The 57,671-nt window shown below is 63.0% G+C and carries 49 protein-coding genes and 1 riboswitch (2 of these 50 running past the window's edge); of the genes, 19 read left to right on the plus strand and 30 right to left on the minus strand.

Features of this window, described 5'->3' with window-relative positions:
- The 4 genes from chvE to araD1 all read left to right on the plus strand — a co-directional run.
- Positions 1–118: the end of a multiple monosaccharide ABC transporter substrate-binding protein gene (gene chvE, locus EB235_RS34255; RefSeq protein ID WP_027033064.1), read on the plus strand. 953 nt of this gene lie to the left of the window's left edge; the window shows 118 of its 1,071 coding nt (coding positions 954–1,071); the start codon falls outside the window, past its left edge; it ends in the stop codon at positions 116–118.
- Between the two features lie 202 nt (positions 119–320).
- On the plus strand, positions 321–1,853 hold the full coding sequence (gene mmsA / locus EB235_RS34260) for a multiple monosaccharide ABC transporter ATP-binding protein (RefSeq protein ID WP_027033063.1): 1,533 nt from the start codon (positions 321–323) through the stop codon (positions 1,851–1,853).
- Entirely contained in the window at positions 1,850–3,136 is a 1,287-nt protein-coding gene (gene mmsB, locus EB235_RS34265) for a multiple monosaccharide ABC transporter permease (protein WP_027033062.1), read from the plus strand. The genes mmsA and mmsB overlap by 4 nt, the downstream gene beginning before the upstream one ends.
- A gap of 201 nt (positions 3,137–3,337) precedes the next feature.
- Entirely contained in the window at positions 3,338–4,330 is a 993-nt protein-coding gene (gene araD1, locus EB235_RS34270; protein WP_027033061.1) for an AraD1 family protein, read from the plus strand.
- Between the two features lie 43 nt (positions 4,331–4,373).
- Here the strand turns inward: araD1 and EB235_RS34275 are convergent, their stop codons facing one another.
- Complete coding sequence (locus EB235_RS34275) at positions 4,374–5,468, minus strand: 2'-deoxycytidine 5'-triphosphate deaminase (protein WP_027033060.1); 1,095 nt, start codon at positions 5,466–5,468, stop codon at positions 4,374–4,376.
- Positions 5,469–5,607: 139 nt separating this feature from the next.
- A riboswitch (SAM riboswitch) is annotated at positions 5,608–5,685 on the plus strand.
- Positions 5,686–5,741: 56 nt separating this feature from the next.
- On the opposite strand from EB235_RS34275, the gene EB235_RS34280 reads away from it, so the two are divergent.
- Positions 5,742–6,932, plus strand: a complete 1,191-nt coding sequence (locus EB235_RS34280; protein ID WP_027033059.1) for an O-succinylhomoserine sulfhydrylase — start codon at positions 5,742–5,744, stop codon at positions 6,930–6,932.
- 16 nt (positions 6,933–6,948) lie between these two features.
- Here EB235_RS34280 and EB235_RS34285 read toward each other — a convergent pair whose 3' ends face one another.
- Positions 6,949–8,100 (minus strand): ceramide glucosyltransferase, encoded by a 1,152-nt coding sequence (locus EB235_RS34285; protein WP_027033058.1) that lies wholly within the window; start codon positions 8,098–8,100, stop codon positions 6,949–6,951.
- Between the two features lie 277 nt (positions 8,101–8,377).
- Here EB235_RS34285 and apaG point away from each other — a divergent pair, with 277 nt between their 5' ends.
- Positions 8,378–8,770, plus strand: a complete 393-nt coding sequence (gene apaG, locus EB235_RS34290; RefSeq protein WP_027033057.1) for a Co2+/Mg2+ efflux protein ApaG — start codon at positions 8,378–8,380, stop codon at positions 8,768–8,770.
- 182 nt (positions 8,771–8,952) lie between these two features.
- Here the strand turns inward: apaG and EB235_RS34295 are convergent, their stop codons facing one another.
- From EB235_RS34295 to EB235_RS34305, 3 genes are all read right to left on the minus strand, one after another.
- A complete protein-coding gene (locus tag EB235_RS34295) occupies positions 8,953–9,984 on the minus strand; it encodes an Hsp33 family molecular chaperone (RefSeq protein WP_027033056.1) in 1,032 nt (343 codons plus the stop codon).
- Between the two features lie 144 nt (positions 9,985–10,128).
- Positions 10,129–11,040, minus strand: a complete 912-nt coding sequence (argF, locus tag EB235_RS34300) for an ornithine carbamoyltransferase (RefSeq protein ID WP_027033055.1) — start codon at positions 11,038–11,040, stop codon at positions 10,129–10,131.
- 16 nt (positions 11,041–11,056) lie between these two features.
- On the minus strand, positions 11,057–12,256 hold the full coding sequence (locus tag EB235_RS34305; RefSeq protein WP_027033054.1) for an aspartate aminotransferase family protein: 1,200 nt from the start codon (positions 12,254–12,256) through the stop codon (positions 11,057–11,059).
- A 357-nt stretch (positions 12,257–12,613) separates the two neighbouring features.
- On the opposite strand from EB235_RS34305, the gene EB235_RS34310 reads away from it, so the two are divergent.
- Positions 12,614–13,135, plus strand: coding sequence for a GcrA family cell cycle regulator (locus tag EB235_RS34310; RefSeq protein WP_027033053.1), 522 nt, complete (start codon positions 12,614–12,616; stop codon positions 13,133–13,135).
- Between the two features lie 204 nt (positions 13,136–13,339).
- On the opposite strand, the gene EB235_RS34315 is transcribed toward EB235_RS34310, so the two are convergent.
- From EB235_RS34315 to EB235_RS34325, 3 genes are all read right to left on the minus strand, one after another.
- Complete coding sequence (locus tag EB235_RS34315) at positions 13,340–14,347, minus strand: magnesium and cobalt transport protein CorA (RefSeq protein WP_027033052.1); 1,008 nt, start codon at positions 14,345–14,347, stop codon at positions 13,340–13,342.
- A 96-nt stretch (positions 14,348–14,443) separates the two neighbouring features.
- Entirely contained in the window at positions 14,444–15,169 is a 726-nt protein-coding gene (phoU, locus tag EB235_RS34320) for a phosphate signaling complex protein PhoU (protein ID WP_027033051.1), read from the minus strand.
- A 113-nt stretch (positions 15,170–15,282) separates the two neighbouring features.
- Positions 15,283–16,548: an ATP-binding protein gene (locus EB235_RS34325; RefSeq protein WP_027033050.1), complete on the minus strand. Its 1,266-nt coding sequence runs from the start codon at positions 16,546–16,548 to the stop codon at positions 15,283–15,285.
- Between the two features lie 113 nt (positions 16,549–16,661).
- Between EB235_RS34325 and ppk2 the strand changes: the two genes are divergently transcribed.
- Entirely contained in the window at positions 16,662–17,570 is a 909-nt protein-coding gene (ppk2, locus tag EB235_RS34330) for a polyphosphate kinase 2 (RefSeq protein ID WP_027033049.1), read from the plus strand.
- Positions 17,571–17,717: 147 nt separating this feature from the next.
- Here ppk2 and EB235_RS34335 read toward each other — a convergent pair whose 3' ends face one another.
- The 3 genes from EB235_RS34335 to EB235_RS34345 form a co-directional block, all read right to left on the minus strand.
- On the minus strand, positions 17,718–18,479 hold the full coding sequence (locus EB235_RS34335) for an enoyl-CoA hydratase-related protein (RefSeq protein WP_027033048.1): 762 nt from the start codon (positions 18,477–18,479) through the stop codon (positions 17,718–17,720).
- On the minus strand, positions 18,476–19,114 hold the full coding sequence (locus tag EB235_RS34340) for an acyl-homoserine-lactone synthase (RefSeq protein WP_027033047.1): 639 nt from the start codon (positions 19,112–19,114) through the stop codon (positions 18,476–18,478). Before EB235_RS34340 ends, EB235_RS34335 begins: the two co-directional genes overlap by 4 nt.
- 98 nt (positions 19,115–19,212) lie before the next feature.
- Positions 19,213–19,944, minus strand: coding sequence for a helix-turn-helix transcriptional regulator (locus EB235_RS34345; RefSeq protein ID WP_027033046.1), 732 nt, complete (start codon positions 19,942–19,944; stop codon positions 19,213–19,215).
- 271 nt (positions 19,945–20,215) lie between these two features.
- Between EB235_RS34345 and EB235_RS34350 the strand changes: the two genes are divergently transcribed.
- On the plus strand, positions 20,216–21,055 hold the full coding sequence (locus EB235_RS34350; protein ID WP_027033045.1) for a transporter substrate-binding domain-containing protein: 840 nt from the start codon (positions 20,216–20,218) through the stop codon (positions 21,053–21,055).
- A gap of 63 nt (positions 21,056–21,118) precedes the next feature.
- On the opposite strand, the gene EB235_RS34355 is transcribed toward EB235_RS34350, so the two are convergent.
- On the minus strand, positions 21,119–21,532 hold the full coding sequence (locus tag EB235_RS34355) for a tellurite resistance TerB family protein (protein WP_027033044.1): 414 nt from the start codon (positions 21,530–21,532) through the stop codon (positions 21,119–21,121).
- 174 nt (positions 21,533–21,706) lie between these two features.
- On the opposite strand from EB235_RS34355, the gene EB235_RS34360 reads away from it, so the two are divergent.
- Entirely contained in the window at positions 21,707–23,353 is a 1,647-nt protein-coding gene (locus EB235_RS34360; RefSeq protein WP_027033043.1) for a lysine--tRNA ligase, read from the plus strand.
- Here the strand turns inward: EB235_RS34360 and EB235_RS34365 are convergent.
- The 8 genes from EB235_RS34365 to EB235_RS34400 all read right to left on the minus strand — a co-directional run bounded on the left by EB235_RS34365 (position 23,319) and on the right by EB235_RS34400 (position 32,826).
- The gene (locus tag EB235_RS34365; RefSeq protein WP_027033042.1) at positions 23,319–24,197 is read right to left on the minus strand and encodes a hypothetical protein; all 879 of its coding nucleotides are present in this window, start codon (positions 24,195–24,197) and stop codon (positions 23,319–23,321) included. The two genes, EB235_RS34360 and EB235_RS34365, sit on opposite strands and share 35 nt — an antisense overlap.
- Before the next feature lie 9 nt (positions 24,198–24,206).
- Positions 24,207–24,845: a S24 family peptidase gene (locus EB235_RS34370; protein ID WP_027033041.1), complete on the minus strand. Its 639-nt coding sequence runs from the start codon at positions 24,843–24,845 to the stop codon at positions 24,207–24,209.
- A 125-nt stretch (positions 24,846–24,970) separates the two neighbouring features.
- A complete protein-coding gene (locus EB235_RS34375) occupies positions 24,971–25,489 on the minus strand; it encodes a thioesterase family protein (RefSeq protein ID WP_027033040.1) in 519 nt (172 codons plus the stop codon).
- Positions 25,490–25,624: 135 nt separating this feature from the next.
- Positions 25,625–27,844, minus strand: a complete 2,220-nt coding sequence (locus tag EB235_RS34380) for a 3-hydroxyacyl-CoA dehydrogenase NAD-binding domain-containing protein (protein ID WP_027033039.1) — start codon at positions 27,842–27,844, stop codon at positions 25,625–25,627.
- Between the two features lie 14 nt (positions 27,845–27,858).
- A complete protein-coding gene (locus EB235_RS34385; protein ID WP_027033038.1) occupies positions 27,859–29,067 on the minus strand; it encodes an acetyl-CoA C-acetyltransferase in 1,209 nt (402 codons plus the stop codon).
- A 32-nt stretch (positions 29,068–29,099) separates the two neighbouring features.
- Positions 29,100–30,272 carry an acyl-CoA dehydrogenase family protein gene (locus tag EB235_RS34390; RefSeq protein WP_027033037.1) on the minus strand — a complete coding sequence of 391 codons (1,173 nt, stop codon included), beginning with the start codon at positions 30,270–30,272 and terminating at the stop codon, positions 29,100–29,102.
- Between the two features lie 51 nt (positions 30,273–30,323).
- Entirely contained in the window at positions 30,324–32,114 is a 1,791-nt protein-coding gene (locus EB235_RS34395; protein ID WP_027033036.1) for an acyl-CoA dehydrogenase, read from the minus strand.
- A 250-nt stretch (positions 32,115–32,364) separates the two neighbouring features.
- Complete coding sequence (locus EB235_RS34400) at positions 32,365–32,826, minus strand: MerR family transcriptional regulator (RefSeq protein WP_080680924.1); 462 nt, start codon at positions 32,824–32,826, stop codon at positions 32,365–32,367.
- A 457-nt stretch (positions 32,827–33,283) separates the two neighbouring features.
- Between EB235_RS34400 and EB235_RS34405 the strand changes: the two genes are divergently transcribed.
- The 4 genes from EB235_RS34405 to EB235_RS34420 all read left to right on the plus strand — a co-directional run bounded on the left by EB235_RS34405 (position 33,284) and on the right by EB235_RS34420 (position 40,789).
- Positions 33,284–37,450 (plus strand): peptidoglycan-binding protein, encoded by a 4,167-nt coding sequence (locus EB235_RS34405; protein ID WP_027033034.1) that lies wholly within the window; start codon positions 33,284–33,286, stop codon positions 37,448–37,450.
- A gap of 192 nt (positions 37,451–37,642) precedes the next feature.
- On the plus strand, positions 37,643–38,566 hold the full coding sequence (locus tag EB235_RS34410; RefSeq protein WP_027033033.1) for a sulfite exporter TauE/SafE family protein: 924 nt from the start codon (positions 37,643–37,645) through the stop codon (positions 38,564–38,566).
- Positions 38,566–39,357, plus strand: coding sequence for a TIGR02186 family protein (locus EB235_RS34415; protein WP_027033032.1), 792 nt, complete (start codon positions 38,566–38,568; stop codon positions 39,355–39,357). The genes EB235_RS34410 and EB235_RS34415 overlap by 1 nt, the downstream gene beginning before the upstream one ends.
- 175 nt (positions 39,358–39,532) lie before the next feature.
- Positions 39,533–40,789: an Hsp70 family protein gene (locus EB235_RS34420; protein WP_027033031.1), complete on the plus strand. Its 1,257-nt coding sequence runs from the start codon at positions 39,533–39,535 to the stop codon at positions 40,787–40,789.
- Here the strand turns inward: EB235_RS34420 and EB235_RS34425 are convergent, their stop codons facing one another.
- Positions 40,790–41,692: a LysR family transcriptional regulator gene (locus tag EB235_RS34425; RefSeq protein WP_027033030.1), complete on the minus strand. Its 903-nt coding sequence runs from the start codon at positions 41,690–41,692 to the stop codon at positions 40,790–40,792. It lies immediately after the preceding gene.
- Here EB235_RS34425 and EB235_RS34430 point away from each other — a divergent pair.
- The 4 genes from EB235_RS34430 to EB235_RS34445 are packed head-to-tail and all read left to right on the plus strand — an operon-like array spanning position 41,642 to position 46,571.
- Positions 41,642–41,974 (plus strand): hypothetical protein, encoded by a 333-nt coding sequence (locus EB235_RS34430; RefSeq protein ID WP_155256461.1) that lies wholly within the window; start codon positions 41,642–41,644, stop codon positions 41,972–41,974. The genes EB235_RS34425 and EB235_RS34430 overlap by 51 nt on opposite strands.
- Positions 41,971–44,901: a molybdopterin oxidoreductase family protein gene (locus EB235_RS34435; RefSeq protein ID WP_027033029.1), complete on the plus strand. Its 2,931-nt coding sequence runs from the start codon at positions 41,971–41,973 to the stop codon at positions 44,899–44,901. Before EB235_RS34430 ends, EB235_RS34435 begins: the two co-directional genes overlap by 4 nt.
- Positions 44,898–45,632, plus strand: coding sequence for a 4Fe-4S dicluster domain-containing protein (locus tag EB235_RS34440; protein ID WP_027033028.1), 735 nt, complete (start codon positions 44,898–44,900; stop codon positions 45,630–45,632). Before EB235_RS34435 ends, EB235_RS34440 begins: the two co-directional genes overlap by 4 nt.
- A gap of 3 nt (positions 45,633–45,635) precedes the next feature.
- Entirely contained in the window at positions 45,636–46,571 is a 936-nt protein-coding gene (locus EB235_RS34445; RefSeq protein ID WP_027033027.1) for a dimethyl sulfoxide reductase anchor subunit family protein, read from the plus strand.
- A 5-nt stretch (positions 46,572–46,576) separates the two neighbouring features.
- Here EB235_RS34445 and pdeM read toward each other — a convergent pair whose 3' ends face one another.
- The 5 genes from pdeM to EB235_RS34470 form a co-directional block, all read right to left on the minus strand.
- Positions 46,577–47,293: a ligase-associated DNA damage response endonuclease PdeM gene (gene pdeM / locus EB235_RS34450; RefSeq protein WP_027033026.1), complete on the minus strand. Its 717-nt coding sequence runs from the start codon at positions 47,291–47,293 to the stop codon at positions 46,577–46,579.
- Positions 47,290–49,824: a ligase-associated DNA damage response DEXH box helicase gene (locus EB235_RS34455; protein WP_027033025.1), complete on the minus strand. Its 2,535-nt coding sequence runs from the start codon at positions 49,822–49,824 to the stop codon at positions 47,290–47,292. The genes pdeM and EB235_RS34455 overlap by 4 nt, the downstream gene beginning before the upstream one ends.
- A gap of 259 nt (positions 49,825–50,083) precedes the next feature.
- The gene (locus EB235_RS34460; RefSeq protein WP_027033024.1) at positions 50,084–50,944 is read right to left on the minus strand and encodes an NlpC/P60 family protein; all 861 of its coding nucleotides are present in this window, start codon (positions 50,942–50,944) and stop codon (positions 50,084–50,086) included.
- A gap of 27 nt (positions 50,945–50,971) precedes the next feature.
- Positions 50,972–51,322 (minus strand): MarR family winged helix-turn-helix transcriptional regulator, encoded by a 351-nt coding sequence (locus EB235_RS34465; RefSeq protein ID WP_010913361.1) that lies wholly within the window; start codon positions 51,320–51,322, stop codon positions 50,972–50,974.
- A gap of 72 nt (positions 51,323–51,394) precedes the next feature.
- Complete coding sequence (locus EB235_RS34470; RefSeq protein ID WP_027033023.1) at positions 51,395–52,759, minus strand: leucyl aminopeptidase family protein; 1,365 nt, start codon at positions 52,757–52,759, stop codon at positions 51,395–51,397.
- A 128-nt stretch (positions 52,760–52,887) separates the two neighbouring features.
- On the opposite strand from EB235_RS34470, the gene EB235_RS34475 reads away from it, so the two are divergent.
- Positions 52,888–53,709 (plus strand): tetratricopeptide repeat protein, encoded by an 822-nt coding sequence (locus EB235_RS34475; RefSeq protein WP_027033022.1) that lies wholly within the window; start codon positions 52,888–52,890, stop codon positions 53,707–53,709.
- A gap of 82 nt (positions 53,710–53,791) precedes the next feature.
- On the opposite strand, the gene EB235_RS34480 is transcribed toward EB235_RS34475, so the two are convergent.
- The 4 genes in view from EB235_RS34480 to EB235_RS34495 are tightly spaced (at most 29 nt apart) and all read right to left on the minus strand, a layout consistent with a single transcriptional unit that may run on beyond the window.
- Positions 53,792–54,817 (minus strand): type II secretion system F family protein, encoded by a 1,026-nt coding sequence (locus tag EB235_RS34480; protein WP_027033021.1) that lies wholly within the window; start codon positions 54,815–54,817, stop codon positions 53,792–53,794.
- Positions 54,818–54,826: 9 nt separating this feature from the next.
- Positions 54,827–55,840 carry a type II secretion system F family protein gene (locus tag EB235_RS34485; RefSeq protein WP_027033020.1) on the minus strand — a complete coding sequence of 338 codons (1,014 nt, stop codon included), beginning with the start codon at positions 55,838–55,840 and terminating at the stop codon, positions 54,827–54,829.
- Positions 55,841–55,869: 29 nt separating this feature from the next.
- The gene (locus EB235_RS34490) at positions 55,870–57,375 is read right to left on the minus strand and encodes a CpaF family protein (protein WP_027033019.1); all 1,506 of its coding nucleotides are present in this window, start codon (positions 57,373–57,375) and stop codon (positions 55,870–55,872) included.
- A 23-nt stretch (positions 57,376–57,398) separates the two neighbouring features.
- Positions 57,399–57,671: the 3' end of an AAA family ATPase gene (locus EB235_RS34495; protein WP_027033018.1), read on the minus strand. It continues 1,011 nt past the right edge of the window; the window shows 273 of its 1,284 coding nt (coding positions 1,012–1,284); its start codon lies beyond the right edge, outside the window; it ends in the stop codon at positions 57,399–57,401.

Below are 57,671 nucleotides of genomic sequence, written 5' to 3' on the forward strand. Positions count from 1 at the left end.
CAACAACGACGTCAAGGTCGTTCCCTCGATCCTGTTGACGCCGCATGAAGTCGACAAGTCGAACTACCAGAAGCTGGTCGTCGACTCCGGCTACATCAAGGCCGAAGACCTGAAGTAATCCCGGTTACAAAGACAGGGGTCCTGCGCAACGCAGGGCCCCTTTCCGTTCACGAGCGACCCCGGTATTGTTTCTGCCGGAGTTAAAGCGCGCCGCTTCGAACCGGAACCCATATGACGCGCTTTAAGTCTTTGTTTCCGTGCATGTCGTCGTCTCAAAACCGCAGGCACTTTTGAGCGACATGCAACAGGAGGAGCTTGCCCTGATGACGACGATTTTGGAGATGCGCGACATCACCAAGACGTTCCCCGGTGTGAAGGCGCTGTCGAACGTCAACCTCAGCGTCGAGGAAGGCGAGATCCACGCCGTGGTTGGCGAGAACGGCGCCGGCAAGTCGACGCTGATGAAGGTGCTGTCGGGCGTCTATCCCTCCGGGACCTATGACGGCCAGATCATCTTTCAGGGCCAGGAATGCCAGTTCAAGGGCATCCAGGACAGCGAACACAAAGGCATCGTCATCATCCACCAGGAGCTTGCTCTGGTGCCGATGCTGTCGATCGCCGAAAATATCTTCCTCGGCAACGAGCACGCGACATATGGCGTCATCGACTGGAACGCCAACGAGGCGCGCACTGCTGCGCTGTTGAAGAAGGTGGGCCTCAAGGAAGACCCCAAGACGCTGATCACCAATATCGGCGTCGGCAAGCAGCAGCTGGTCGAGATCGCCAAGGCGCTGAGCAAGGAAGTCAAGCTGCTGATCCTCGACGAGCCGACGGCATCGCTCAGCGAGAAAGACAGCCAGGCACTGCTCGACCTGCTGCTGGAATTCAAGCGCCAGGGTATGACCTCGATCCTGATCTCGCACAAGCTGAACGAGATCAACCGGGTCGCCGACAAGGTGACCGTCATCCGTGACGGGCGCACCATCGAGACGCTGGCCAAGAAAGACATTTCGGAAGACCGCATCATCACCTCGATGGTCGGCCGCTCGCTCGACGACCGCTATCCGCCACGCGAACCTCACATCGGCGAGGTCGTGTTCGAAGTGAAGAACTGGTCGGTCTATCACCCGATCCATGCCGAGCGGCAGGTGATCAAAGGTATCAACATCAACGTGCGCAAGGGCGAGGTGGTTGGCATTGCCGGACTGATGGGCGCCGGCCGCACCGAATTCGCCATGAGCCTGTTCGGCCGCTCCTATGGCCGCCGCATCACCGGCGAGGTGCTTCTCAAGGGCAAACCTGTCGATGTCTCGTCGGTGAGCAAGGCGGTCCAACACGGCATCGCCTACGTGACGGAGGACCGCAAGACCTATGGTCTCAACCTCATCGACCATATCAAGCACAACATCACGCTGGCCAATCTCGGCGGCGTGTCTCGCCACAGCGTGATCGACGACATGCGCGAGCTCGCCGTTGCCAACGACTATCGCAAGAAGACCAATATCCGCGCGTCCAGCGTCTATCAGTTGACCGGCAATCTTTCGGGCGGCAACCAGCAGAAGGTGGTGCTGTCGAAATGGCTGTTCGCCGATCCGGAAGTGCTTATCCTCGACGAGCCGACACGCGGCATCGATGTCGGCGCCAAATACGAAATCTATACGATCATCGCGCGCCTCGCCTCGGAGGGTAAAGCGATCGTGGTCATCTCGTCGGAAATGCCGGAACTCCTCGGCATCACCGACCGCATCTACGTCATGAACGAAGGCCGTATCGTCGGCGAAATGCCGGCGGCGGACGCAAGCCAGGAAAAAATAATGCGCGCCATCGTTCGGGGAGAAGGAAAAGCAGCATGAGCACCGAGAGCGCCCCCGCCCCGCAAGGCAACGTCACCGACGAACAGCGTCCACGCATCGCCGTCTCGGCGCTGACGACGAACCTGCGCGAATACGGTCTGATCATTGCACTGATCGTCATCATGCTGTTCTTCCAGTTCACCACGTCGGGAACGCTGTTCAAGCCGGTCAACCTCAGCAACCTGGTGCAGCAGAACTCCTTCATCATCGTGATGGCGCTGGGCATGCTGCTGGTGATCGTCTCCGGCTATATCGACCTCAGCGTCGGATCGGTTGCCGGTTTCATCGGCGCGCTGGCGGCTAACATGATGGTCATCTGGCAGCTCGGACCACTCAGCAATCCGCTGGTCGTTTCCATTGTCTGCCTGGTCGTGGGCGGCCTGATCGGCGCGGCGCAAGGCTACTGGATCGCTTATCACCGGATACCGAGCTTCATCGTGACGCTGGCCGGCATGCTGATCTTCCGCGGCATCTGCCAGGCGTTGCTGGGCGGCGGATCCTCCGTCGGTCCGCTTCCAGACGACTTCAAAATGCTCAGCTCCGGCTTCATCCCGGATGTGATCGGCCCGCTGACGCTGATCCCGCCGACGGTGAATGCCGCCGGCAAGACCATCATGGGCAGCGGCCTGACGCTGCATATGACGACGATCGTGCTGGGTCTGATCGCCGTGGTGGCCTATGCCTATTTCGGGCTGCGCACCCGGCGCAAGCGCGAGCGCCATGGCTATGAGGCCGAGCCCTTCCCGCTGTTCGTCATCAAGACGCTGGTCGCCAGCGCGCTGGCGCTGTTCCTGGTCTATGAGTTCGCCAGCTACCGGGGCCTGCCGGTGGTGCTGCTCGTGATGGGCGTGCTGATCTCGCTGTTCGTCTTCGTCACCAAGCGCATGACCATCGGCCGCCGCATCTACGCGATGGGCGGCAACCCCAAGGCGGCGCAACTGTCGGGCATCAACACCGAACGGCTGACGCTGCTGGTGTTCATCAATATGGGCGTGCTGTCGGCGCTAGGCGGTCTGATCATCGCGGCGCGCCTCGGCCAAGCCGTTCCGGCGGCGGGTTTGGGCTCGGAGCTCGATGTCATCGCCGCTGTCTTCATCGGCGGCGCCTCGGCGATGGGCGGCGTCGGCCAGGTCATCGGCGCGGTGGTCGGCGGCTTCATCATGGGCGTGATGAACAACGGCATGTCGATCATGGGCGTCAATGTCGATTGGCAGCAGGTGGTCAAAGGCCTGGTTCTGCTCGGCGCCGTGATCTTCGACGTCTACAACAAGAACAAGGCCTGACAGGCTTAGGCGAGGCAAGCAGGAGGCATACGATCGCGGCGCTGCCGGCAAGTTGTCGGCATCAAGAGGTCCCCCGGGGGATCAAGCCCGCGAGCGCAATCCGGACGAAGAGTTCAACCCGTGGCGCGGCGAGGTCCGAGCCGCGCAGGTCAGGGTTTGCCAAGAGGCAACCGGGCCAAGACACATGAGAGAGGACTGACCATGCTGATCTCGCAGATTCTCGACGACGCCGACACCATTCGTGTCGTTGCCCGCAGCGGCGGCAAGACCCGCATCATCAACGGCGCCCGCAGCGTCTATTCGCTGGCCATGGAGGCTGCCCGCACCGGCGTCGGCCTTGCCGCGCTGATCGAGCGCAAGGGACTTGGCGAGACGGTCGATCTCGATGCTGCCTACAAGAAGGGGCGGCTGTTGTCGCCGATCAATCATCCCGATCCGGCGCATCTGCATCTCACCGGCACCGGCTTGACGCATCTCGGTTCGGCGGCGACGCGCGATTCCATGCACAAGAAGCTGAGCACCGATGGCGAGGAGCAACTCACCGATTCCATGAAGATGTTCCGCATGGGCCTCGAAGGCGGCAAGCCTGCCAAAGGCCAGGTCGGCGTGCAGCCGGAATGGTTCTACAAGGGCAATGGCACGATGGCCGTGGCGCCGGGTGCTGCACTCCTGTCACCGGCCTTCGCCAAGGACGCCGGCGAGGAGCCAGAGGTGGCCGGCATCTATGTCATCGGCGACGACGGCGCCCCCTTCCGTGTCGGCTTCACGCTGTCGAACGAATTTTCGGACCATGTGACCGAGCGGGTGAACTATCTCTTTCTCGCCCACTCCAAGCTGCGCAATGCCTCGTTCGGGCCAGAGATCCTGATCGGCGACCTGCCTTCCGATATCAGGGGCACGTCGCGCATCCTGCGCGACGGCGAGACACTTTGGGAAAAGCCGTTCCTGTCGGGCGAAGCGAACATGTCGCACACCATCGCCAATCTCGAACATCATCACTTCAAATATTCGGCGTTCCGTCAGCCGGGCGACGTGCATGTGCACATGTTCGGCACAGCGACGCTGTCCTTCGCCGACGGCATCAAGACCGAGGCCGGCGACGTGTTCGAGATCGAGGCCGGGGATTTCGGCCTGCCGCTGCGCAACCCGCTCGAGATCGAAAAGCCGGTGAAGGTGGCCGTGAAGGCGCTTTGAGTCGGTGATCTCCCCCACGAGGGGGAGATCGGCAGTTTCGGCCTCAGCGCGCTGCGCGGAAATGCTTGGAGAGTTTCAGGCCCTGCGCCTGGTAATTGGAGCCGAGATCGGTGCCGTAGAGCGCCTGCGGCCGCTTCAGCATGTGCTCGTAGACCAGCCGGCCAACGATCTGGCCATGATCGAGGATGAACGGCACTTCGTGGCTGCGCACTTCGAGCACCGCCCGGCTGCCGGTACCGCCGGACGCCGAATGGCCGAAGCCCGGATCGAAGAAGCCGGCATAGTGGACGCGGAATTCGCCGACCAGCGGATCGAACGGCGTCATCTCGGCGGCGTAGAGCGGCGGTACATGCACCGCCTCCTGGCTGACGAGGATGTAGAATTCGTCGGGATCGAGCACCAGTTCGCCGGCACCGCTCTTGTGGATCGGCTCCCAGAAATCGACGACGTCCTGCGCCGCGCGTTTGTCGACATCGACAAGGCCGGTGTGATGCTTGCCGCGATAGCCGACCAGCCCGTCACTGTCGCCATTGAGGTCGATCGACAGCGCGATGCCGCCGCCGGAAATGTTCGGTGGCTCGGTGGCAACCAACATTTCGGCGCGGTGCAAGTCGTGCAGTTCAGCTTCCGAGAGCAGCGCGTTGCCGGTGCGAAAGCGGATCTGCGACAGGCGCGACCCGGTGCGAACGACGATCGGGAAGGTACGCGGGCTGACTTCCAGGTAGAGCGGACCGTTGTAGCCGGCGGCTATCTTGTCGAACTCGTGGCCGCGGTCGGTCATGACGCGGGTGAAGATGTCGAGGCGCCCGGTCGAGCTCTTCGGATTGGCCGAGGCCGAAATCTCTGCCGGCAATGCCAAGCTTTCGAGCAGCGGAACGATGTAGACGCAGCCGGTTTCCAGCACCGCGCCGTCGGCAAGATTGATCTCGTGAAGCTTCAGCCGGTCGAGCTTTTCCGAGACCTTGTGGTTGGGGCCGGGCAGAAAGGAAGCCCGCACCCGCCAGGCCTTATCGCCGAGCCTGAGATCAAGGCTGGCCGGCTGGATCTGGTCGGTGTCGAGCGCGCGCGACGACTTCAGCGCGCCGGACTGGAACAGCGCGGAAATGTCCTGATCGGGAAGAATGCCTGTCTGCCGCAAGGCTTCGCTCCTTAGCCCAGACGATTTTCTTGCCGCAGATTCTCGCCGCAAAACCGTGGAAGAGTTTTGCGGAACCTGCTTGGTACAAACCTCTTAATCAAGCCGGCAATTGACGCAAGCGTGGGACGGGTCTAAAGGGTCGTTATCCCGTGGTGATTTGGCCGGTCGGCTTGCAGCCACGTTAAACAAGTCGCTAAAGGACCGTTGGCCGCAAGGCCGTATGGACCGGTTGCGACTTTCGCGGCCGGTTTTTTTGTGTCTGGAACAAAAGCGATGAGCAGCAAGAAGCGTAACTGGAAGCCTCAGACAGCCCTCGTGCATGGCGGAACCCTGCGTTCCCAATTCGGCGAGACGTCGGAAGCGATGTATCTGACGCAGGGCTATGTCTACGAAACGGCGCAGGCCGCCGAAGCTCGTTTCAAGGGCGAGGAGCCTGGCTTCATCTATTCGCGCTATGCCAATCCGACCGTCGACATGTTCGAAAAGCGCATGTGTGCGCTGGAGGGCGCCGAGGATGCGCGCGCCACGGCGTCGGGCATGGCGGCGGTGACCGCTGCGCTCTTGTGCAGCGTCAAGGCCGGCGACCATATCGTGGCAGCACGCGCCCTGTTCGGTTCCTGCCGCTGGGTGGTCGAAACGCTGGCGCCGCGCTACGGCATCGAGGCAACGCTGGTCGACGGCACCGACATCGCCAACTGGGAAAAGGCGGTCAAGCCGAACACAAAACTGTTCTTCCTGGAAAGCCCGACCAACCCGACGCTGGAAGTGGTCGATATATCAGCCGTCGCTTCGCTCGCCAATTCGATCGGCGCGCGGCTTGTGGTCGACAATGTCTTCGCCACGCCTTTGCAGCAGAAGCCCTTGCAGCTCGGCGCGCATATCGTCGTTTACTCCGCCACCAAGCACATCGATGGCCAGGGCCGCTGTCTCGGCGGCGTCATCCTCTCCGACAAGAAGTGGATCGATGAGAATTTGCACGACTATTTTCGCCACACCGGGCCTAGCCTGTCGCCGTTCAATGCCTGGACCCTGCTGAAGGGGCTGGAGACGCTGTCGGTACGCGTGCGCCAGCAGACGGAAAGCGCCGGCAAGATCGCTGACTTCCTGGCCGAACAGCCGCAGATCGCCCGCGTCATCTATCCCGGCCGCGCCGACCATCCGCAGGCCGATATCGTCAAGAAGCAGATGTCGGGCGGCTCGACGCTAATTTGCCTCGACGTCAAGGGCGGCAAGCAGGCGGCGTTCGCCTTGCAGAACGCGCTCGACATCGTGCTGATCTCGAACAACCTCGGCGATGCCAAGAGCCTGATCACCCATCCGGCGACGACGACGCACAAGAATTTGAGCGATGAAGCGCGTGCCGAGCTCGGCATCGGGCCGGGGACGCTCAGGCTGTCGGTCGGTCTGGAGGATACCGATGATTTGCTGGAGGATGTCGCTCAGGCGCTGAAGGCCGCGAAATAGCAGAAGCCTTTGGCTTTCAGGCGCGCGACGGCGTCTCTTCCAACTCGGCTGCCTTGGTGCCGATGGTCATCGCGTTGCCGCGCCAGTCGACAGCACCGCCGAGCCAGCCCCGCGCCCACATTGCCGGCAGGATCAGGTCGCGGGCCATGATCGCCGCGACCATGCGCGGCGACAGGTACCAGCCCTTGGACCAGGCCAGGGCGCATTCCGGAAGATAGAAGGCCGCGAGCACGGCGATGGCCGTCAGCGGCAGGCTGAAGCCGGCGCCAGCCGCTGCCGCCAGCGCAAGCACCAGCGGCACCACTGCGCCAGTCAGGATTTCAGGCGCGAAGAACAGCGGGAAGGTGACGCGGCGCAGCCGTGCCCAACGAGCCTGGCGCGACCAGATTTCACCAAGCCTGCGCCGGCCGAGCGGCTGTTCGAAGGGCGCGGCGACGAGATTGACGCGCAGGCCAAGGCTGTTGACCAGCTTGGTCGCGGCGGCGTCCTCGGCGATTTCGGCGGCCAGCGCACGGATGCCGCCATTGGCATCAAGCATCGGCTTGTTCCACAGCATGCTCTTGCCCTGGGCAAAGCCCAGGCCGAGCGCCTCGCCGGCATACTGCCAGCGCGCCTGCAGCGTGTTGAGGAAGGCGCATTCGACTTCGGCCCAGAAACCATCCGGCCGTGAGCCGATCGGTGTCGAGCAGACAAGGCCGGTATCCGGCCGCCACGCCGCCATCAGATGCTGGACATAGTCTCTTGGCATAAGCACGTTGGAATCGGCAAGAATGACCCAGTTGTGCCGCGCGGCTTCCCAGCCCTTGACGCAATTGTTGAGCTTGGGATTGGCGCTGACGCGGTCGTCACCGATCAACAGCCGGGCCGGGACCTTCGGGAAACGGGCGATGGCTTGTCTGATCAGCCTGACCACCGGATCGTCGGCATGGGCGACGCAGAAGATGAGTTCGTAGCGCGGCCAGTCGAGCGAGAAGGCGCGCTCCAGCGTCTCCTGCGTGAACGGTTCGACGCCGCGCGACGGTACGATGATGGATACCAGTTGCGATTTGCTCGCCGGCGGCGCGATCGTGACGCGCCGTTTCAGCTGTGAAGCCGCGAGCATGATGCTGGCAGCGTTTACGACAATCAGAGCAGTCGAAAGCGAGGCGGCTATGACAGTGAGTTCCATCGAGATCTGGTCACTCCAGAAAAGACGGCCCGCATGACAGGCGTTTTCAACAGTCGAAAGAGCGCCGAGTCGCCCGGTTCGTGCACACCACCATTATCGTGTGTCACTTAAATGACATTCTTTGCCGGCACCTGCCCTTCGAGGACAGCCGCGACAAGACGCGCACGTTGACCTGCTTGCCGGGAGCGCCGAAGGTTCTGTTTGTTTGATCATGATCTTTTCCGAAAACCGGTTCCCACTTTTCGGGATCATGTTCGGGAATGTTTTGGAGCCGCTTATGTATCGCGCCGTCACGCGCAAGATCGAAGTTCAGGTCAGGCCGTTCTATCTTGAGGATCGCTCGGACCCTTCCGAGAACCGCTATGTCTGGGGCTATCAGATAACGATCGACAATCAGTCGGACGAATTCGTGCAGCTTCTGTCGCGCTATTGGCACATCACCGATGGCACCGGCCGGGTCGAGGAAGTGCGCGGGCCGGGCGTCGTCGGCGACCAGCCCGAACTCAATCCCGGCGACAGCTATCAGTATACATCGGGCTGCCCACTCTCGACGCCGTCAGGGATCATGGTCGGGCGCTATACGATGCGCAACAAGCGCGGCGAGACATTCGACATTGCCATCCCGGCGTTTTCGCTGGACCTGCCGGGGACAAGGCGGACGGTGAATTAGCCCCTTTCTCCCCGTCACTATACGGGGAGAAATGCCCGGCAGGGCAATGAGGGGCGGCGTCAACCTTCCGGAGATATGTCCATGACGAGGTCTGCGCGCGGCTACCTGCCAAAGTTCGCGCTGCCCCTCATCCGCCTGCCGGCACCTTCTCCCCGTATAGTGACGGGGAGAAGGAAGCTCCTTTACTGCGCTGCAAACTCCGCTGGGTCGAAGTCGTATTGCGTCGAGCAGAATTCGCAGGCGACATGGATGCCGCCATCCTCGGTCGAGTCCTTGATCTCCTGTGCGGAGAACCCCTCGAGGATACCGCGGATCTTAGCCCTGGAGCATGAGCACTGATCGGCAACGGGCACGCCGCCGAAGACGCGCACGCCATGCTCGTGGAACAGGCGATAGAGCAGCCGTTCGGCGCCGATCGTTGGATCGATCAGCTCGGTCGGCTCGATGGTGCCGAGCAGCGCCAGCAGCTCCTGCCAGGAATTGTCGGCCGGGTCATGGATCTCCTCGCGCGGATCGCCATCGCCACCCGGCAGGTCCGGCACGCGCATGCGCTCGGGCGACTGCGGCAGGAACTGCGCCAGGATGCCACCGGCACGCCACTGTTCACGCGCGCCGCCAGGGCCGGGCGTCAAAAGCTTGGCGACCGAAAGCCTGATATCCGTCGGGATCTGTTCCGACTGGCGGAAATAGGTGCGTGCAGCGTCCTCCAGCGTTTCACCGTCGAGCTGGACGATACCCTGATAGCGCTGCGTGTGGGCGCCCTGGTCGATGGTCAGCGCCAGCACGCCGCTGCCGAGCAATGTCTGCTGGGACGTCTCGCCTGCCGCGACCAACGCCTCAAGCCGATCCGCATCGAAGCGTGCATAGGCGCGCAATGCCGAGGGCGTGGAGAAATCCGCCACCAGCATGTCGACCGGCCCGTCGGTGCGGGTCTGCAGGATGAACTTGCCCTCGAACTTGAGCGAAGTGCCAAGCAGCACCGTCAGCACACAGGCTTCCGCGAGCAGGCGGGCAACCGGCTCGGGATAATCGTGGCGCGTGAGAATGGCGTCGAGCATCGGTCCGAGCTGGACCGTGCGGCCGCGCACATCGAGCGGACCGACCTCGAAGGGTACGACGTGATCGTCGCCGGCATAGCCGAACTCGCCGAGTTTGGGGTGATGTTCAGTCACTTGATAGGTTTCCAACATGACAAAGCTCCGGGGCGCGGCCATGCGGCCCGGAGGGGCACATGCGTCCAAACGCGCTTGATTTGCGTCATGCGGCGCAGATAGGCATCGCGCCGCCGCAGATCAAGCGCCCAAGGATCAAGCGCCCAGACACGTCAAGCGCCCAAGCACTTCAAACAGCAAGACACTTCAAACACCAAGGCACCAGGCCAGCACCGCCTTCTGCGCGTGGAGCCGGTTCTCGGCCTCGTCGAAGACCACCGAATGCGGGCCGTCGATGACCTCGTCGGTCACTTCCTCGCCGCGATGCGCCGGCAGGCAGTGCATGAACAGCGCGTCCGGCTTGGCATGCGCCATCAGCTTGGCATTGACCTGGTAGGGCGAAAACACATTGTGGCCGCGGGCGCGATGCTCCTGGCCCATCGATACCCAACAATCGGTGACGATGCAGTCGGCCTGATCGACCGCTTCCTCGGGCGAGCGGGTGAAGTGCAGCTTGCCGCCATGCGCCTTGGACCAGTCGATATGCTTCTGCGCCGGCTCGCTGCCTTCGGGCACGGCGACGTTGAGGTTGAAGCGAAACCGCGCCGAGGCCTCGAGCAGCGAATGCAGAACATTGTTGCCGTCGCCGGTCCAGGCAATGGTCTTGCCGGCAACCGGACCGCGATGCTCCTCGAAGGTCATGATGTCGGCCATCAGCTGGCAGGGATGGGTGTCGTCGGTCAGTCCGTTGATCACCGGAACGGTGGCGTTCTCGGTCAGCTCCAGCAACCGCTCATGCGAGGTGGTGCGGATCATGATCGCATCGACGTAGCGCGACAGCACCTTGGCGGTGTCGGCGATGGTTTCGGAGCGGCCGAGCTGCATCTCGGTGCCGGTCAGCATGATGGTCTCGCCGCCAAGCTGGCGCATGCCGACGTCGAAGGAGACGCGCGTGCGCGTCGACGGCTTGTCGAAGATCATCGCGAGCACCTTGCCTTCGAGCGGCTTGGTCCGCTCGCCGGCCTTGAGGCGCGCCTTTCGCACCACCGCATCGTCCAGCATGAAGCGCAGGTCGCCCTCGGAAACCGTGGAGAGGTCGGTGAAATGGCGAACTGACATCGGCAATATTCCGGAATTACTTCGCGGCGGCCACGGCGATGGCATCCGCCAAGCCTTTGGCACCTGCGCGGATGCGATTGAGCGCCTCGTGGATCTCGGCGTCGGTGACGGTGAGCGGCGGCAGCAGGCGGATGACGTTATCGCCGGCCGGAACCGCCAGCAAATGCTGGTCGCGCAGCGCCATGTTCACCTTGGTGTTGGGCATGGCACATTTGAGGCCAAGCATCAGCCCGGTGCCCCTGATGTCTTCGATGACATCGGGGAACTCGTCGGCGACCGCCGCCAGGCCTTGCTTCATCAGCAGCGCCTTGCGCTGAACGTCTTCCAGGAAGCCGTCTTCCAGAACGACGTCGAGCACGGCGTTGCCGACCGCCATGGCCAGCGGGTTGCCGCCGAAGGTGGTGCCATGCACGCCTGCCGTCATGCCGACAGCCGCTTCATCGGTGGCGAGGCAGGCGCCCATCGGGAAGCCGCCGCCAATACCCTTGGCGATCGCCATGATGTCGGGCGTCACGCCCGTCCACTCATGTGCGAACAGCTTGCCGGTGCGACCGATGCCGCACTGGACCTCGTCGAAAATCAAAAGCAGGCCATGCTGGTCGCAGAGCTGGCGCAGCCGCTTCAATGACTGTGTCGGCACCGGGCGGATGCCGCCCTCGCCCTGCACCGGTTCGATGAGGATCGCTGCGGTCTCCGGCGTGATCGCCTTTTCGGCGGCATCGATGTCATCAAAGCCGACCTGGTCGAAGCCTTCGACCTTGGGACCGAAGCCTTCGAGGTATTTGTACTGGCCGCCGGCAGCGATGGTCGCCAGCGTGCGGCCATGGAATGCGCCTTCGAAGGTTATGACGTGGAAGCGCTCGGGATGGCCCTTGACGAATTGATAGCGCCGCGCCGTCTTGATCGCGCATTCCAGCGCCTCGGCGCCGGAATTGGTGAAGAACACCTTGTCGGCGAAGGTGGCATCGGCCAGGCGCTCGCCAAGCCGGCTCTGCCCCGGAATCTCGTAGAGATTGGAGACGTGCCAGAGTTTCGCCGCCTGCTCGGTGAGGGCAGCGACCAGATGCGGATGGCTGTGGCCGAGCGAATTGACCGCGATTCCGCCGGCGAAATCGAGATATCGCTCGCCCTTGTCGGTAACCAGCCAGGTGCCTTCCCCGTGGTCGAAGGCCAGGGGTGCGCGAGCAAAGGTCTCGTAAAGCGCCGAACCGCTCATTATATGCGTCTCCGGTACCGGAAAATCAAAAAAGCCGCCAAAGCGGCGGCCTTTGCGGCTTATCGTGTTTTTCGGCCATGAAGTCAACGAAAACGTCACGTAGTGGCGCGCGGCAAGCCCTCCAACAAGACGCCGGCTCACCAGCGACCGGGCAAGTTGGGGAAAACCGAAAAAACCGATTCGTGTTGCACTTGGGACTCTTGTCACCGAGTCAGCGCATAGAGTAGTTGTAGGCGAGAAATAACTAGATTTCGTGCGGCGGACCTAATCACTAGATATATGTGGTGTCTGCCCCAGCAGTGGTGCTGGGTCGGGAATGGATTCCGATTGCCGCACGCTTAGCAGGAGCGCGGTCTCATGAACTGGACTGACGAGCGGGTCGAACTTCTCAGGAAATTGTGGTCGGAGGGTCTGAGCGCAAGCCAGATTGCTGCCCAGCTTGGAGGGGTCAGCCGCAATGCCGTCATCGGCAAGGTGCACCGCCTGAAGCTGTCGGGCCGTGGTCGCGCAACGGCGACACCGGCACGCCAGAAGAAGACGGCACAGGGATCGACCGTGCAGAAATCGGTGGCGCGCGCCGCAAGTACGGCACGCCATGTCACGACTTCGATCGGCGCGACGGCCTTGCAAACGCAGTTCGATGCCGAACCGGTCACACGCCATCATTATATCCGCCCGGTCGAGAACGTCGTGGTGCCAGTTTCAAGGCATCTGCACCTCGTCGATCTGACGGAGCGCACCTGCAAATGGCCGAACGGCGACCCGCTGTCGGAAGACTTCAACTTCTGCGGCAACGAGGCCGCCGAAACCGGTCCCTACTGCAAGTATCACGCCCGCGTGGCGTTCCAGCCGGCAGCGGAGCGGAGACGCAATCGATAGATAAGGGAATAGGCAGTGGGAATTAGGCACTACGGCAATATGCCCTGAGCAGCGCTTGCGAAGCGCTTCTTCCTACTTCCTACTTCCTACTTCCTACTTCCTACTTCCTACTTCCTACTTCCTACTTCCTACTTCCTACTTCCTACTTCCTACTTCCTACTTCCTACTTCCTACTTCCTACTTCCTACTGCCTACTGCCTACCCTCACAGCCAGCCATTCTTCCTGAACCGCCAGTAGAGAAACGCGCAGATCAGCGCGATGACGGTCAGCACCATGGGGTAGCCATATTCCATCTTCAGTTCCGGCATGTCGCTGAAGTTCATGCCGTAGATGCCGGCGAAGGCTGTCGGCACGGCCAGAATAGCGGCCCACGAGGCGAGTTTCTTCGAGATCGCCGTTTCCTGGCTCTGACCAACCAGCAGGCTCGCCTCGAAGGCGAACGCCAGCACCTCACGCAGGCTGTCGATCTTTTCCTGGACGGTGCGGATGTGGTCGGTCACATCGCGAAACAGCGGGTGCATGGCGGTGTGGATCTGCGGCAGGTCGGCGCTGGTCAGCCGGCGACAGACTTCCACCAGCGGCAACGCCGCATTGCGCAGGCGCAGGAGATCGCGGCGCAGCATGTAGAGCCGTTCGATGTCGGGGCCGGTCATCGGCTTCAAAAGGACCTTGTCCTCGATCGCCTCGACCTCGTCCTCGATCTGCTCGAGCACGGGCATGTAGTTGTCGACGATGAAGTCGAGAATGGCGTAGAGGACGAAATCCTCGCCTTTGGCCAGCGAATGCGGGCAGCTTTCCCAGTGCTGGCGCACGGCGGCGTAGGATGTCGACGGGCCGTGCCTGACGCTGACGATGTAGCCCGAGCCGACGAACAGATGCGTCTCGCCGAAGGTCACCCGTCCTTCGATCAATTGAGCGGTTCGGGCAACGATGAACAGCGCGTCGCCATACTGCTCGATCTTCGGCCGCTGGTGCGGATGCTCGGCATCCTCGATCGCCAGCTCATGCAGGTGGAATTGCGCCTGGACACGCAGCAGGAGTTCGCGGTCAGGTTCAAGCAGCCCGATCCAGACGACGTGTCCCGATTTCTTGGCCCATTCGCCGGCTTCCTCGATTGGAATGTCGGCGATACGCCGCCCAGCCATATAGACGCTGGAGGCGATGATGCCTGAAGCCGATGCGGCTGGCTTGAACTCTCGGACATATTCCATCGCAGCCTCCGGAAACCAGACCCTTCATTGGGCCTGAGAAGCTTAACGCTGGGATAGTTTAGCGCAATATCATCTGGCGTTCGAGAGGACGAACGTTCATTTCGCCGGAAGCGTGGCTGAAACGCTGATCTTGTCGGTCTTGTCGCCCTTAGGCCGGTCGGCCGGCATCTGGTCACCGGTGACGATGTAGTAGATGGTCTCGGCGATGTTGGTGGCGTGATCACCGATGCGCTCAATGTTCTTGGCGCAGAACAGAAGGTGCGTGCAGGGCGTGATGTTGCGCGGATCTTCCATCATGTAGGTCAGCAATTCGCGAAACAGCGACGTGTACATGGCATCGATCTGATCGTCGCGGTCGCGCACGAAGCTGATCTTGTCGACCGAGCGTGACGCATAGACGTCGAGCACTTCCTTGAGTTGGGTGAGCGCCAGATTGGCGAGAGCCTCCAGGCCACGGAACAGGCTGGTCGGCTGGCGTCCATCGATGACGGCGACCACGCGCTTGGCAACATTCTTGCCAAGGTCGCCGACCCGCTCGAGGTCGGCGGAAATGCGGATGGCGCCGACGATTTCGCGCAGGTCCGTCGCCATCGGCTGGCGCTTGGCGATGATGATGATTGCCTTGTCGTCGATTTCGCGCTGCCCTTCGTCGAGCACCGCGTCGTCGCGGATGACCTTCTGCGCCAGTCCCGGATCGGCATTGACGAGAGCGGCGACCGCCTGCTCGACCATGCGCTCGGCATGGCCGCCCATCGCGGCGATGCGCTTCGACAGATACTTCAGCTCCTCGTCATAGGCGCTCATGATGTGCACGGACTGCATGGATGAATGCCTTCCCACGGGTTCTTGATCTTGAGTCGTTTCCTCGAATCCCCGCTGATACGCTAGCCGGATGACAGAAAAAAGAAACGGTCCCGTGGAAAACTAGGGCGATATCAGTGCGTCGGCAAATGAACCGAGAAGGCGGCGCCCTTGCCGACCTCGGACTTGATCGTCAGCCTGGCATTGTGGCGCGTCAGTATATGCTTGACGATCGACAGGCCAAGGCCAGTGCCTTTCTGGGTCCGGCTGGTCTCGACATCGATCCGGTAGAACCGCTCGGTGATGCGCGGAATGTGCTCCTCGGGAATGCCGGGGCCAAAATCCCTGATCGTGACGTCGATGCCGGGTTCGGAATCGGCATCGCTGCGCGCGATCGACACCAGGACGCGGGCGCCCGACTGACCGTATTTGCAGGCGTTTTCCAGGAGGTTTTCGAAAACCTGGAACAGCTCGTCGCGATCGCCCGGTACATCAAGCGGCCCGTCGGCGTAATTCCGCTCGATGGCGACGCTGTTTTCCCTGGCCAGCGGTCCAAGTGAATCGATGACGCTGTCGACCGTCTCGCGCAGGTCGACCTCGGTGCCCGGCTTCAGATAGGGCTTCATCTCGAGCCGCGACAGCGACAGCAAATCGTCGATCAGCCGTGCCATGCGGCCGGTCTGGCTCTGCATGATCTGCAGGAACTGGTCGCGCGCTGCCGGATCGTTGCGGGCCGGCCCGCGCAGGGTTTCGATGAAGCCGGCGATGGATGCGAGCGGCGTGCGCAATTCGTGGCTGGCATTGGCGATGAAGTCGGCGCGCATGCGATCGATGCGCCGCGCCTCGCTCTGGTCCTTGAACACCAGCACATAGAGGTCGGTGGCGTGTCCGACCGACGATGCGCTGACCCGGTAGGCCCGTTCGACTGGCAGCTTCTCGGTATAGTCGACGACATCGGAGGCGGTAGTGCCCGAAAGCACGCTGTCGAGCAGGGCCTGCATCTCCGGCGCCCGGAATTTCAGCGGCAGCGACAGGCCAGGTGCGATCCCGCCAAAGGCGGCAAAGGCGGCGGCATTGGCATGGACGATGGTTGCGGCATGGTCGAAGATGATGAGCGGGTCGGCGACGGCCGCAGCCAGATATTCGCCCGACAGGCGCTGCAGGCCGATCGCTTCGATTGCAGCCGCTCCATCGGCCGATTGGCGGGTGCCGGTCGTCGGCAACAGTGCGGCAGCGAGCAGCAGAAGCAGCGCCGGGACCAGCACATAGGCGGAGATCCCCGCGAAGGCAAAAGCGATCAGGATACCGATAACGCCGGCGACGAGCAGCCAACGACTGTTCCACAGCCGGACGGCCATGGCTTGCGCCACACTTGTCTGCTCTGCGCTTTGCTCAGCCATCCGCGCGTCCTATAGCCCTCTCGGGCGCTGTCCGGCCGTATGGCAAGTTCCTGCTAGACCGGCGTGGAGGCTCCCAATAGCATGAGTCCACAAGCTTAAAAGGGTTCGTCTCGATGAAAAAAGCCAAGGAAACTCCCGCAACGCCGACGTCAGGTCCGCTGAAGATCAAGATCGACGGCAAGGAACGGGAGTTCGACATCGAAAATCCCGAGCTTCCCGACTGGGTCGAGGACAACAAGCTGACCGCCGGCGGCTACCCCTACGACAAGAAGATGAAAAGCGACGAGTATGACGAGACGCTCGAGAAATTGCAGATCGAGCTGGTCAAGTCGCAGGCGTGGCTGCAGGCGACCGGCAAGCGGGTGATGGCGCTGTTCGAAGGTCGCGACGCCGCCGGCAAAGGCGGCACGATCTTCGTGCTGCGCCAGTATCTCAACCCACGCACGGCACGCAACGTGGCGCTGACCAAGCCGACCCCGACCGAAGTGGGACAGTGGTACTACCAGCGCTATGTCGACCAGTTCCCGACGTCGGGAGAATTCGTCACCTTCGACCGCTCCTGGTACAACCGCGCCGGTGTCGAGCCGGTGATGGGTTTCTGCACGCCTGAGCAGCACGAAAAGTTTCTCGATGAGACGCCGCATTTCGAACGGATGATCGTCAACGACGACATCCACTTCTTCAAATTCTGGCTGAACATTGGCCAGGAAACACAGCTCGAGCGCTTTCACGATCGCCGCTACAGCCCGCTGAAGAGCTGGAAGTTCTCGCCGATGGATGTCGCCGGCATCACCAAATGGGACGATTACACCAAGGCACGCGACACCATGTTCGAGCGCACCCACAAGGAGTTCGCGCCGTGGATCATCGTGCGGGCCAACGACAAGCGGCGCTCGCGGCTGGCGGTGATGCGACGCATCCTTCTGTCGCTGCCCTATGACGGCCGCGATCTCGATATCATCGGCAAGGAAGACAAGAAGATCATCGGCGAGGGGCCGTCATTCCTCGGCAAGGAAGGTTGATGATAGAGCGGTTCAGCGTTTCACAGAAACGCTGAACCGCTCTATCTCTTTGTTTTGACGCAATTCCGGACGGAAAACCGTTTCACACTTTTCCTGGAATTGCTCGACTGCGCCGCGCGGCCTGCGCGGCGCAGATTTTTTCCGATCTCAGGCAGCCAGCCTGGCAATGCGCTGAAGGCGCCGCAGCGTGGTGTCGTCCTGCAGCGCCTGCTGGAACAGCGATATCTCCTGGTCGATGCGGTCGCACAGCGCGCCGGTGTTACCCTTGAGCAGGCCGCGCGTCTGCAGCAGGGCAGCTACCGGCTTCTTGGCGAGCTGCCTTGCCCGGCCAAGCGTCGCGTCCTCCACGCCGTCATGCACGATCTCGGCGACGAGGCCGAGCGCCCTGGCGTCCTCGGCGCGAAGCGTGTCGCCGAGGCAGAAGAAGCGGAAGGCGCCGGCATAGCCGAGCTTCTGTGGCGCCAGGATGCTGGTCGCCGCGTCCGGCACAAGGCCGAAATCGACGAACGGCACCCGGAACGTGCTTTCATTGGAAGCGATCACCATGTCGCAGTGGAACAGGATGGTGCAGCCGACGCCGACGGCATCGCCGTCGACACAGGCCAGGATCGGCTTGGGGAACGTCGCCAGCGTGCGGAACATGTCGGTGACGGCGGCAATCAGCTTCTGGTGCTTGCTGGGGTCGAGGAACTCGGAAAAGTCACCGCCAAGACAAAAGCAGCCTGCCAGGCCACGCAACACGACGACACGCACCTCGTCATTGTCGGCGGCTTCATGGAACGTCCTGGCAAGGCTTTCATAGGCCCTTCTGTCGAGCACCGGCCGGCCGTCGGCCGACGATACGGTAACGATCAGCGTGTGGTTGCGCAGCTCAGGTTGCGGGTGATGCATGGTGATCTCCGATCTCATGACGCCCGCCTTTGCCCGAACATGTCGGGGTATCCCCTGGCCAGAACGGAGGCATGATGATTGCGACGCTCACGCACCACGTCCAGCGTGTGCTCGTTGAAGGAGAGCAGCGTCGCCACGACCTGTTGCTTGCCGTAGGTGCGCTGATAGCCCAGCGGCGTCGCCAGGAAATGCAGTTGCAAGGCACGCAACACCCACATCGGCTCGAACTCGATGATCACCTTGTCGACGCCGCGCTTCAGCCCCCACTCGACGAAGCCAGCGATCAATTCGGTGCCGACGGTCGAGACGCCGCGACGGCCATCACGATAACCGGCAGCCACCGCGTAACGGGTCAACTCCCAAATGTTGGGACCGGAAGGCGGCGTTCCTTCGGCCAGTTCGGTCAAGACCTCGGTCAGCAAATGGGGCCGGGTGGTCGGCAGCATCCGTTGATAGCCCGCGACCTCGTTGCCTCTGATGACGATCTGATGCACTGCCTCGTCATGGTCGAACTGATCGACCTCGAAACCGTCCGGGCGCCGCAAGTCCTCCCATCCCATCTCCTCGACAAATATCTGGTAGCGCAGTCGATGGACGGCCTCCCAAAGGTCGGGACGTTCCATCAGTTCTTGGGTTGTAAGACAAAAAAGCATTCCGTCGTCTCCTGGGTTTAAGAGGAAGATACGGCCGTGCTTTGATGAGAAAATTGCGTGATCACGTAGGCGAGAAGTTCTAGGCCGGCACGGCCGACCTAACTAATGTAGCCGCGTCGTATCGCTTCCGCGACGGCCTGGACCCGGTTGACGGCACCGAGTTTGCTTTTGGCGTTAAGAAGATGTTTCTCCGAGGTGTGCTCGGAGATGCCGAGGATTTGCGAAATCTCCCATTCGGACTTGCCGACGGCGGCCCATTTCAGGCATTCGCGTTCGCGCGGCGTCAATTCGATATGGTCGATGGTCTTCGTCGCCATGGTGTGGAGTTGCATGGCGCGGCCAACGGCATAGGTTGAGACCAGCGACACCAGGCCGAACTCGGCCGCCGACAGTTGCACGGCCTCGCCACCGAGCGACACCATGACGATCTGGCCATCGAGCGTGATCAGCGGAAAGGCAAGGCCATCGCGCAGCTTGAAAGCGCCGGCGTCGCCCATCACTTCGCCGCTGCTCTTGTCGATGCGAAACCCTTGAGCGGCCTCGCGCCACTGGAACGGCGCCTGCAGCTGCTTCATGTGGCTGACCACCGGATCGTGATCGACATAGTTGCGCGCCACGTAGCGCTCCAGCCATTCGACCGGCCAGTCGCAAAGCAGCACATGCTGCTTTTGCTGCCCGGCAGGCGTGCCCGGCTGCGGAACGGTTCCGGCCATCAGCGCGGTCAGACCGAAATCCGACGTTATGCCCAACAGCTTTTCGCAGACCACCGCCGCCGTTCCGGCGTGCTGCAGTTGGTCTATGTATTCCAGCGTACGATCGAATTGACCCATCGCAACATCAACCCCATGTTGCCTCATCCATTGAGATCGATGGTCCATGCGTTATCCGCACTTTGCCACCGACCGCCGATTGCAACGCGCTCATTTCCGGTTGTGGTTCTCGGCCCTGGTCCCCCGACCAAGACAGCCACCGCTGTTTGCAAACGCACCAAACCATATCCTGAAATCGGCGCGTTGAAATCAAAAACCATTGTGCCTGTACCATTTTCATACCAAAAACGACGCAAGCACGCGTGCGGCGGAGTTCTATCGTGGTGTTCCAATGAGGTCGCTGGTCCTGGCGTCGCTGCTGATCGCGGCGCTGTCATCGATCTTTGGCGCGCGCGCGGCCGAACCGCAGGTGCCGGTGTTGTGGGACGCCAAGGAACGATTGCCCAAGCCCGACCTTTCGGCACTGCCACGGCTGCGATTCCTGACCACCACGGATTTTCCGCCCTTCAATTTCCTCGATGGCGCGGGAAAGCTCTCCGGTTTCCACATCGACCTGGCGCGCGCCATCTGCGCCGAACTCAGCATCGTCGACAAATGCCAGATCCAGGCGTTGCCCTGGGCCGAGCTCGAAGGGGCGCTCGAGAAAGGCGAAGGCGAAGCGATCATTGCCGGCATCGCGGCGACGCCGCAATCGCGCCAGACATACGCCTTCTCGCGCGCCTATCTGCAGTTTCCGGCACGCTTCATCATGCCGAAGGGCAAGGCACTGACGGAACCGATTTTCGACAAATTGCGCGGCAAGCGCGTCGGCGTGATATCAGGCTCCGCGCATGAGCGCATGCTGCGCGACTATTTCAAGACAGTCCAAATCGTCCCCTTCGACGGGCCGGAAGCTCTCTACAGTGATCTCAAGGCGGGCAAGATCGACGCGGCCTTCGGCGACGGCATGCGCTTCGCCTTCTGGCTGGGCGGCTCCGATGCAGCCGGCTGCTGCCGTTTTGCCGGCGGTCCGTATCTGGCGCCTGAATATCTGGGCACCGGCATGACCATCGCCACACGGGCGGACAATCCGGCGCTGGCTGCAGCACTCGACTACGCGCTGCAGGAGATTTCGATGAAAGGCACCTTCGCTGAATTCTACCTGCGCTATTTCCCGGTTAGTTTCTTCTGATCCGGACTCTGTCAGCTTTTTCTGATCCAGTCCCGGTCGGCTTTTTCTGCGGGCAGCCGATAGTCAGGTCAGCGTGCGCAGGCGTGCCTTGGCCGCACGGCCGATGGCGGCGACGGTCAGCGTGTCGAGATCGAGCTGGCGGCGGATCAGCTGTAGCACCCGCACTTCCTCCATGCGCATTTCGAGATCGACGGCAGCCACTTCGAAGGCGGCGGCATAGGCCGTGTCGCGCAAGCGCTCCGGCAAGGCCTCACCAACGCGTGCGAGAACGCCTTCAAGACCATCCTTTTCATGCAGCATCCGCTGGCAAGCCTGGGCAACCTCGACCAGCCTGTCGTGCTTGAAATCCTCGAACACCGGCCATGAGCGGACGACGTCGCCGATCCGCGCCAGCTCGACATCGGTCATGTCTCGGTCGGAGGCCGAGGTGATGACCATCAGGTAGATCAGGGCTTCATGCGGGGTCGGCGATGGCATTCTTTACTCCTTGAACGGGCTTCGAAGGTAGGAACGGGGCTCAAGGCCCGCAAGGAAAAAGCGCTGCGCTCGTTGACGCTCCCGCGTCGCACGCCTAGAGACCGGTTTGAAAAAACCCTGCTCCGGCCCCGTCCTCGTAGGATCGGGTCGGCGAATAATTTGGAAGATAATGACATGGCGGGATCAAACATCATCGATCTCAACCCCGACCTGCTGGCGGCCGCCGCCGAGAGCAAGGCGTGGCCGTTCGAGGAAGCCAAAAAGATCATCGAGCGCTACAAAGGCACCGACTTTCCCGAAACGATCCTGTTCGAGACCGGCTATGGACCGTCCGGCCTGCCGCATATCGGCACGTTCGGCGAGGTGGCGCGCACATCGATGGTGCGCCATGCATTCCGTGTCCTGACGCAGGACAAGGTCGCGACCAAGCTTCTGTGCTTCTCCGACGACATGGACGGCATGCGCAAGATACCTGACAGCGTGCCGGATCGCGCAGCGCTCGAGCCGTATCTGCATATGCCGCTGTCTTCGGTGCCCAATCCGTTCGGCGGCGACTATGCGAGCTTCGCCGACCACAACAACGCGATGCTCTGCCGCTTCCTGGATACGTTCGGCTTCGACTACGAATTCGCCAGCGCGACGCAATATTACAAGTCGGGGCGCTTCGACGCGATGCTGCTGCGCGCCGCCGAACGCTACGACAAGATCATGGCGGTGATGCTGCCGACGCTTGGGCCTGAGCGGCAGGCGACCTACAGCCCGTTCCTGCCGATCTCGCCAAAGAGCGGCCGCGTGCTCTACGTGCCGATGAAGCATGTCGACGCCAAGGCCGGCACCATCACCTTCGACGATGACGGCACCGAGACCACGCTTTCGGTCACCGGCGGCCGCGTGAAGCTGCAGTGGAAGCCGGATTTCGGCATGCGCTGGGCGGCACTTGGCGTCGATTTCGAAATGTTCGGCAAGGACCACCAGACCAATGCGGTGGTTTATGACCGCATCTGCAACATCCTGGGCGGACGCGCGCCCGAGCACTTCGTCTACGAGCTGTTCCTCGACGAGAACGGCCAGAAGATCTCGAAGTCGAAGGGCAATGGCCTGACCATCGACGATTGGCTGACCTATGCGCCGACCGAAAGCCTCGGGCTCTACATGTACCAGCGGCCGCGGCAGGCCAAGAAGCTCTATTTCGACGTCATCCCGAGGGCCGTGGACGAATATTACACCTTCCTCGCGGCCTACCCCAGGCAGGACTGGAAGGAGCGGCTGGGCAATCCGGTCTGGCATATGCATGACGGCAACCCGCCGCTTGTCGACATGCCGGTGCCGTTCTCGCTGCTGCTCAACCTGGTCAGCGCTTCCAATGCACAGAACAAGGATGTGCTGTGGGGCTTCATCTCGCGCCACGCGGCCAACGTGACGCCGAAGACCCACCCGGAGCTCGACCAGTTGGTCGGCCATGCGATCCGCTATTTCGACGATTTCGTGCGGCCGACGAAAACGTTCCGCCCGGCCGACGAGGTCGAGCGCGAAGCACTGCAATCCCTCGACAAGGCGCTCGCCGCGCTGCCGGCTGACGCCAGCGGCGAGGCGATCCAGAACGCTTCGCTCAACGTGGCGCGCAAGATCGAACGCTATCAGGATCATTCCAAGCAGAGCCCGGAAGGCGGCCCGGGTGTTTCGGGCGCCTTCTTCCAGATGATCTACCAGGTGCTGATCGGCCAGGAGCGCGGCCCGCGCTTCGGCTCGTTCGCAGCCCTCTACGGCGTCGCCGAGACCCGCGCGCTCATTCAGCAGGCGCTGGCGGGTCAGTTGGTTTGAGGGCGCCGCCCTCCTCTTTTAGGATAGAGCCCTCTTCCAGGATCGAGCCCGGCGCCTGGGGCGCCTGGGCAGGCGCGGCGGGCTCCGCCGCCATGCCGGCCAGGTTCGGCGCCGACCCGAAGATGCCCTTCTTCGCTGTCAGAGCCTTTTCGCCGGCCTCGACATAGGGCCCGCCCTTGGTGGCGCGGGCCCAGCCGTTGTCGACCAGCCATTGACCGACATCCTGCTTGCCGATCCGGCATTGCGCCGCGATCCGGTCGCGTCCGCCTTCGGGCGGCACCGTGCAGACCACCGCGCGACCGCGCAGGAAGGCGCGGAACGCCGTTCGCGCACGAATGCCGCATGGCCAGGACTTGCCGCCCGTGCTGCAGGTCTCGTCCTGTGGCACGACGTCTATGCCGGAAACCGCGACCGAATAGCCTTTCGCTTCGATCAGGCCGGCGGCCGTCGCGATCGGCTGGAACAGCTTCGTGCCGTTCCAGTCGTCGGGCATCTTTGGCTTCGGCGGCATGGCCAGCGCCAGCTTGCTCAGCGGTTCGCGCGGCTCGATCCGCTCAAGCTCTCCCGTGGGCAGTTCCGGTGGCGCAATGACGTCTGGGTCGATCGCCCGCGAATGCACCACCGGCTTTGGCGGCTGCGGCGCGGCAGGCGCGGGAATGGCTGACGTGACCGGCTCTTCAGGTCCGGCATCGGCGCTTGCTTGAGGGATCGTGTCACCGCCGGGATCGATCTGATCCACAGCAACAGTGCCTTCGCTTCCCTTCAGCGTGCGGCCACCGGCGACGACCAAAGCCGCCATGGCCAGGACCATCAGAACCGACAGGACAAGATGAAGAACCCGCACCAGCCGGACCTACTGACTTGCCCAGACAATCCGCGCCACCCATTCGACATCACGCATGGGGATGTCGCGGTCTGGATGATCGGGATTGAGCGACACCAGCGCGATCGCCTTGACGGTCTGGCGCTCGAGCACCTTGGCCATCACCTCGCCCGCGGTGGTCTTGACCACGACGCGATCGCCCTTGCGGGTCACCGCGCCCGGCTCGACGATGAGCACGTCGCCATTGCGGTAGAGCGGCAGCATGGAATCGCCTTGCACCTGCAAGGCATAGGAGCTTTCGGTCGATTGCGCGGGCAGTTCGACCAGATCCCAGCCCTGCCCCGCCGGAAAGCCGGCATCGTCGAAAAAACCGCCGGCGCCGGCCTGGGCAAAGCCGAGCAACGGCACGGAACTCCTGCGCGCCGATGCGACGCCGATGCGGCCTTCGATCAGCCCGGTGAATTCGTCGAGCGAAGCGCCCGTTGCCTCGATGATCTTGGCCAGTGATTCGGTTGAAGGCCAGCGCGGCCGGCCGTCCGAGGACAGACGTTTCGACTTGTTGAAGGCGGTTGAATCGAGGCCCGCGCGCCTTGCCAGACCTGACGCCGAAAGCGAATAACGCTCGGCAAGAGCATCGATGGCGGCCCAAACGCGGTCGTGCGAGAGCATGTCGTGCTCTCCTTCGAGACAGGAAAAAATGCCTTTTCCTTCTAGTCCGCGAACACCGGTTTGTCCACCGGCACCGCTCACACGACACACTTTCGTGTCGACCGTGGACATAGAGATTCCAAGGATCAATCGGCCGCCTTGGCGAGAGTGCGCAAACCCTGATGCGACGTCATGAAAATCCGTTCTTCCTGCGTCGGCGGTCGCGGGGCGACCGCGCGGCCAAGTGCGGCGACAACCTCGTCAATATCGACAAAGCGGCGCGCCTTGCGGTCATAGACGCCGGCCGTCGTCAGGATCAACGCAGCCGTCTCGCCATTGTCGAGGACGAAGCGATGCTTGCCGATGACCTGGCTGCCTTCCCAGGTCTCGATCGAGGACACCACTTCGAAGCGGCGCCACAACCTGATTTCGCGCGCATAGACCGCCTGCAGCCCGCCCATCATCGGCGCCCAGCCATTCTTCCGCGCCAGCGTGATAAGGCCGGCACGGACGAAGAGGTCGATGCGGCCGAGGTCGGCCAGCATCATGTAGCGCGCATTGTTGAGATGGACGTTGAAATCGATGTCGGTCGGCAGGCAGCGAAAGGCCAGCCGGCTTTCACCGCCCATCACATAGGGGCCACGGCTGCGCGCCGTGGCCGGCATGCGCGCAGCGCATGACCCCGAAACCGTTCCGGTTTTCGGAAAGGCTCATGCGCCAAATCAAAGTTCTACAGCGTCCTTTGCGCGTCCGAAGGACGCGCGGCGCTGTAGTCGCGCCCATACATACATAATCTGGCGTCAGGCAGCCTGCTTCACGTCGCGCTTGGCGTAGGGGTCGAAGCGTTCGTAGAAGGTCTCGCCCTTCTCGGCCATCTCGAGCAGCAGTTTGGGTGCCTTGAACTCAGCGCCGTACTTCTTCTGCAGGCCCTTGGCGATCTTGACGAAGCGCTTGGCGCCGATGCCGTCGATACAGGACAGCGCACCGCCGGTATAGGGCGCGAAGCCGAAGGCCAGGATCGAGCCGACATCGGCCTCCCGCGGATCGGTGACGATGCCCTCTTCCATCACCCGTGCCGCTTCCAGCGCGATGGTGACGAGCAGCCGCTGCTGCAGTTCCTCGTAATCGACCTTCTCAGCCGCGAGCTGCGGATAGAGCTCCTTCAACCCTGGCCACAGCTTCTTCTTGGCCGGCTTGGCAGGGTAGTCGTAAAAACCCTTGCCGTTCTTGCGGCCGAAGCGGCCATGGTCATCGACCATGGTGTTGATCAGCGCCATCTGCTTGGGGTCGACAGCCTTGTCGCCGAGATCCCTGATGGTCTGCTTCATGATCTTCTGGGCAAGGTCGATCGCCGTCTCGTCGGTCAGCGCCAGGGGACCAACCGGCATGCCGGCGGCCTTGGCCGCATTCTCGATCATCGGCGCGGGCACGCCTTCGATCAGCATCTTGTAGGCTTCCGACATATAGCGCAGCACGCAGCGGTTGACGTAGAAGCCGCGCGTGTCGTTGACGACGATCGGCGTCTTCTTGATGGCGCGGACAAAGTCGATAGCGGTCGCCAGCGCCTTGTCGCCCGTCTTCTTGCCCAGGATGATCTCGACCAGCATCATCTTGTCGACCGGCGAGAAGAAGTGGATGCCGACAAAATTCTTCGGCCGCACCGAATTCCTGGCCAGGCCGGTGATCGGAATGGTCGAGGTGTTCGACGCGAAGATCGCCGACGACTTCAGCACCGCTTCAGCCTGTTCGGTGGCGGCCTTCTTGACGGCCGAATCCTCGAACACGGCCTCGACCACGAGGTCGCAGCCGGCGAGGTCGGCATAGTCCGATGTCGGTGTGATGAGCGACAGCAGTCTGTCCTTCTCCTCGGGCTTGGCGCGGCCCTTCTTGACCTGATCCGAGACCAGGCTGTCGGAATGCGCTTTGCCCTTCTGAGCCGACTCCAGGTCGCGGTCGAGCAAAACCACCGGGATGCCGGCCTTGGCGGTGACATAGGCGATGCCGGCGCCCATGAAGCCGGCGCCGAGAATGCCGATCTTCTTGAATTTGGTTTCCGGCACGCCGGCCGGACGGCGTGCGCCCTTGTTCAGCTCTTGCAGGGAAACGAACAGCGAGCGGATCATCGCCGCCGCCTCCTTGGTCTGCATGATCTCGGTGAAATAGCGCTGCTCGATCCGCAGGCCGGTGTCGAACGGCACCAAAAGGCCTTCATAGACGGATTTCAGGATCGCGGCGGCGGCCGGATAATTGCCATAGGTTTCGCGCCGCAGGATGGCGATGGCCGGCGGCCACAGATTGAAGCCGGCCGGCGAATAGATCTGCCCGCCAGGCAGCTTGAAGCCCTTCTCGTCCCAGGGCTGGATGGCTTTCAGACCATTTTTGATCATCGCCTTGGCGGTCTCGATCAGCTTGGCTGGTTCAGCAATCTCATGGATCAGGCCCATGGCCTTCGCCTTCTGCGGCGACAGGTTCTGGCCCGAGGTCAGCATCTGCAGCGCCTGCTGCTGATCGGTCAGCCGTGGCACCCGCTGAGTGCCGCCTGCGCCGGGGAAGATGCCGACCTTGACTTCCGGCAAGGCCATCTTGACCTTGTCTGAATCAGCGGCGACGCGGCCGTGGCAGGCCAGCGACAATTCGAAGGCGCCGCCCATGCAGGTGCCGTTGATCGCCGACACCCAGGGCTTGCCCGATGTTTCGAGCTTGCGCCACAGGCCGCCCATGCGGCCGGCATTGTCGAACAAGAGCTTCGCCGCCTTCTCCGGATCCTTGGTCTTTTCCGTGGCAAACACCGTCAGCATCTTCTGCAGCATGGTGAGATCGGCGCCACCGGAGAAGCTGTCCTTGCCCGAGGTGATCACCGCGCCCTTGATACCGGCGTCGGCCACCACCTGGTCGATGATCTTGTCGAGCTCGTTCATCACCTCTTCGGTGAACACGTTCATCGAGCGGTCGGGCATGTTCCAGGTGACCAGCGCAATGCCGTCGGCGTCGGTCTCGAGGGTAAAATTGGTGTAGCTCATGATTTTTCTCCCCGTCAGACGCGTTCGATGATCGTTGCGGTGCCCATGCCGGCGCCGATACACAACGTCACCAGCGCGGTGTTGAGATCGCGGCGTTCGAGTTCGTCCAGCACCGTGCCGAAGATCATCGCGCCGGTGGCGCCAAGCGGGTGGCCCATGGCGATGGCACCGCCGTTGACGTTGATCTTGTCGTGATCGATGTCGAAAGCCTGCATGTAGCGCAGCACCACCGAGGCGAAAGCCTCGTTGAGCTCGAACAGGTCGATGTCGGACAGCTTCATCTTGGCGCGCTTCAACAGCTTCTCGGTGACGTCGACCGGCCCGGTCAGCATCAGCACCGGCTCGGAGCCGATATTGGCAAAGGTGCGGATGCGGGCGCGTGGCTTCAGGCCCATCGCCTTGCCGGCCTTCTTGGAGCCGAGCAGAACGGCGGCCGCGCCATCGACGATGCCGGACGAATTGCCGGCGTGGTGGACGTGGTTGACCTCTTCCACCTCGGGGTGCTTCTGCACCGCGACCGCATCGAAGCCGCCCATTTCGCCCGGCATGATGAAGGATGGGTTGAGCGAAGCCAGCGACTGCATGTCGGTCGACGGCCGCATGTGCTCGTCATGGTCGAGGATGGTCAGGCCGTTCTGGTCCTTTATCGGAATGACGGATTTCTTGAAGCGACCATCGGCCCAGGATTTTGCCGCCCGCTTCTGGCTCTCGACGGCATAGGCGTCGACATCGTCACGGCTAAAACCGTATTTGGTGGCGATCAGATCGGCCGAAATGCCTTGCGGCACGAACCAGCCGGGCAGGCCTACCGATGGGTCCATGAACCAGGCGCCACCCGAGGCGCCCATGCCGACGCGCGACATGGATTCGACACCGCCGGCGATGACGATCTCGTCGGCGCCCTGCGCGATCTTGGCGGCACCGAAATTGATGGCATCGAGACCCGAAGCGCAGAAGCGTGAGATCTGCATGCCGGGCGCCTTGTTGTCGTAACCGGCCTCGAAGGCGGCCGCGCGCGGAATGACCGAACCCGCCTCGCCGACCGGGTCGACGCAGCCGAAAATGATGTCGTCGACGGTGCCGGTATCGAGCCCGTTGCGGTCGCGCAGCGCCTCAAGCGTCTTGGCGGCGAGCCGCACCGCCGGCACTTCGTGCAGCGATCCGTCCTTCTTGCCCTTGCCACGCGGCGTGCGCACGGCGTCATAGACATAAGCGTCAGCCATTTTCTTGCTCCTTGGTTCGCCTGATGTCGCTCTTAGAGAGAGCGGCCGATCAGCAATTTCATGATCTCGTTGGTGCCGCCGTAGATGCGCTGGACGCGAGCGTCGCGGAACATGCGGGCGATCGGATATTCATTCATGTAGCCATAGCCACCATGCAATTGAAGGCATTCGTCGACCACTTTTCCCTGCAGGTCGCTGAGCCAGTATTTCGCCATCGACGCCGTCACCGGATCGAGGCCGCCATTGACGTGGCGGGTGACGCAATCATTGTAGAAGACACGGCCGATGGTCGCCTCGGTCTTCAGCTCAGCCAGCTTGAACTGGGTGTTCTGGAACTCGATGATCGCCTTGCCGAACGCCTTGCGCTCCTTGACGTAGTCGATGGTCAGCGCCAGCGCGCGCTCGATCATGGCGATCGCACCGGTGCCGATCTGCAGCCGTTCCTGCGGCAATTGCTGCATCAGTTGGACAAAGCCCTGTCCCTCTTCATGGCCAAGCAGGTTCGAGGTCGGCACGCGCACGTCGTTGAAGAACAGTTCCGACGTGTCGTTGGCCTTCAGGCCGATCTTGTCGAGGTTGCGACCGCGCTGGAAACCGTCGACTTCGTCCGTCTCGACGACAACAAGCGAAGTGCCCTTGGCACCCTTGGCCGGATCGGTCTTGGTGACGACGATAATGAGATTGGCAAGCTGGCCGTTGGTGATGAAGGTCTTGGAGCCGTTGATCTTGTACTGGTTGCCATCCTTCTCAGCCCTCGTCTTCACGCCCTGCAGGTCGGAGCCGGCGCCCGGCTCGGTCATGGCGATGGCGCCGATCAGTTCGCCGGTGGCGAGCCTCGGCAGCCATTTCTTCTTTTGCTCTTCCGAGCCGTAGTGGAGGATGTAGGGCGCAACGATCGCATTGTGCAGGCCGATGCCGAAACCGTCGACGCCGACATGGCCGATGGCCTCGATGATGGCGCTCTCATGCGCGAAGGTGCCGCCGGAACCTCCATATTCCTCCGGCATCGAGGCGCAGAGCAGGCCGGCCGCTCCGGCCTTGCGCCAGCTTTCGCGGTCGACCATTTCGTTCTTCTCGAACTCGTCGTAGCGCGGCGCGATCTCCTCCGACATGAAGCGGGTCGCCATGTCGTAGAGCATGCCGACCTCGTCCCCCGCCCAGGCGGGCTTCGGCAAAGAGAGCACTTCGGCTGGATTTGTCGCCACTATTTCCTCCGCGTTCCGACAGTGTGGGCCGGCGCTGCCGGCCCGCCGAACCTAGAACGCTTCCGCAGGCAGCGCCATGAGCGTGTCCGCGCCACTAGAAATGCGGGCAAGATGCGCCGAAGTCTCCGGCATGATCCGCTCCATGAAGAAGCGCGCCGTCACCACCTTGTTGTCGTAGAAGGACTGGGAGCCGTTGGCGCCGGTCTTGCCCTGCGCCGCCTTGGCCATCTGCGCCCACATGTAGCCCAGCGCCACGAGGCCGAAGAGATGCATGTAGTCGGTCGAGGCGGCACCGGCATTGTCGGGCTTGGCCATGCCGTTCTGCACCAGCCACATCGTCGCCGCCTGCAGATCGTTGAGGCCTTTCTTCAGTCCCTTGGTGAACGGCGCCATCTTCTCGTCGGCGCGGTTTTCCTCACAGAACTCGCCGACTTCCTTGAAGAATGCCTGCACGGCGCGACCGCCATTCAGGCCGAGCTTGCGGCCGACGAGATCGAGCGCCTGGATGCCGTTGGCGCCCTCATAGATCATGGCGATGCGGGCATCGCGCACGAACTGGCTCATGCCGTGTTCTTCGATGTAGCCGTGGCCGCCGAACACCTGCTGCGCCATGACGGCGTGATCAAAACCCTTGTCGGTGAGCACGCCCTTGACCACCGGCGTCATCAGGCCGGTGTAGTCGTCGGCCGCCTGGCGGTCCTTTTCGTCACCGGAACGGTGGGCGATGTCGGACTTGATCGCCGTCCACAATGCCAGCGCGCGACCGGCCTCGTTGAAGGCCCTCATGGTCATCAGCGAGCGGCGGATATCGGGATGGACGATGATCGGGTCGGCCTTCTTGTCGGGCGCCTTCGGGCCTGAGAGCGAGCGGCCCTGCAAGCGGTCCTTGGCATAGGCGACGGCGTTCTGGTAGGCGACCTCCGACAGCGACAGGCCCTGCAGGCCGACACCGAGGCGGGCCTCGTTCATCATCGTGAACATCGCCTTCAGGCCGCCATTGGCCTCGCCGAGCAACGTGCCTTGCGCCTCGTCATAGTTCATGACGCAGGTCGAATTGCCATGGATGCCCATCTTCTCCTCGATCGAACCGCAGGAGAGCGTGTTGCGTTCGCCAGGATTGCCCGACGCGTCGAGCTTGAGCTTCGGCACGATGAACAGCGAGATGCCCTTGACGCCTTCCGGCGCGCCCTCGATGCGGGCCAGCACCAGATGGACGATGTTGTCCGACATGTCGTGCTCGCCGGCCGAGATGAAGATCTTCTGGCCTGATATCTTGTAAGTACCGTCGCCGTTCGGCACCGCCTTGGTGCGCAGCAGGCCGAGATCGGTGCCGCAATGCGGCTCGGTCAGGTTCATGGTGCCGGTCCAGGCGCCATCGATCATCTTTGGCAGCCATGTCGCCTTCTGCTCGTCGGTGCCGTGGGTGATGATTGCCGCGATCGCGCCCTGCGTCAGGCCGGGATACATCATCAGCGACATGTTGGCCGAGACCATGTATTCGGCAACCGCCGTGTGGACGGCATAGGGCAGGCCCTGGCCACCGAACTCGACTGGCGCGGCCAGTCCCATCCAGCCGCCTTCACGATACTGGTCGTAGGCCTCCTTGAAGCCCTTGGGCGTTGTCACCGAGCCATCGTCGTGACGCACGCAGCCTTCCATGTCGCCGACACGGTTGAGCGGATGCATGACATTTTCGGCGAGCTTGGCGCCTTCGGCGAGGATCGCCTCAAGCACATCCGGCGTGGCGTCGGCAAACCCGGGAAGGTTCGAGTAGCGCTGATAGCCCAGCACCTCGTTGAGCACGAACAGCGTGTCCTGGACCGGAGCCCTGTAGATCGGCATGCTTTTCCTCCACCGTGCGGATTAGGCCCCGAAATCAAGCCGTGCGCGGCAAGCGGGCCAATGTCGAAGCCGCAATAGCAAATATTGACGTTTGCGTAAACGTCAATTCCTTGTGTCGCAAAAAATTTTGCCAGGCTTTTGATGCGCGTGGGATTTTGCGAGCACTCGGCTGCTTTCACCTCGATAGACGGAAAAAGCCGCGCGGCGACGGCCACGCGGCTTAATTCGATTGGCAACAGATAGGCTGGTTTCAGCTGGCGACGCTGGCTTGCGTTGCCGAACGTTCGGTCAGCATCTGGCGCACGGCCGACATCGAGCCGCTGAGTTCATTGATGGCGTCGTCGATCAGCGCCCGCTGCTTCTGCAGGCGGGCAAGCTGCTTTTCGGATTTGTCCAACGCCAGCCGCAGCTGCTTGGTGTTGGAACCGGTCGGATCGTAGAGATCCATCATCTGCTTGACGTCGCGCAGCGAGAACCCGACCTTGCGGCCGAGCAGGATCAGCTTCAGCCGGGCCTTGTCGCGGCGCGTGTAGAGGCGGGTCGAACCGTCACGCTGCGGGTTGAGCAGGCCCTTGTCTTCGTAGAAACGCAGCGTGCGCAGCGTCACGCCGTATTTCTTGGCCATTTCGCCGATGCGAGCGAGGTCCTCGCCGGCTTCGACAGGTATATTGTTGGTGTTGGCCGCGGTCTCGCCGGCCGAGATAAGCTTCATGGTCACTGGCTTTCCCCATTGTGGCGTCGCGGTCTTGCACCAGCATCGCCGGACTGAAGGCGGGGGCTTGCCTTCAGTCGTGGTTTCGACAAACAAAATCGCAAAACGGCACGCTTCAAGGCGCCTTTTACGTTTACGTCAATTCTATACCGATAGCCGCCTCATGACGCAAGGGCGTTCTGGGAGGGGTGCTTTATGCCGCACCGAAGGCCGTCCAGCCAACTTCCTTGCAACTTCTTAAGCTTGGTTAACGCGTTGTTTACCACGTTGGGGGAAATGTGGGCGCGTCGGCTACCCGTGTTTATCCTGTATCGAATTTTTCACGGTTTTTCGGAGCGCGGGTGAAACCCCCGGGAAGCTTGTCTTTCACCGTGGCATGGAAGCGCGGTCGCCTTCGTTCCGGCAGGGACTTGGGGAGCTGGTCGCAAGCCGGCCAATCTGAAAGACGGACGCACCAATGAACAACAAGCGGTCCTATCTCGACACACTCAATGCCGGCAGGCAGCGCAGGCCGCAGACCACGCTCGAGCAGTTGAACCGCTCGCTGGAAACGCTGGAGCAGCGACTGGGGCAGACCCGCGAGGAGGTGACGGCACGTCCCGCCCCGCGCCAATACGGCGCCGACCCACGCTATCCCGCAGCTGACCCGCGTTATCCAGCCACCGATCCCCGCTCTCCCGCCATGGACCCGCGCTCTCCCGCCACGCAGCCGACCGGCCAGCAGCGCTGGTACGAGGATCCGCAGCCGGCACCACGCCCGCAGAACCCGACACCTGCTCCTTCATTCGACCAGAATTACCAGGCCATCGCCCGCGACATCGATCGCGTGCGGGGCCAGGAGGACGGCGTCGCCATGGTCGGCAAGATCGCCGGCGAACTGCGCGGCATGCGGGAAGAACTGCGCCACCAGATGACATCAGGGCTGCAGCGCGAATTCGATGCGCTGCGCAAGGATATCGACCGCGCCTTCCAGGCGAACGCCCAGCCCGGCGCATCAGGCAAGGGCAGCGCCGAGCTCGGCGTCGAATTTGAACGGCTTTCCGGCGCCATCAAGTCGCTGTCGGAGAAGAGTGACGACAGAAGCGTCAATCTGCTGCGACTGGAGCTTGAGCAGGTCAAATCAGCGCTCGACACGCTGGCACGTGAGGAAAGCGTGCAGAAGGTCGACCGCCGCTGGGACGATTTCGATCGCCGCTGGTCGGCTTTTGAGGACCGCGTCGACGCCGACCAGCGCAAGCGTTCCGATGATCCCGGCCTTGCGGCGCTGACCGGCCGGCTGGATCAGATTAGCAACGCCGTCAACAATTTGCCGGAATCGCTGTCGCTGCGCTCGCTGGAGGAGAAGGTGCGCACGCTGGCCGGCGCCGTCGAGCACTTCGCCAGCCAGCAGGACAATCGCGGCAGCGATACGCTTGGCATGATCGATGAGCGGCTGGACGAGATTTCCCGTGCCATCGTCGCCTCGACCGTGGCGGCACAGGCCAATTCGGTCGATCATGAAGCCTTTGAGCGCATCGAGAAGCGGATCGATTCGCTCGCCCGGCAGATCGAGGAAGTGGCGCAGGACCACCCCGGCAATGCGGTCATGGATCGCCTGGGCGTGCTGTCGAGCCGGGTCGATGAACTCGCCGGCCGCGCCAATCTGCCTGAACAGGCGATGGAACGGCTGGCCAAGCAGATCACGCTCATCGCCGACAAGATCGACCAGGCGCCGGCCATGCCCGATGCCGATTACATCTTCCAGGGCCTCGAACAGCGCTTCGACGTGCTGTCCGGCATGATGGAACGCCGCCAGGGCGACGCCATCGAGCAGGGCAACATGCTGTTTCGCGATCTTGAGCGCCGGCTGGACGAAGTTGCCGACCGGCTGGACCAGCGGATGCCGCAGGTCGACAGCGCCGGCATCATGGATGCCATCGACGCCCGCTTCACCGCGCTTGCCACGCGCATCGAGACGCGTGCTCCCGATCCCGCCGGCGAAGCGGCGATCCGTGGACTGGAGAGCCGGCTCGAGGAAATTTCCAGCCGGCTTGACGCATCGGCGGCCCAGGTGGCCGGCATCGATCCCGCATTGATCCGCAGCCTGGAGGCGCAGGTCGCCGGCCTGTCCGCCCATCTTTCCAAGCCCAGCACGCCGCTGCCGGAATTCGAGGACATCAGCCCGCGCCTCGACGAAATCGAGAAGGCGCTGGCCGGGACCCGCGATTCCATCCTCGGCGCTGCACGCGAGGCAGCCGAGAGCGCGGTGCGTTCGCTGGCCGGTTCGAACGCCAACGCGACGGCTGTTTCCGGCCTCGCCCAGGACCTGAAGACGCTGGAAACGCTGACGCGGCGCTCCGACGAGCGCAATTCGAGAACGTTCGAAGCCATCCACGACACGCTGCTGAAGATCGTCGACAGGCTGGGTTCGCTGGAGACCAGCGAACCGTCTGAGGCGCTAAGCGAACTCCTAGACACAGCACCGGCGGAGCCGAATGCCTGGCGCGGCGCAAAGCGGTCCAAGATGGCTGTCGAGGCGCCGTCGATGGATATCGACGAACCCATGCCGCTGACCGGAGACATGGCCGATCTCGACGGCCGCGCCGCCGCCATATTGGGCAACGACCCGGGTTCGCGTAGCGACCCGGGCCCGCGTGGCGATTTCGGTACCCGTAGCGACCTGGGCACACGCATCGACCCGCGTGGCGAGTTGAGCACGCGCTCGCCGGCGGAAGCCGCCGCTGCTGCCGCCATTGCCGCGCTCGGGTCAGACACCGTCGCCGCGAAAGATGCGCCGGCTGGCCGCAAATCGATGTTTGGTGGGCTGGCACGCGCCTTCAAGGGCAAGAAGGCGGCGGACATTCCGCCGCTGGCCGGGTCGGCGCCGAGCGCCGACATCCCGAGCGTCGATCTCGACGAGCCGCTCGACCCGAAAGTGGCCAACCGCCCGCTGGAGCCCGGCTCCGGCGCACCCGACCTCAATGCCATCATGAAGCGTGTGCGCGACGAGCGCGGGCAACCGGCCAAGCCCAGCGATGGCGACGCCGCGAAATCGGATTTCATTGCGGCCGCCCGGCGCGCCGCCCAGGCCGCCGCTGCCGAGGCTGACGCCTTGAAGCGGCAGTCGACGATGAAAGGACCGGTGAAGGCGCTGAGAATCGGCGACCTGCTCAAGGCACGGCGCAAGCCGATCCTCATGGCGGCGGCGGCGATCATGCTGGCGCTTGCCGGCCTGCAGCTCGGCAAAGCGTTTTTCTCGGATCCCGCCCAGGTCGCAACCAACGACGCGGCGCCGATCGTCGCCTCGCAACCGGTGCAAACGGCATCCCTCGAGACGACGAGCCAGCCGAAGACGGAAGCCCAGCTAGCGGCCACGGACAACGCGCCGGCCCCCGCCGTCAGGCAAGCCGAGCCGTCTGTACCGGTAGCCAAAGACAACATGGTGGCGCAGACCGCCCTTGCCATGCCGTCGGACACTGACGCAATTGCGAAAACGGCACCAGCGACAGGGTCCGCCGCGGCGCCCGTGGCTTCGGCCACCTCTTCGGGGCCGAGCGCGCCCGCCTCCGACTCGACCGCTTCGGTCGCTCCGGCGTCAGCCGCGCCCATTTCCACGACCCCGATGGATACGATGGCCTCCGAGCCAGCCGCGGTCGGCGGTGCGCAAGCGACGGATACCGACGCGCAGCCGGCCACAGCCGCGCCAATAGCGGCCAGCGACGGCACGGCCAAGGACACCACCGGTGCCGTGGCACCGGCGGATGCGCCGACCGCAACAACCACCGCCAAGTTCGACATTCCGGCCGATGCCGGCCCGGCAGCGCTGCGCGATGCCGCCGCCAGTGGCGACGCCAAGGCGCTGTTCGAGATCGGTTCGCGCTACGCCGAGTCGCGCGGCGTCAAGGAAGACATGGCGGCAGCCGCCAAATGGTACGAGAAATCGGCGGAACTCGGCTTCGCGCCGGCCGAATACCGCATCGGCAATTTCTACGAGAAGGGCATCGGCGTCGCGCGCGACATCAAGAAGTCGAAGACCTGGTACCAGCTCTCTGCCGAGCAGGGCAACGCCAGCGCCATGCACAATCTGGCCGTGCTGTTCGCCATGGCCGCCGATGGCGTGACCGACAATGAATCGGCCGCGCACTGGTTCCAGGAAGCCGCCGACCTCGGCGTCAAGGACAGCCAGTTCAATCTCGGCATCCTCGCCGCCAAGGGCGTCGGCATGAAGCAGAACCTCGAAGAATCCTACAAATGGTTCGCCCTCGTTGCCAAGACCGGCGACAAGGACGCTGCCGCCAAGCGCGACGAGATCGCCAATGCGCTGCGGCCCGAACAGCTCGACCGGGCGCGTGCCGCGACCGAATTGTGGAAGGCCAAGCCGCTCAACCCTGCGGCCAACTCAGCCGACATTCCCGAATCCTGGCAGGAAGGCACGCCGCAGACGACCGCCGGCATCGACATGAAGAAGGCGGTCAAGAACATCCAGCTCATCCTCAACAAGAACGGCTATGATGCCGGCGGCGCCGACGGCGTCATGGGCGAGAAGACCAAGAACGCGATCATCGCTTTCCAGACCGACAACAAGCTGCCAGCGACCGGCGCGGTCGATGAGAAACTGGTCAAGGCTCTGCTGGCGCGCAAATAACAGAAGAAGCGTCGTTTCCACGACGCTCTTGCCACACATTTGCCTGTTAACTGATTGAGATATTTTTTGTTTCGGCGGCGCGGCGCGGTTTGACTTCGCTGCGCCTCCTGCGCAAGAAAAAATTGGCTTTTCGGTGCGAGACTGCCCACAACGGCTGTATTCGCCGACAGGCAAACTGATCGAGACTGACGGGTGGGCATCTATCTCCCGATTGCGGAAATTTCCGTCAACGTCTTCGTGCTGCTGGCCATGGGTGCGGCGGTGGGCTTCCTGTCGGGCATGTTCGGCGTTGGCGGCGGCTTCCTCATCACGCCGCTCCTGATCTTCTACAACATCCCCCCAGCGATCGCGGTCGCCACCGGCGCCAACCAGGTCATCGCCTCTTCCGTCTCAGGCGTCCTTTCGCACATGAAGCGCGGCACGCTCGACTTCAAGCTCGGAGCCGTGCTTCTGGCCGGCGGCATCATCGGCTCGACCGGCGGCATCTATGTCTTTGCCTTCCTGCGCAGGCTCGGCCAGCTCGACCTGTTCATCTCGCTGCTTTACGTGGTGCTGCTCGGCACAGTCGGCGGGCTGATGCTGGTCGAAAGCATCAATGCGCTGCGTGCCACGCGCAGTGGCGCGGCACCGGTGCTGAAGAAATCCGGCCAGCACAACTGGATCCACCGCTTGCCGCTGAAGATGCGGTTCAGGGCCTCGAAGCTCTTCGTCAGCGTCATCCCGGTGCTTGGCCTTGGCGCCGGCATCGGCTTCCTGTCGTCGATCATGGGCGTCGGCGGCGGCTTCATCATGGTGCCGGCGCTGATCTACCTGCTGAAGGTGCCGACCAACGTCGTTATCGGCACCTCGCTGTTCCAGATCATCTTCACGTCGGCCTACACCACGCTGGTCCACGCCACCACCAACCAGACCGTCGATGTCGTGCTGGCCTTCATTTTGATGGCGGGCGGCGTCGCCGGCGCCCAATACGGCGCCAAGGCGGGCCAGAGGCTGCGCGGCGAGCAGCTCAGGGCATTGCTGGCCTTGCTGGTGCTGGCGGTGGCGATCCGGCTTGCCATCGATCTCTTCGTCACACCGCCCAATCTCTATTCGCTGTCTGCCCTGGGCCTCAACTGATGACGGGCCACAAAGCGTTCGCAACCGCCATTCTCCTGTCAGTGCTTGCAGCCATCGTGCCAGCCAAGGCACAGTCCCCGCTTCCGGAAGGCATCCAGATCGGGCTCTCCACCGACAACGTCTCGATCACCGCCGGTTTTTCCGGAGCCGACCTGACCATCTTCGGCTCGCTGGAAAACCCCGACCCGCTGGTCGCGCGCCAGAACCGCTACGATGTCATCGTCGTGCTCGAAGGCCCGCCGCGGCCGGTGGTGGTGCGGCGCAAGGACCGGGTGCTCGGCGTCTGGGTCAATCTCGATTCCGAAACCTTCGAGAACGTGCCGATGTCCTATTCGGTGGCGACGACGCGGCCGCTGCAGGACATCACCGAACCCAACAGCTACAAGCAGCTGTCGCTCGGCGCATCCAACATCTACATGCAGCCCGCGGACGCCGGCGACAGCCCGGCGACGATCGAGGAGTTCACTACAGCCTTGCGCGAGCGCAAGGCCGCGACCGGCCTCTACAGCGAGAATGTCGGTGGCGTGCAGTTCCTGTCGCAGAACCTGTTTCGCGCCACCGTCAGGCTGGCGCCGAATGTGCCAGTTGGCACCCACAAGGCACGCGCCTTCCTGTTCAAGAGCGGCCTGTTCATCAAGGAGAGCTCGGCCCAGCTCGAAATCCGCAAGTCCGGCTTCGAGCAGTCGATCTTCCGTGTCGCCCACAACTACTCCTTCCTCTATGGCGTGTTCGCGATATCGCTGGCCATGCTGACGGGCTGGCTCGGCAGGCTGATCTTCCGCAAGGACTGAGGCGTCCAAAAGGGGTTTCCCTTTCTCGCATCATGCTATAGACCGCACCTCCCCGCCCGACGGGCAAACACGCACAATTCACATTCGGCAGAGTGGTTCGGTCGCCCCAAACCGCAGCGCACGCTTCTCCTGCGAGCGCCGATCCGCTGCCTGGCACCAATGACAGGAGGCTGCCTTGCGACCAGCATTCGCCGGTATCGACTTCGGCACTTCGAACTCCACCGTTGGCGTGGTCCGCGACGGGCAGCCCCATCTCGTGGCGCTTGAAGACGGCCAGGTCACGCTGCCCAGTGCGGTGTTCTTCAACTTCGAGGACGGCCGCATCTGGTTTGGCCGTAAGGCCATCGCCAACTACACCGACAGCGTCGAAGGCCGGCTGATGCGCTCGCTGAAGAGCGTGCTGGGCAGCTCGCTGGCGCATGAAAAGACGCGCATCAAGGCGCGCTCGATCGGCTTCATGGAGATCATCGGCCTGTTCCTTGGCCATCTCAGGAAAAAGCTGGAGGACGATGGCGGCGATCTGGTGGAAACCGTGGTGCTCGGCCGCCCGGTGCAGTTTGTCGATGACGATGCGCAAGCCGACGCCAATGCCCAGAGCGACCTGGAAAAGGCAGCGCACGCCCAGGGTTTCAAGCACATCGCCTTTCAGTTCGAGCCGATCGCCGCAGCACTCGACTACGAGCAGAGGGTGACGCGCGAGGAGCTGGCGCTGATCATCGACATGGGCGGCGGCACGTCCGACTTTTCGGTCGTGCGCGTTTCACCGGAGCGTGCTCGATCCCCGGACCGCAAGGACGATATCCTGGCCAGCCGTGGTGTCCATATTGGCGGTACGGATTTCGACCGGCTGCTCAGCATCGCGCATGTCATGCCGCAGCTCGGCTATTTGACCCCGACCAAGGACGGCAAGCGCAATCTGCCGGCCAGCTACTTCATCGATCTCGCCACCTGGCAGCGCATCAACCTGGTCTACACCGCCAAGGCGATGACGCATCTGCGCCAGATCCGCTACGAGGCCGCGCGCGCCGATCTGGTCGACCGCTTCATCCACATCGTCGAGCACCGCTATGGCCACGCGCTGGCCGCACTGGTCGAAAAGGCCAAGATCGAACTGACCGACGAAGCGTCGGCCGAAGTGGCGGTGAAGCTGCCGGGCGCGGAGTTCGCCGCCGAGATCACCCGCGGCGGACTGGACGCCACGATCGCCAGGGATATCGAGCGGGTCACCGCAACGGTGGCTGAGACCATCCGCGACGCTGAGGTCAAGCCGTCCGACATCACCGCGGTGTTCCTGACCGGCGGCTCGACGGCAATCCCACTGGCGAGACGGGAAATACTGTCGCTGGTGCCGCAGGCTTCCGTCATCGATGGCGACATGTTCGGCTCGGTCGGGCTTGGGCTAGCGCTGGACGCGCAGCGAAAGTTCGCTTGATTACGCCGAACCGCTTGCAGCGGTCTCGGCGCCCAGATGCGCCTTGAGCGCCATCTGGGCCAGGCTCGCCTGGCGATCGCGGTGGGTGATCATGGCGAAGTCGCGTTTGGGCAGTTCGAGCGGCACGGACCGCAAGGTGCCCTCGGCGACAGCGCGGCCCACGACGAGCTCGGAGATGATGGCTGCGCCCGCGCCTGCCTCGACGGCCTGGCGGATCGCTTCGTTGCTCGGCAGCACCAGGAATATCTGCAGATCGGCAAGTGAAATCCCCTCGCGGCGCGCCAGGTCCTCCAACACCTCGCGCGTGCCGGAGCCGCCCTCGCGGATGATCCAGCGCAGCCCCTTGATGTCGGGGTGGCCCGGCGCGGTTTCGGCGATCTCCGGATGCGCGTTGGCGACGACCAGCATCAGCCTGTCCACATCGACCTTGGTGCGGCGCAAAATGTCGGACTCGGTGCGCCCTTCGACCAAACCGAGATCGGCGGTCCCATCAAGCACATTGGCCTCGACCTGCCTTGTGTTGCCGATGCTGACGCTCAGCCGCACTGCTGGATAGGCTTCGTGGAAGGATGCCAGCCGGCGCGGCAGCCAGTAGCTTGATATGGTCTGGCTGGCGGCAATCGACAGGCTGCCGGTGACGGTTTGCGCGGCATGTTCCAGAACGTCGCGCGCGGCGGCGGCCCGCTCGAGCACGGCCTTGGCCTCCGGCAGGAACCGGTGTCCGGTCTGGGCGAGCTCAATGTTACGGCCGACGCGGTTGAACAGATGAACGCCGTGCTGCTCTTCAAGCGCGCGGATGGCGGCTGATGCCGCCGACTGCGAAATGCCCAAAAGCTCCGCCGCCTTGGTCATATGGCCGCGCTCGGCGACGGCAACGAAAATGCGCAACTGATCCAGGGTCATATCAGCATTAAGAACCAATATCGATCGAATTTACAAGAACAACTGATTAGACGGATCGATAGCTTTATTCTACGTTTTCGGGCGAAGTTAGAAAAAATTCGCCAGCGGATCGCAAGCACTGAAATGATCGGGCGGTTCAAATCCCTGCTTGCCCATTGGACGCGCGGCATAAGGCGGCGGCTAGCCGGTGATCGCTACCATCCGGAAGAGCACTATATGCGCGGCCCCGGGCCGAAGACGCGGGCCAAATCCGTCGGTCGTGCGGGCACCACCGGCCCATGATTCAGGGACCGCGCCGCGGCGCAAATTCGGCAGCATCGCAACGCCCACTCGCCGACACGCGTGCGCCCGATGAAGGTGACGGCGTCGACACCTCGCCAAGCATTTCCGACAGCATCGCCAAGACGACCTGCTACATGTGTGCCTGCCGCTGCGGCATCGACGTGCACATCAAGGATGGCAAGGTCCGCTACATCAACGGCAACAAGGACCATCCGGTCAATCGCGGCGTGATCTGCGGCAAGGGCAGCTCCGGCATTATGCAGCACTACAGCCCGGCCCGGCTGAAGAAGCCTCTGTTGCGCACCGGCCCGCGCGGCTCCGGCGAGTTCCGCGAGATCGAGTGGGAAGAGGCGTTCGCAATCGCGACGGAGCGGCTCTCTGCCATCCGCCGGACCGATCCGAAAAAACTCGCCTTCTTCACCGGGCGTGACCAGTCGCAGTCGCTCACCGGCTGGTGGGCAAGCCAGTTCGGCACACCGAATTTCGCCGCCCATGGCGGCTTCTGTTCGGTCAACATGGCGGCTGGCGGGCTCTACTCGATCGGCGGCTCATTCTGGGAGTTCGGCGAGCCCGACTGGGACAACACGAAATACTTCATGCTGTTCGGTGTCGCCGAAGATCATGATTCCAATCCGATCAAGATCGGGCTCGGCAAACTCAAGGCGCGCGGCGCCAAGGTGGTCTCGATCAATCCGTGCCGCACCGGCTATAATGCGATTGCCGACGACTGGATCGGCATCCGGCCTGGCACCGACGGCCTGTTCGTCTTCGCGCTCATCCACGAATTGCTGAAAGCCGGCCGCGTCGATCTCGATTATTTGCTCCGCTACACCAACGCCCATGTCCTCGTCGTTCAGGAGCCTGATGCCTCCGACGACGGGCTGTTCGTGCGCGACGCCGACGGCAATCCGCTGGCCTGGGACAGGGTGGCAAAAACCTCCGCCAGGGCGACCGACCCGGAGGCGAAGCCGGCGCTGACCGGCAGCTTCGAAGTCGGCGGGCGCCGCTGTACGCCGGTGTTCCAGCTGATCGCCGACCGCTATCTCGATGAAAGCTATGCACCGGATGCGGTCGCGGAGCGCTGCGGCATTGGAGCCGATACGATCCGCAGGATCGCCGCCGAACTCGCCCATGTCGCCTTCGAGCAGACGATCGAACTGCCTGTCGCCTGGACCGACTGGGCCGGGCGCCGGCATGAAACGATCAAGGGCCGGCCGGTTTCGATGCACGCCATGCGCGGTATATCCGCCCATTCGAACGGCTTTCACACCTGTCGCGCCATCCATCTGCTGCAGGTGCTGCTGGGCACGGTGGACGTGCCCGGAGGCTTCCGCTTCAAGCCGCCCTACCCCAGATCGGCGCCGCCAGGCCCGAAGCCGGCCGGCAAGAATGCCAAACCGATGACACCGCTCGACGGCATGCCGCTCGGTTTCGTCTGTGGGCCGGACGATCTGCTGGTCGATGAAGCCGGTACGCCGACCCGCATCGACAAGGCCTATTCCTGGGATGCGCCGCTGGCGGCTCACGGGCTGATGCACACCGTCATCCGCAATGCCTGGGCCGGCGACCCGTACCCGATCGACACGCTGATGATGTACATGTCGAACATGGCGTGGAATTCCTCGATGAACACCGTCGAGACCATCGCGATGCTGACCGACAGCGACGAAGCGGGCAACTACAAGATCCCCTTCATCATCTATTCCGACGCCTATTATTCCGAGACCGTGCCGTTCGCCGATCTCGTGCTGCCGGACACGACCTATCTCGAACGCCATGACTGCATCAGCCTGCTCGACCGGCCGATCAGCCACGCCGACGGGCCGGGCGACGCCATCCGTCATCCCGTCGTCGAACCTGACCGCGACGTCAGGCCGTTCCAGTCGGTGCTGATCGAGCTTGGTGCGCGGCTTGGCCTGCCGGGCTTTGTCAACGATGATGGATCGGCCAGATATGCCGACTATGCTGACTATATCGTCAACCATGAGCGCACACCCGGCATCGGCCCGCTCGCCGGCTGGCGCGGCAAGGACGGCGCCTCGATCGGCAAGGGCGAGGCCAATCCGGACCAGTTGCAGCGCTATATCGACAATGGCGGCTTCTGGCATCACGACTTTGCCGCTGACCAGCGCTACTACAAGATGGCCAACCGCTCCTATCTCGAATTCGCCGTGCAGATGGGTTTCATCCCGAAGGCCGAGCCGATCGTCTTCCAGCTCTATTCCGAACCGTTGCAGCGCTTCCGGCTGGCCGCGCGCGGCCACGGTCGCGTTCTGCCACCGGAAGGCGAGCGCCAGCGCATCGAGACCTACATGGACCCGCTGCCGTTCTGGTACGTGCCGTTCGAGGAAGCGGTTGTCGATCTCGAAAAATATCCGCTGCACGCGCTGACGCAGCGGCCGATGCACATGTATCATTCCTGGGGTTCGCAGAATGCGTGGCTGCGGCAGATCACCAGCCAGAACCGGCTGTTCGTGCACCACCGGACCGCCGCCAGCCTCAGCCTCGTCGATGACGACTGGGTGTGGATCGAAAGCATCAATGGCCGGGTGAAGGGGCAGATCAAGCTGATCGACGGGGTGAACGAAAGCACGGTCTGGACCTGGAACGCCATCGGCAAAAGGCGCGGCAGCTGGGGGCTCAGGGATGATGCGGCCGAGAGCAATCGCGGCTTCCTGCTCAACCATATCATCGGCGACCAGACCTCGGCCGATGCGCAGGGCAGACGCTATTCGAATTCCGATCCGGTGACCGGCCAGGCGGCGTGGTTCGACCTGCGGGTGCGCATCGTCAAATGCGCTGACGAGGAAGCCGGCTTCACGGAACCGCAATTTGAGCGTTTTCACGAGCCACCGCATTTCGAGCCCTCGCCGGACATCCTCCGCTACGGCGCCGAGTTTCGCGTCAAAAGGGAAGCCGCCGAATGACCTGCCTTCCCGCCCACACCGACAAGAAGCTCGGCCTCGTCATTGACCTCGACACCTGCGTCGGCTGCCAGGCCTGCGTTACCGCCTGCAAGGAATGGAACACCGGCGGCCACATGGCGCCGCTGACCGACATCGACCCCTATGGCGGCCATGTCGACGGCGTCTGGTTCAACCGCGTGCACAGCTACGAGCACACGACGGAGGCGGGCGGGCGCACCGTCAACTTCCCGCGTTCCTGCCTGCATTGCGAGACGCCGGCCTGTGTCACCGTCTGTCCGACCGGTGCCTCCTACAAGCGGACATCGGACGGCATCGTGCTGATCGACGAAAGCAAATGCATCGGCTGCAAATTGTGCAGCTGGGCCTGCCCTTATGGCGCGCGCGAATTCGACAGTGATGTCGGCGTCATGAAGAAATGCACGCTGTGCGTCGACCGCATCTACAACGACAATCTGGCCGAGGAGGACCGCGTGCCGGCCTGCGTTGCCGCTTGTCCGACCAGCGCCCGCCATTTCGGCGATCTCGGCGATCCCTCCTCGGCTGTGTCACAACTGGTGGCGGAGCGTGGCGGCGTAGACCTGATGCCGGAGCTGGGCTATCGCCCGACCAACAAGTACCTGCCGCCACGCGCCCATACGCAACGCGCCGCATCCGTGCCTGCGAAGGCGCTGGAGCCGGTGCGGGCCGAAGGCGGCTTCCTCGGCTGGGTCGACCGCATGCTTTCGAACTAGCCCATGCATCCCGCCTTCTCCGTCGTCTTCTTCACCACCGCCACCGGCGCCGGCTATGGCCTGCTCGCGCTGCTTGGCGTGCTCGGCGGATTCCAGATCATCCCGCCCGATTTCTGGCTCGGCTTCATCGGCCTGGGGCTGGCGCTTGGCCTGATCGCGGCGGGATTGTTGTCCTCGACCGGCCATCTCGGCAGACCCGAACGCGCCTGGCGCGCCTTCTCGCAATGGCGCAGTTCCTGGCTGTCGCGCGAAGGCGTGTCGTCGGTCATCACCTTCATCCCGGCGGGACTGTTCGGCATCGGCTGGGTAATCTTCGGCAGGACCAGTGGATGGGTGGGCATCGCCGGATTGCTGGCCGCCATCGGCGCAATCGTCACCGTCTGCACGACCGGCATGATCTATGCGTCGCTGAAGCCGATCGCCCAGTGGCACAGCCGCTATACTTTGCCAGCTTATCTGATCTTCGCAGCCATGACCGGCAGTGTTCTGTTGAACGCGCTACTGCAAGGCTTTGGCGTCGCCTCGATTGCCGTGTTGTCGTTCTCGCTGCTTGCTACTCTTGCCGGCTGGGGCTGGAAGCTGGCGACCTGGCGCTACAACGACCAACTGGAAATCCCGAGCAACGCCAACACCGCGACCGGACTTGCCGGCGGCACGGTGCGGTCGCTGGAATGGCCGCATACGGAGGAAAACTACCTGCTCAAGGACATGGGCTTTCGCATCGCGCGCAAGCACAGTGCGCGGCTGCGCCAGATCACGCAGATACTGGCCTTTGTCTTGCCCGTCCTGCTACTCGCCGCCACCTTTGCCTTGCCCTGGCCCTTCGCGGCAATGTCGTCAGCGCTCGTCGCGATCGTCCAGTTCGCCGGCATGCTGGTCGAACGCTGGCTGTTCTTCGCCGAGGCGAAGCATACGGTCACGCTCTATTACGGCAGGTAGCTGCGTCAGCCGGGCCGCAGCATCGAGCCGGAAATGGCGAAGATGCGCTGGGTGCCCAGCATGTAGGCCATCAGCGTTTCCAGCCGGAACAGGCCGGCATAGGCGCGGTCGAGCACGTTGAGCGAGCCGGTATAGGCACCGAAGGCGGGCATGATCATGCGCCCGCCGTCACCGGCAAAGCAGCGCCGCCGCACCGAGCGGCCTTGCTGCACGATGCGGGCACAGGGATGCAAATGGCCTGATATCTCACCCTCGACCCGCACCTTGGAGGGCTCGTGCCGAAACAGCAATGAGCCGATAGCGAGTTCGCGCACCGTTTCGCCGGGCAGATCGGCCGGCGCTTCCGGATCATGATTGCCGGCGACCCAGAGCCAGTCGCGGCCTGCCATCAGCGCCTCCAGCCGCTCGCGAAAACTCGCATGCATGCGCTCGGCGCCGCCGCCATCATGGAAGGAGTCGCCCAGGCTGATGACGATCGAAGGCTGGTAGTCCGATATGACAGCCTGCAGCCGCAGCAAGGTCGCGCCAGTGTCGTATGGCGGGATCAGCGTGCCGCGCCTTGCCAGCGACGAGCCTTTTTCCAGATGCAGGTCCGAGACAGCCAGAAGCCGGAGCTCGGGAAAATAGAGCACCCCGCGCGGATCGCAGACGGCGCGTTCGCCGGCGATACCGACAAGGTCGGCCTCGGCGATCAGCGATGCGCGCGCCAGCGAAAAATTCATTGCTCAACCATTCCCGGGCCCATGGCCTCCTCGACCAGCGTCGCGGCATCCATCAGCAGTGTTTCATCGGCTTCGCCATTCACTGGCATCTTGCCGATCTCGAGCATGATAGGCACGGCCAGCGGCGAAATCTGCTCCAGATTCTTATGCATGATTCGACCCTGGATGCGCGAGAGCATGTCGGCAAGTCTGCTGACATCGAGCAGACCGGTCGCCGCATCGGCGCGTGTCGCCTGCAGCAAGATGTGGTCCGGCTCATGGCTGCGCAGCACGTCGTAGATCAGGTCGGTCGACACGGTGACCTGCCGGCCGCTTTTTTCCTGGCCGGGATGGCGTTTCTCGATCAGTCCTGAAATCAAAGCGCAATTGCGGAAGGTGCGCTTGAGCAGCCAGCTGTCAGCCAGCCAGGCTTCGAGGTCGTCGCCCAGCATGTCCTGATCGAACAGCGCATTGAGCGACGGTTTGCGGGCCTTGAACATCGCACCCATGTCGCCCAGCGACCATATCGCTAAGGCATAGTCGGTGGCGACAAAGCCCAGTGGCCTGGCGCCTGCCCTGTCGAGGCGGCGGGTGAGCAGCATGCCGAGCGTCTGGTGCGCCAGCCTGCCTTCAAAGGGATAAGCGACCAGATAATAGCGATTGCCACGCGGAAAGGTCTCGATCAGCAGATCATCGCGCTTCGGCAATACCGATTTGTCTGCCTGAATGCGCAACCAGTCGGCCACCTGTTCCGGCAGCATCTTCCAGCGCTGCGGATCGTCCAGCATGATGCGGACCTGTTCGGCCAGATAGGTCGAAAGCGGAAACTTGCCGCCGCCATAATAGGGCACCTTGGCGTCGCTGCCTGGTGCGTTCGACACGAAGCATTCGTTCTCGCGAATGCCCTCGAAGCGCAATACTTTGCCGGCAAACATGAAAGTGTCGCCAGGTGTCAGCGTTTCAAGAAAAGCCTCCTCGATCTTGCCTAACACGGCACCGCCACGCGAAGCCGAGCCCTTGCTGCCGGCCTTGACGTAACGCACGTTGAGCGCCGGCACTTCGATAATGGTGCCGACATTCAGCCTGTATTGCTGGGCAACGCGCGGATTGGAGACGCGCCACAACCCGTCCTTGTTCAGGCGGATGCGGGCATAGCGCTCATAGTTCTTCAGGGCATAGCCGCCGGTGGCAACGAAATCGATGACGCGGTCGAATGTTGGCCGGTCGAGGCTGGTATAAGGCGCCGCCGTTCGGATTTCCTCGAACAAATCGTCGGCGCGGAACGGCGCTCCGCAGGCGCACCCCAGCACATGCTGAGCCAAGACGTCCAAGCCGCCATTGACCAGCGGCGGCGTGTCCTGCGCGCCGAGATAATTTGCGTCAAGCGCTGCCCGGCATTCCAGCACCTCGAAACGGTTGGCCGGGATCAGGATCGCCTTTGAAGGTTCGTCCATGCGGTGGTTGGCACGGCCGATGCGCTGCGCCAGCCGGCTTGCCCCCTTCGGTGCACCGACATGCACGACCAGATCGACATCGCCCCAGTCAATGCCGAGGTCGAGCGTTGAGGTGGCGACGATGGCGCGCAGCGCATTGTCGCCCATCGCCTTCTCGACGCGCCGGCGCTGGGCGACGTCGAGCGAGCCGTGATGCAGTGCGATCGGCAAGGTGTCTTCATTGACCCGCCACAATTCCTGGAACAGCAGTTCCGCCTGGCTGCGCGTGTTGACGAACAGCAGCGTCGTCTTGTGGCGCTTGATCTCGCGGTAGATTTCCGGCGTGGCGTAGCGGGCGGAATGCCCTGCCCAAGGTACGCGCTCTTCGGAATCGAGGATGGTGATTTCGGGTTTTGCCCCCCCTGTCACGACAATCAGTTCGGACATGCCGCCTGGGGGATTCTGGCTGACCAGCCAGCGCCGTAATTCGTCCGGCTCGGCGACCGTTGCCGACAGTCCTATCGTCTGCAGGCCTGGAACAAAGCTGCGCAGCCGCGCCAGGCCGAGCGCCAGCAGATGGCCGCGCTTCGAGGTCACCAGCGAATGCAGCTCGTCGAGCACGACATAACGCAGATCCTCAAAGAAGCGCCTGGCATCGCCCGCCGCGATCAGCAGCGCCAACTGCTCGGGCGTTGTCAGCAGGATGTCGGGCGGCACCAGCTTCTGGCGCTGGCGTTTGTGGGCGGGGGTGTCGCCGGTGCGCGTTTCGATGGTGACGGGCAGCCCGATCTCTTCCACCGGCTTGGCGAGATTGCGCTCGATGTCGACCGCCAACGCCTTCAGCGGCGAGATATAAAGCGTGTGGATGCCGCGATGCGCCTGCCCCGGTTTTCGCCTGGGCCGGACGGCCAGTTCGGTCAGCGAAGGCAGAAAGCCGGCCAGCGTCTTGCCAGCGCCGGTCGGGGCGATCAACAGCACCGATTGCCCGGCCTGAGCCTTCGCCAGCAGTTCGATCTGATGGGCGCGCGGCGACCAGCCCCTTTCCCCGAACCATCTGAGGAATGGCTCGGGCAGGACGACGGCTGCATTCTGATCGGCAAGGCGCGGCTCAACTGTCACGTGCCAGAGGTAGCGCGGCCGTGGGCAATCGCCAAGAAAAATCGGAACAAAAGGGGATCGAGGAGAGCGCCCCTCGCCCCGTTTACGGGGAGTTGAGGAGTGGTCCGCGTAGCGGACGAAAAGCCAACTGCTTGGTTTTTCGAACGACGAACGGCGGCAGGCAGGTGAGGGGCAGCGCGAGCCTTCAATCGTTAGCTCCGCCCCTCATCCGCCCTTCGGGCACCTTCTCCCCGTATAGTGACGGGGAGAAGGAAGAAGCTTACGGCCTTCTGAACCCCGTCGGCCCGCCATAGAGATAACCTATCCGGGCGATGGCATCCTTCAGCCCTTCGCGCGAGACCAGCATGGTGTGGCCATTGGCATGGATCATGGTCTCCGCGTCGGTCATGACAGCGACATGGCCTTTCCAGAAGACGAGGTCACCACGGCGCAACCCGGCATAGTCCGGGCCAGGCTCGACTGGCTCGCCAAGTGTCGCCGCCTGCATGTCGGAATCGCGCAGCACGTCCCTGCCGGCCATGCGCATCGCCAATTGCACCAGGCCCGAACAGTCAATGCCGAAGCCGGATGCGCCGCCCCAGAGATAGGGCGTGCCGAGAAACATCTCGGCCACGGAAACATAGTCGGCAGCGACCTCGTCGACAGGCCGCAAGTGACCCGCGATGACTGCCTCGCCGGAGGACAGGACGGCATAGTGCGTGCCACGCGTCTCGGCGGCGCCCGTCACCGTCACCGTCGATCCCATCGACAATTGCCCCGCGATCGGAAAGCGCAGATCCGGACCGGGGTAGAGAAAAGTGCGGGGGACCGAGACGATATGGGTGGGTGCCTGGTCGCGGCCGGCCAGCATAGTGTCGGCGACATAGCCGACATAGCCGTCGCGTTCAGCCTGCACCCAGGCCCAGCCCTCGGCGACCTCGAAAACGAGGACATCATCGCCGAACAGGAGCTGCGTGTTGACGCCGGCATCGGGCCGTGGCGCCTTGCGGACGTCGGCCACCGGAGCGGTGATCCGCACTGGCTGGCCGCTGACAAAGCGGTCGGCGGTAACCTCTCCTTTCAATCTCACATCGGCAAGATCGGTACGAAAGGCGTGAAGGCGGGCGTCGTGGGCGGTCAAATCGGCAATCCGGTCAAATGCTGGTGGTCAGATGGGCAGTTCATGCGCCCTGGCGATGATACCATCGCCGAAGCGCTCGACAAAGAGTGCGCCCTCGACCGTGCGTTTGATCAGCACGTTGCGCTTGTCGAGCTCGTCGCGATGGCGCGACACCAGTTTCAGCGCGCCCATCGTGTCGAGCGCGCGGGTGATGACCGGCTTGGTGACGTTGAGACGGGCAGCGAGCCCGCGCACCGTGTGCGGCGGCGGATCGAGATAGATGGTGAACAGGATCGCCGTCTGGCGCATGGTCAGATCGGGCGCGTCGTCGCGCACCTGCGACAGCATCACTTGCTGCCACAGTCGCAAGGCCTGGCTCGGGCGCATCGCAATCGACATCGCACCAGCATGACGGCAAATTGTTTCGGTTCCGTTTCAGTTTCGGCGATTTGCCGGCTCCATTGGCGAGTCTCAGCCAAAACGTCTCGAAATCACCTGCTCCAAAGCCCTGATACCCTGGGCTTCGCCACCGGCGGGGCCATACGGGCGATCGGCTGGATTCCAGGCGAAGATGTCGAAATGCGCCCAACCCGCCGTCTTCTCGACAAAGCGCTTGAGGAACAGCGCCGCCGTGATCGAACCGGCGAAACCGTCCGTGGTGACGTTGTTGATGTCGGCGATCTTCGACGACAGTTTCGCATCGTAGGGCCGCCACAGCGGCATGCGCCACAGCGGATCCTCGACCGCCAGCGATGCCGCCGCCAAGTCCGAGGCCAGCGCCTCGTCAGCGGTGTAGAAGGGCGGCAGGTCGGGGCCAAGCGCGACACGGGCGGCTCCGGTCAGCGTCGCCATGTCGACCAGCAGCTGCGGCTCCTCGTCGTCGGCCAGCGCAAGGGCATCACCCAGCACCAGCCTCCCTTCAGCATCGGTGTTGCCGATCTCGACGGTGATGCCCTTGCGGCTCGCCAGCACGTCACCGGGCCTGAAGGCGTTGCCGGCGATCGAATTCTCGACCGCGGGGATCAGCACCCGCAGCCGCACGTTCAGTCCGGCAGCCATGATCATCGAGGCCAGGCCAAGCACATTGGCCGCACCGCCCATGTCCTTCTTCATCAGCAGCATGCTGGATGAAGGCTTGATGTCGAGACCGCCGGTGTCGAAGCAGACGCCCTTGCCGACCAGCGTAACCTTCGGCGCGCCCTCGGATCCCCATTTCATGTCAATCAGGCGCGGCGCGCCTGATGAGGCGCGGCCGACGGCGTGGATCATCGGGAAATTCTGCGCGAGTAGATCGTCGCCCTTGACCACCGATACTTCGGCCTTGTGCGCCGCAGCCAAGGTCCGCACCGCCTTCTCCAGATCGTCCGGCCCCATATCGCTGGTCGGCGTGTTGACCAAGTCCCGTGCCAAGAAGACGCCGTCTGCTATGCGACGAACGCGCGCCGCATCAACGCCGATCGGCAACTCGAAGCGCAGCGCCTTGCCCGGCTTCTTGCCGTAACGTGTGAAGACATAGCCGCCGAGCGCCAATCCGATTGCTGCGAGTTCCGGCTCGGCAGGCGCCGAGGCAAAATGCCAGTCGCCTTCCGGCAGGGTTTTTGACAATGCGCCGAGAGCGAGCGCATCCGCACTGTCGCCAATACCGAACAGCGCGCCAGCGAGTGCTCCATTTTCGTCGGGCACGGCCAGCATCCTGCCTGCCTCGCCAGAAAAGCCGTTGGCCCTGGCCCAGGTGAGCGTTGATGGCGCGAGGCGCGAGGCCTCCAGACCGTCACGGGCCACCAGATGGACCGGCAGCGCGCCTTGCAATTTCTTCTCGACGAGTTCGACAGGCATTCGATGTTCTCCTGCCGACCCCTGCGAGTCGGCGCTTCTTAACCCTCCGTTAGGGTTAACAGAATATTTCTGCGGGAGGGAAGATGGCCACGCAATGGCCGCACGCATGAATGGAGGCCCAGGTAGCGATGCCGACCAACCGCACAATGAATGCCAGGGGAAAACGGCTGGTCACCACGGCCCTCATGCTGGCGCTCGCCGCGGGCGTCGCCGGATGCGGAACCAGCAGGATGACCACCGGCTCGATCGGCCGCAGCGACGGCAAGCCGCTGGACACCATGTCGGCGGGAGAAGTGCACAATGCCACGGCGGCACTTGGCCAGTCCTACGCTCGCAACCCGACCGACAAGCGCATTGCGACAAACTTTGCGGCGGCGCTGCAGATGGACGGCGACGCCGACCAATCGCTTGCCGTAATGCGCAAGCTGGCCATCATCTATCCCAAGGATCGCGATGTGCTTGCCGCATACGGCAAGGCGCAGGCTGCCAACGGCCAGTTCGAGGCAGCGCTCGACTCCGTACGCCGCGCGCAGACGCCGGAATATCCTGACTGGAAGCTGGTGTCGGCGGAAGCCGCTATCCTCGACCAGCTCGGCCAGAAGGACGAGGCGCGCCAGGATTACCGCAAGGCCCTCGAACTCAAGCCGAACGAACCTTCGGTGCTCTCTAATCTTGGCATGTCCTATGTGCTGGAAGGAGACCTGCGCACCGCCGAGACCTATATGCGTTCGGCCGCACAGCAGCCCGGCGCCGACAGCCGTGTGCGCCAGAACCTGGCATTGGTCGTCGGCCTGCAGGGCCGCTTCGATGAAGCCGAGAAGATCGCCTCGCAGGAACTCTCGCCCGAACAGGCACAGGCCAACGTCGCCTATCTCAGGCAGATGCTGGCCCAGCAGAATGCCTGGAGCCAGCTCAAGGCTCAGGACAAGCCGAAGTCGGCAACCAACTGACACAACGATTTCGCTGATAGAACTCGAAAGCCGCGCTGCATGCAGCGCGGCTTTCGCATTTGCACAAGGATTTGCCGTGCCGTTACTGGGTAGCTGCCGCTGCCGCCCCAGAATGATCACCGAAGATGCCGCGCTGACTGACCTGGATGCCGGCAGGGCCCAGGATGATGGCGAAAAGCACCGGCAGGAAGAACAGGATCATCGGCACTGTGAGCTTGGGCGGCAAGGCGGCGGCCTTCTTCTCGGCGGCGTTCATGCGCATGTCGCGGCTTTCAGCGGCAAGCACGCGCAACGCATGCGCCACCGGTGTGCCGTAGCGCTCGGCCTGGACGAGCGCCTGCGACACCGACTTGACTGATTCCAGGCCGGTACGGTTGGCCAGGTTTTCGTAGGCCTGTTTGCGCTCCTGCAAATAGGAAAGCTCTGCGTTGGTCAGGATGAATTCTTCCGCCAGCGGCACCGACTGGGCGCCGATCTCGTCGGCGACCTTGCGCAGTGCCGCCTCCACCGACATGCCGGATTCGACGCAGATCAGCATCAGGTCGAGTGCATCCGGCCACGCCATCTGGATCGACTTCTTGCGCTTGGTGGCGCGGTTGTTGACATAGAGGACCGGGGCGTAGAAGCCGCCATAGGCAACAAGCACGCAGACGAACAGCCGGATGACCAATGGTTTGTCCGGCAATCCTCCGAGCAGGAATATGTAGATCAGGCCCAGCGCGAAGCCGACAAAAGGCAGCACGAGGCGGAAGAAGAGAAAACGCGTCAGCGGGTTCTGTCCCCGAAAGCCGGCGACCTTGAGCTTCTGCAAGGTGCTCTCGTCGGCCAGGGCGCGCCGCAGGTCGAGCCGGTCGACGATGTTGCGCATGCCGACCGACTGCTGCTCGCGCAGGCCTTTGCGCCGGCGGTCGGACTCGCTGGCAAGCCGTGCGCGTTGCTGGGCGCGAAGCGCATCGCGCTCCAGCGCGACCGACTTCATGCGTGACTTGAGCTGGTTGCCACCAAACGCCGGCAGCAGTGTAAAGACGGTGGCGAATACGGCGATGGCGACCAGCAGCGCAATCAGGAGGCTGGGGTCTGTCAGTGACTTGATGACTTGTTCGCTCATGCCGCGGCCCTAGACTTCGAAATTCATCATCTTGCGCATTACGAAGATGCCGATCGACATCCAGACAGCGGCAACGCCAAGGATCAGATTGCCGACGCTGGTGTTGAACAGCGGCATCAGGTAGAGCGGGCTCGAAAGATAGACCAGGAAGGCGACGATGAAGGGCAGCGCTCCGATGATGGCGGCGGATGCCTTCGCCTCCATCGACAGCGCCTGGACCTTGGCTTTCATCTTCTTGCGATCACGAAGCACGCGCGAAAGGTTGCCCAGCGCCTCGGACAGGTTGCCGCCGGCCTGCGACTGGATCTGGATGACGATGCCGAAGAAACTCGCCTCGGTGCATGGCATGGTTTCGGGCATCCGCAAGGTCGCATCGGGGATCGACAGGCCCATCTGCTGCGAATCGACGATGCGACGAAACTCCCCCTTGACCGGCTCGGGGGATTCGTTGGCGATCAGGCGTACGGCGTCGTTCAACGGCAGGCCGGACTTGACCGCGCGCACGATGATGTCGAGCGCGTTTGGAAATTCATTGAGAAACGCCTTGACGCGCCGCTTGCGGCGAAATGAAACGAACCAGCGCGGCAGACCGAGCGCACCCGCCAGCAGCACGCCGGGCACGACAAGCAGCGGCGCCCCGGCCACGAACGCGAGCACCGCCAGAGCGAGCCCGCATATGGCTGAATAAATGTAGAAACGTTCGACGGTAACCTTCATTCCAGCCTGCCGTAGCTGGGCTTTCAGCGGCGGCTTCTTGACGGCGCTGTTCTTGGTCTTCTGCTTTGCATCGAGCTCGTTTAGCGAATCCTGGACCGATTTTCGGCGCTTGGCCGCGTCCGCCGCGCGGTCGCGCGTGGCCGTGACAATGGACCGGTCCGTCTCCGCGGCCTTGATTGTTTCAAGCCGCTTGCCGGCCTGTTTCTCATTGCTGATCTGGTTGAACAGGAACGCATAGGCGACCGCGCCGGCACTGAAGCCGGCGAGCACGACAAACGCCAATACGGTGCCGTCAATTCCAAACATCAACCAGAACCTTCACGCCTGCAAATGCGTCAGTCAGCGCGTTTCTCCATCGCCTCAAGTGCTTTGGCGAGGCGCTGCTCCTCGCCATAGTAACGGGCGCGTTCCCAGAAATGCGGACGACCAATGCCGGTCGATACATGCTCTCCCAGCAGCCTACCGTTGGCGTCCTCACCCTTGATGTTGTAGAGGACGATGTCCTGCGTGATGATGACGTCGCCTTCCATTCCGATCACCTCGGTGATGTGGGTGATGCGGCGCGATCCGTCACGCAGACGCGCCGCCTGGATGATCACGTCGATCGATCCGACGACGATTTCGCGCACGGTTTTCTGCGGCAGCGAATAGCCGCCCATGGCGATCATGGATTCGATACGGTTCAGGCATTCGCGCGGGCTGTTCGAGTGGATCGTTCCCATCGAGCCGTCATGGCCGGTGTTCATCGCCTGCAGGAGATCGAACACTTCGGGTCCACGCACTTCGCCGACGATGATGCGTTCGGGCCGCATGCGCAGGCAGTTCTTGACCAGGTCGCGCATCGTCACCTCGCCTTCGCCTTCGAGGTTGGGCGGGCGGGTTTCGAGGCGCACGACGTGCGGCTGCTGCAGCTGCAGTTCGGCCGAGTCCTCGCAGGTGATGACGCGCTCCTCACGATCGATGTAGTTGGTCAGGCAGTTGAGCAGTGTCGTCTTGCCGGAGCCGGTACCGCCCGAGATGACGATGTTGCAACGGACACGGCTGATGATCTTGAGAACTTCGGCACCCTGCGGCGAGATGGCGCCGAACTTGACCAGCTGATCGAGCGTCAGCTTGTCCTTCTTGAACTTGCGGATGGTGAGCGTGGCGCCGTCGATGGAAAGCGGCGGCGCGATGACGTTGACGCGGGAGCCGTCGGGAAGACGCGCGTCGCAGATCGGGCTCGATTCGTCGACGCGCCGGCCGACCTGGCTGACGATGCGCTGGCAGATGTTGAGGAGCTGCTGGTTATCACGGAAGCGGATGCCGGTCTGCTCGACCTTGCCGTTGACTTCGATGTAGACGTTCTTCGAGCCGTTGACCATGATGTCGGCGATGTCGTCGCGGGCGAGCAAAGGCTCGAGCGGCCCATAGCCCAGCACGTCGTTGCAGATGTCTTCGAGCAGTTCCTCCTGCTCGGCAATCGACATCGCGAAATTCTTGATCGCGATGATGTCGTTGACGATGTCGCGGATTTCCTCGCGTGCGCTTTCGGGCTCAAGCTTGGAGAGCTGCGACAGATCGATCGTATCGATGAGTGCGGAGAAGACCTGGCTCTTGGTGTCATAGTAGGTCTCGCTCTTTTCGCGGCCTCGCTTCGGGTCCTGCGCGATGGGCGGCGCCTCGACGGCGCGCCGAGCCGGTGGTGCGACAGGCGTGCTCGGCTGCGGAGCTGCCACAGGCCGGGCAAGAACCGCCGTATCCGCCGAACCCGCGGGCGGCGGCGCGGCCGGCGTCGGTGCTGGCTGGCGGAATTCCGGCGTGAACCGGTTGCCGTCGTCGTTGCCTCTTTTACCGAACATGATCGACTACCGACCCCACTGCGTCACTTCTTGTTGCGCGAAAGCTTGCCGAGCAGACTGCCCAGGCCAGCCTTCTTTTTCGACCTGATCTCGCTGCGGCCGGTCAGCACATGAGCAATCTCGTTGATCATGGCCACAACCGGGTTCTTGGCATCCATCTCGCCGAGCATACGCCCGTTGTTGGCGGCATTGCCGAACAACAGCGGATCGAAGCCGATGACCGACATCGGCGTCAGGCCGAGCGGCTCGGCGAAGTCAGACGATGAAATTTCCGGCCGCTTGGGGACACCGGCCTG

The sequence above is a fragment of the Mesorhizobium loti R88b genome (genome assembly GCF_013170845.1).
In the GTDB taxonomy this organism is placed as follows: Bacteria; Pseudomonadota; Alphaproteobacteria; order Rhizobiales; family Rhizobiaceae; genus Mesorhizobium; species Mesorhizobium loti_B.

Bases quoted from the DNA above. Each gene is read 5' to 3' on its own strand.
- mmsB (WP_027033062.1), top strand. From the start codon at position 1,850: ATGAGCACCGAGAGCGCCCCCGCCCCGCAAGGCAACGTCACCGACGAA.
- araD1 (WP_027033061.1), top strand. From the start codon at position 3,338: ATGCTGATCTCGCAGATTCTCGACGACGCCGACACCATTCGTGTCGTT.
- EB235_RS34280 (WP_027033059.1), top strand. From the start codon at position 5,742: ATGAGCAGCAAGAAGCGTAACTGGAAGCCTCAGACAGCCCTCGTGCAT.
- EB235_RS34285 (WP_027033058.1), bottom strand. From the start codon at position 8,100: ATGGAACTCACTGTCATAGCCGCCTCGCTTTCGACTGCTCTGATTGTC.
- apaG (WP_027033057.1), top strand. From the start codon at position 8,378: ATGTATCGCGCCGTCACGCGCAAGATCGAAGTTCAGGTCAGGCCGTTC.
- EB235_RS34295 (WP_027033056.1), bottom strand. From the start codon at position 9,984: ATGGCCGCGCCCCGGAGCTTTGTCATGTTGGAAACCTATCAAGTGACT.
- argF (WP_027033055.1), bottom strand. From the start codon at position 11,040: ATGTCAGTTCGCCATTTCACCGACCTCTCCACGGTTTCCGAGGGCGAC.
- EB235_RS34305 (WP_027033054.1), bottom strand. From the start codon at position 12,256: ATGAGCGGTTCGGCGCTTTACGAGACCTTTGCTCGCGCACCCCTGGCC.
- EB235_RS34310 (WP_027033053.1), top strand. From the start codon at position 12,614: ATGAACTGGACTGACGAGCGGGTCGAACTTCTCAGGAAATTGTGGTCG.
- EB235_RS34315 (WP_027033052.1), bottom strand. From the start codon at position 14,347: ATGGAATATGTCCGAGAGTTCAAGCCAGCCGCATCGGCTTCAGGCATC.
- phoU (WP_027033051.1), bottom strand. From the start codon at position 15,169: ATGCAGTCCGTGCACATCATGAGCGCCTATGACGAGGAGCTGAAGTAT.
- EB235_RS34325 (WP_027033050.1), bottom strand. From the start codon at position 16,548: ATGGCTGAGCAAAGCGCAGAGCAGACAAGTGTGGCGCAAGCCATGGCC.
- ppk2 (WP_027033049.1), top strand. From the start codon at position 16,662: ATGAAAAAAGCCAAGGAAACTCCCGCAACGCCGACGTCAGGTCCGCTG.
- EB235_RS34335 (WP_027033048.1), bottom strand. From the start codon at position 18,479: ATGAGATCGGAGATCACCATGCATCACCCGCAACCTGAGCTGCGCAAC.
- EB235_RS34340 (WP_027033047.1), bottom strand. From the start codon at position 19,114: ATGCTTTTTTGTCTTACAACCCAAGAACTGATGGAACGTCCCGACCTT.
- EB235_RS34345 (WP_027033046.1), bottom strand. From the start codon at position 19,944: ATGGGTCAATTCGATCGTACGCTGGAATACATAGACCAACTGCAGCAC.
- EB235_RS34350 (WP_027033045.1), top strand. From the start codon at position 20,216: ATGAGGTCGCTGGTCCTGGCGTCGCTGCTGATCGCGGCGCTGTCATCG.
- EB235_RS34355 (WP_027033044.1), bottom strand. From the start codon at position 21,532: ATGCCATCGCCGACCCCGCATGAAGCCCTGATCTACCTGATGGTCATC.
- EB235_RS34360 (WP_027033043.1), top strand. From the start codon at position 21,707: ATGGCGGGATCAAACATCATCGATCTCAACCCCGACCTGCTGGCGGCC.
- EB235_RS34370 (WP_027033041.1), bottom strand. From the start codon at position 24,845: ATGCTCTCGCACGACCGCGTTTGGGCCGCCATCGATGCTCTTGCCGAG.
- EB235_RS34375 (WP_027033040.1), bottom strand. From the start codon at position 25,489: ATGCCGGCCACGGCGCGCAGCCGTGGCCCCTATGTGATGGGCGGTGAA.
- EB235_RS34380 (WP_027033039.1), bottom strand. From the start codon at position 27,844: ATGAGCTACACCAATTTTACCCTCGAGACCGACGCCGACGGCATTGCG.
- EB235_RS34385 (WP_027033038.1), bottom strand. From the start codon at position 29,067: ATGGCTGACGCTTATGTCTATGACGCCGTGCGCACGCCGCGTGGCAAG.
- EB235_RS34395 (WP_027033036.1), bottom strand. From the start codon at position 32,114: ATGCCGATCTACAGGGCTCCGGTCCAGGACACGCTGTTCGTGCTCAAC.
- EB235_RS34400 (WP_080680924.1), bottom strand. From the start codon at position 32,826: ATGAAGCTTATCTCGGCCGGCGAGACCGCGGCCAACACCAACAATATA.
- EB235_RS34405 (WP_027033034.1), top strand. From the start codon at position 33,284: ATGAACAACAAGCGGTCCTATCTCGACACACTCAATGCCGGCAGGCAG.
- EB235_RS34415 (WP_027033032.1), top strand. From the start codon at position 38,566: ATGACGGGCCACAAAGCGTTCGCAACCGCCATTCTCCTGTCAGTGCTT.
- EB235_RS34430 (WP_155256461.1), top strand. From the start codon at position 41,642: ATGGCCGCGCTCGGCGACGGCAACGAAAATGCGCAACTGATCCAGGGT.
- EB235_RS34425 (WP_027033030.1), bottom strand. From the start codon at position 41,692: ATGACCCTGGATCAGTTGCGCATTTTCGTTGCCGTCGCCGAGCGCGGC.
- EB235_RS34435 (WP_027033029.1), top strand. From the start codon at position 41,971: ATGATTCAGGGACCGCGCCGCGGCGCAAATTCGGCAGCATCGCAACGC.
- EB235_RS34440 (WP_027033028.1), top strand. From the start codon at position 44,898: ATGACCTGCCTTCCCGCCCACACCGACAAGAAGCTCGGCCTCGTCATT.
- EB235_RS34445 (WP_027033027.1), top strand. From the start codon at position 45,636: ATGCATCCCGCCTTCTCCGTCGTCTTCTTCACCACCGCCACCGGCGCC.
- pdeM (WP_027033026.1), bottom strand. From the start codon at position 47,293: ATGAATTTTTCGCTGGCGCGCGCATCGCTGATCGCCGAGGCCGACCTT.
- EB235_RS34465 (WP_010913361.1), bottom strand. From the start codon at position 51,322: ATGTCGATTGCGATGCGCCCGAGCCAGGCCTTGCGACTGTGGCAGCAA.
- EB235_RS34470 (WP_027033023.1), bottom strand. From the start codon at position 52,759: ATGCCTGTCGAACTCGTCGAGAAGAAATTGCAAGGCGCGCTGCCGGTC.
- EB235_RS34475 (WP_027033022.1), top strand. From the start codon at position 52,888: ATGCCGACCAACCGCACAATGAATGCCAGGGGAAAACGGCTGGTCACC.
- EB235_RS34480 (WP_027033021.1), bottom strand. From the start codon at position 54,817: ATGAGCGAACAAGTCATCAAGTCACTGACAGACCCCAGCCTCCTGATT.
- EB235_RS34485 (WP_027033020.1), bottom strand. From the start codon at position 55,840: ATGTTTGGAATTGACGGCACCGTATTGGCGTTTGTCGTGCTCGCCGGC.
- EB235_RS34490 (WP_027033019.1), bottom strand. From the start codon at position 57,375: ATGTTCGGTAAAAGAGGCAACGACGACGGCAACCGGTTCACGCCGGAA.